At 42.2% G+C, this 57,671-nt stretch carries 53 protein-coding genes and 2 pseudogenes (2 of these 55 cut by a window edge); 21 read left to right on the forward strand and 34 right to left on the reverse strand.

All coding sequences use genetic code 11. From position 1 onward, the window contains the following. From ACZ1GZ_RS01485 to ACZ1GZ_RS01500, 4 genes are all read left to right on the forward strand, one after another. Positions 1-5 carry the 3' portion of a hypothetical protein gene (locus ACZ1GZ_RS01485; protein ID WP_472666655.1) on the forward strand. The gene continues 532 nt to the left of window position 1, outside the view, so 5 of the gene's 537 nt are visible here — the last part of the coding sequence; its start codon lies beyond the left edge, outside the window; its stop codon occupies positions 3-5. Positions 6-120: 115 nt separating this feature from the next. Next, on the forward strand, positions 121-1,155 hold the full coding sequence (locus tag ACZ1GZ_RS01490) for a hypothetical protein (protein ID WP_472666656.1): 1,035 nt from the start codon (positions 121-123) through the stop codon (positions 1,153-1,155). A gap of 284 nt (positions 1,156-1,439) precedes the next feature. Then, positions 1,440-2,717, forward strand: coding sequence for a tyrosine-type recombinase/integrase (locus ACZ1GZ_RS01495; RefSeq protein ID WP_472666657.1), 1,278 nt, complete (start codon positions 1,440-1,442; stop codon positions 2,715-2,717). A 117-nt stretch (positions 2,718-2,834) separates the two neighbouring features. Next, complete coding sequence (locus ACZ1GZ_RS01500; RefSeq protein WP_472666658.1) at positions 2,835-3,494, forward strand: DUF4241 domain-containing protein; 660 nt, start codon at positions 2,835-2,837, stop codon at positions 3,492-3,494. A gap of 27 nt (positions 3,495-3,521) precedes the next feature. Here ACZ1GZ_RS01500 and ACZ1GZ_RS01505 read toward each other — a convergent pair whose 3' ends face one another. The 4 genes from ACZ1GZ_RS01505 to ACZ1GZ_RS01520 form a co-directional block, all read right to left on the reverse strand. After that, the gene (locus ACZ1GZ_RS01505; RefSeq protein WP_472666659.1) at positions 3,522-4,346 is read right to left on the reverse strand and encodes an HNH endonuclease family protein; all 825 of its coding nucleotides are present in this window, start codon (positions 4,344-4,346) and stop codon (positions 3,522-3,524) included. Then, positions 4,346-5,863, reverse strand: a complete 1,518-nt coding sequence (locus ACZ1GZ_RS01510) for an AAA family ATPase (RefSeq protein WP_472666660.1) — start codon at positions 5,861-5,863, stop codon at positions 4,346-4,348. Before ACZ1GZ_RS01510 ends, ACZ1GZ_RS01505 begins: the two co-directional genes overlap by 1 nt. An 84-nt stretch (positions 5,864-5,947) precedes the next feature. Further along, entirely contained in the window at positions 5,948-7,462 is a 1,515-nt protein-coding gene (locus tag ACZ1GZ_RS01515; protein WP_472666661.1) for a restriction endonuclease subunit S, read from the reverse strand. Beyond that, complete coding sequence (locus ACZ1GZ_RS01520) at positions 7,463-8,866, reverse strand: class I SAM-dependent DNA methyltransferase (RefSeq protein WP_472666662.1); 1,404 nt, start codon at positions 8,864-8,866, stop codon at positions 7,463-7,465. A 337-nt stretch (positions 8,867-9,203) separates the two neighbouring features. Between ACZ1GZ_RS01520 and ACZ1GZ_RS01525 the strand changes: the two genes are divergently transcribed. From ACZ1GZ_RS01525 to ACZ1GZ_RS01545, 5 genes are all read left to right on the forward strand, one after another. Then, the gene (locus tag ACZ1GZ_RS01525; RefSeq protein WP_472666663.1) at positions 9,204-9,665 is read left to right on the forward strand and encodes a hypothetical protein; all 462 of its coding nucleotides are present in this window, start codon (positions 9,204-9,206) and stop codon (positions 9,663-9,665) included. Next, positions 9,643-10,092 carry a hypothetical protein gene (locus tag ACZ1GZ_RS01530; RefSeq protein WP_472666664.1) on the forward strand — a complete coding sequence of 150 codons (450 nt, stop codon included), beginning with the start codon at positions 9,643-9,645 and terminating at the stop codon, positions 10,090-10,092. Before ACZ1GZ_RS01525 ends, ACZ1GZ_RS01530 begins: the two co-directional genes overlap by 23 nt. Before the next feature lie 62 nt (positions 10,093-10,154). After that, a complete protein-coding gene (locus ACZ1GZ_RS01535) occupies positions 10,155-10,898 on the forward strand; it encodes an NAD-dependent deacylase (RefSeq protein ID WP_472668210.1) in 744 nt (247 codons plus the stop codon). Between the two features lie 156 nt (positions 10,899-11,054). Further along, positions 11,055-11,633 (forward strand): tyrosine-type recombinase/integrase, encoded by a 579-nt coding sequence (locus ACZ1GZ_RS01540; RefSeq protein WP_472666665.1) that lies wholly within the window; start codon positions 11,055-11,057, stop codon positions 11,631-11,633. A gap of 196 nt (positions 11,634-11,829) precedes the next feature. Beyond that, positions 11,830-12,231 (forward strand): DUF6626 family protein, encoded by a 402-nt coding sequence (locus tag ACZ1GZ_RS01545; protein WP_472666666.1) that lies wholly within the window; start codon positions 11,830-11,832, stop codon positions 12,229-12,231. A 314-nt stretch (positions 12,232-12,545) separates the two neighbouring features. On the opposite strand, the gene ACZ1GZ_RS01550 is transcribed toward ACZ1GZ_RS01545, so the two are convergent. The 5 genes from ACZ1GZ_RS01550 to ACZ1GZ_RS01570 all read right to left on the reverse strand — a co-directional run bounded on the left by ACZ1GZ_RS01550 (position 12,546) and on the right by ACZ1GZ_RS01570 (position 18,013). Then, the gene (locus ACZ1GZ_RS01550; protein ID WP_472666667.1) at positions 12,546-12,902 is read right to left on the reverse strand and encodes a MurR/RpiR family transcriptional regulator; all 357 of its coding nucleotides are present in this window, start codon (positions 12,900-12,902) and stop codon (positions 12,546-12,548) included. Positions 12,903-12,954: 52 nt separating this feature from the next. Then, complete coding sequence (locus tag ACZ1GZ_RS01555; RefSeq protein WP_472666668.1) at positions 12,955-13,380, reverse strand: universal stress protein; 426 nt, start codon at positions 13,378-13,380, stop codon at positions 12,955-12,957. Further along, complete coding sequence (locus ACZ1GZ_RS01560; protein ID WP_472666669.1) at positions 13,373-15,994, reverse strand: TRAP transporter permease; 2,622 nt, start codon at positions 15,992-15,994, stop codon at positions 13,373-13,375. Before ACZ1GZ_RS01560 ends, ACZ1GZ_RS01555 begins: the two co-directional genes overlap by 8 nt. Positions 15,995-16,077: 83 nt before the next feature. Then, positions 16,078-17,040: a TAXI family TRAP transporter solute-binding subunit gene (locus tag ACZ1GZ_RS01565; RefSeq protein ID WP_472666670.1), complete on the reverse strand. Its 963-nt coding sequence runs from the start codon at positions 17,038-17,040 to the stop codon at positions 16,078-16,080. Between the two features lie 88 nt (positions 17,041-17,128). Further along, on the reverse strand, positions 17,129-18,013 hold the full coding sequence (locus ACZ1GZ_RS01570; RefSeq protein WP_472666671.1) for a MurR/RpiR family transcriptional regulator: 885 nt from the start codon (positions 18,011-18,013) through the stop codon (positions 17,129-17,131). A gap of 178 nt (positions 18,014-18,191) precedes the next feature. On the opposite strand from ACZ1GZ_RS01570, the gene ACZ1GZ_RS01575 reads away from it, so the two are divergent. Then, positions 18,192-20,609 carry a GcvT family protein gene (locus tag ACZ1GZ_RS01575; protein ID WP_472666672.1) on the forward strand — a complete coding sequence of 806 codons (2,418 nt, stop codon included), beginning with the start codon at positions 18,192-18,194 and terminating at the stop codon, positions 20,607-20,609. Between the two features lie 596 nt (positions 20,610-21,205). Here the strand turns inward: ACZ1GZ_RS01575 and ACZ1GZ_RS01580 are convergent. The 6 genes from ACZ1GZ_RS01580 to ACZ1GZ_RS01605 all read right to left on the reverse strand — a co-directional run bounded on the left by ACZ1GZ_RS01580 (position 21,206) and on the right by ACZ1GZ_RS01605 (position 28,321). Beyond that, entirely contained in the window at positions 21,206-22,957 is a 1,752-nt protein-coding gene (locus tag ACZ1GZ_RS01580; protein WP_472666673.1) for a hypothetical protein, read from the reverse strand. After that, positions 22,954-24,501, reverse strand: coding sequence for a hypothetical protein (locus ACZ1GZ_RS01585; protein WP_472666674.1), 1,548 nt, complete (start codon positions 24,499-24,501; stop codon positions 22,954-22,956). The genes ACZ1GZ_RS01580 and ACZ1GZ_RS01585 overlap by 4 nt, the downstream gene beginning before the upstream one ends. After that, a complete protein-coding gene (locus tag ACZ1GZ_RS01590) occupies positions 24,479-25,540 on the reverse strand; it encodes a glycosyltransferase family protein (protein WP_472666675.1) in 1,062 nt (353 codons plus the stop codon). The genes ACZ1GZ_RS01585 and ACZ1GZ_RS01590 overlap by 23 nt, the downstream gene beginning before the upstream one ends. Further along, positions 25,540-26,037 carry a hypothetical protein gene (locus ACZ1GZ_RS01595; protein WP_472666676.1) on the reverse strand — a complete coding sequence of 166 codons (498 nt, stop codon included), beginning with the start codon at positions 26,035-26,037 and terminating at the stop codon, positions 25,540-25,542. Before ACZ1GZ_RS01595 ends, ACZ1GZ_RS01590 begins: the two co-directional genes overlap by 1 nt. Next, a complete protein-coding gene (locus tag ACZ1GZ_RS01600; protein ID WP_472666677.1) occupies positions 26,034-26,531 on the reverse strand; it encodes a hypothetical protein in 498 nt (165 codons plus the stop codon). Before ACZ1GZ_RS01600 ends, ACZ1GZ_RS01595 begins: the two co-directional genes overlap by 4 nt. A gap of 221 nt (positions 26,532-26,752) precedes the next feature. Then, complete coding sequence (locus tag ACZ1GZ_RS01605) at positions 26,753-28,321, reverse strand: sensor histidine kinase (RefSeq protein ID WP_472666678.1); 1,569 nt, start codon at positions 28,319-28,321, stop codon at positions 26,753-26,755. Between the two features lie 53 nt (positions 28,322-28,374). Here ACZ1GZ_RS01605 and ACZ1GZ_RS01610 point away from each other — a divergent pair, with 53 nt between their 5' ends. Both ACZ1GZ_RS01610 and ACZ1GZ_RS01615 read left to right on the forward strand, forming a co-directional pair. Then, positions 28,375-28,986 (forward strand): response regulator, encoded by a 612-nt coding sequence (locus ACZ1GZ_RS01610; protein ID WP_472666679.1) that lies wholly within the window; start codon positions 28,375-28,377, stop codon positions 28,984-28,986. A 102-nt stretch (positions 28,987-29,088) separates the two neighbouring features. Then, on the forward strand, positions 29,089-29,496 hold the full coding sequence (locus ACZ1GZ_RS01615) for a hypothetical protein (protein ID WP_472666680.1): 408 nt from the start codon (positions 29,089-29,091) through the stop codon (positions 29,494-29,496). Positions 29,497-29,789: 293 nt separating this feature from the next. On the opposite strand, the gene ACZ1GZ_RS01620 is transcribed toward ACZ1GZ_RS01615, so the two are convergent. The 3 genes from ACZ1GZ_RS01620 to ACZ1GZ_RS01630 form a co-directional block, all read right to left on the reverse strand. Then, positions 29,790-30,278, reverse strand: coding sequence for a hypothetical protein (locus ACZ1GZ_RS01620; protein WP_472666681.1), 489 nt, complete (start codon positions 30,276-30,278; stop codon positions 29,790-29,792). 121 nt (positions 30,279-30,399) lie between these two features. Further along, positions 30,400-30,774, reverse strand: a complete 375-nt coding sequence (locus tag ACZ1GZ_RS01625; RefSeq protein ID WP_472666682.1) for a helix-turn-helix domain-containing protein — start codon at positions 30,772-30,774, stop codon at positions 30,400-30,402. 227 nt (positions 30,775-31,001) lie between these two features. After that, positions 31,002-31,256 carry a hypothetical protein gene (locus ACZ1GZ_RS01630; protein WP_472666683.1) on the reverse strand — a complete coding sequence of 85 codons (255 nt, stop codon included), beginning with the start codon at positions 31,254-31,256 and terminating at the stop codon, positions 31,002-31,004. 143 nt (positions 31,257-31,399) lie between these two features. Between ACZ1GZ_RS01630 and ACZ1GZ_RS01635 the strand changes: the two genes are divergently transcribed. Then, positions 31,400-31,741, forward strand: coding sequence for a helix-turn-helix domain-containing protein (locus ACZ1GZ_RS01635; RefSeq protein WP_472666684.1), 342 nt, complete (start codon positions 31,400-31,402; stop codon positions 31,739-31,741). 168 nt (positions 31,742-31,909) lie between these two features. Here the strand turns inward: ACZ1GZ_RS01635 and ACZ1GZ_RS01640 are convergent. Next, positions 31,910-32,047: pseudogene (locus tag ACZ1GZ_RS01640) on the reverse strand (oxidoreductase C-terminal domain-containing protein); the annotation flags it as partial. An 87-nt stretch (positions 32,048-32,134) separates the two neighbouring features. Beyond that, positions 32,135-32,377 carry an FAD-dependent oxidoreductase gene (locus ACZ1GZ_RS01645; protein ID WP_472668211.1) on the reverse strand — a complete coding sequence of 81 codons (243 nt, stop codon included), beginning with the start codon at positions 32,375-32,377 and terminating at the stop codon, positions 32,135-32,137. 236 nt (positions 32,378-32,613) lie between these two features. Between ACZ1GZ_RS01645 and ACZ1GZ_RS01650 the strand changes: the two genes are divergently transcribed. Then, entirely contained in the window at positions 32,614-33,045 is a 432-nt protein-coding gene (locus tag ACZ1GZ_RS01650; protein WP_472666685.1) for a helix-turn-helix domain-containing protein, read from the forward strand. A 203-nt stretch (positions 33,046-33,248) separates the two neighbouring features. On the opposite strand, the gene ACZ1GZ_RS01655 is transcribed toward ACZ1GZ_RS01650, so the two are convergent. The 4 genes and pseudogenes from ACZ1GZ_RS01655 to ACZ1GZ_RS01670 form a co-directional block, all read right to left on the reverse strand. Continuing rightward, positions 33,249-34,148, reverse strand: coding sequence for an ABC transporter permease subunit (locus ACZ1GZ_RS01655; protein ID WP_472666686.1), 900 nt, complete (start codon positions 34,146-34,148; stop codon positions 33,249-33,251). After that, positions 34,141-35,147, reverse strand: a pseudogene (locus ACZ1GZ_RS01660) (ABC transporter permease). Before ACZ1GZ_RS01660 ends, ACZ1GZ_RS01655 begins: the two are co-directional and overlap by 8 nt. A 115-nt stretch (positions 35,148-35,262) precedes the next feature. After that, positions 35,263-35,790: an invasion associated locus B family protein gene (locus tag ACZ1GZ_RS01665; RefSeq protein ID WP_472666687.1), complete on the reverse strand. Its 528-nt coding sequence runs from the start codon at positions 35,788-35,790 to the stop codon at positions 35,263-35,265. Positions 35,791-35,973: 183 nt separating this feature from the next. After that, entirely contained in the window at positions 35,974-39,351 is a 3,378-nt protein-coding gene (locus ACZ1GZ_RS01670; RefSeq protein ID WP_472666688.1) for an autotransporter domain-containing protein, read from the reverse strand. Between the two features lie 377 nt (positions 39,352-39,728). On the opposite strand from ACZ1GZ_RS01670, the gene ACZ1GZ_RS01675 reads away from it, so the two are divergent. From ACZ1GZ_RS01675 to ACZ1GZ_RS01690, 4 genes are all read left to right on the forward strand, one after another. After that, entirely contained in the window at positions 39,729-40,553 is an 825-nt protein-coding gene (locus ACZ1GZ_RS01675) for a response regulator transcription factor (protein ID WP_472666689.1), read from the forward strand. Between the two features lie 53 nt (positions 40,554-40,606). After that, positions 40,607-42,202 carry an ABC transporter substrate-binding protein gene (locus tag ACZ1GZ_RS01680; RefSeq protein WP_472666690.1) on the forward strand — a complete coding sequence of 532 codons (1,596 nt, stop codon included), beginning with the start codon at positions 40,607-40,609 and terminating at the stop codon, positions 42,200-42,202. A gap of 1,003 nt (positions 42,203-43,205) precedes the next feature. Continuing rightward, positions 43,206-43,943, forward strand: coding sequence for a helix-turn-helix domain-containing protein (locus ACZ1GZ_RS01685; protein ID WP_472666691.1), 738 nt, complete (start codon positions 43,206-43,208; stop codon positions 43,941-43,943). 450 nt (positions 43,944-44,393) lie between these two features. Continuing rightward, on the forward strand, positions 44,394-46,370 hold the full coding sequence (locus ACZ1GZ_RS01690) for an autotransporter domain-containing protein (RefSeq protein ID WP_472666692.1): 1,977 nt from the start codon (positions 44,394-44,396) through the stop codon (positions 46,368-46,370). 206 nt (positions 46,371-46,576) lie between these two features. On the opposite strand, the gene ACZ1GZ_RS01695 is transcribed toward ACZ1GZ_RS01690, so the two are convergent. Then, entirely contained in the window at positions 46,577-46,972 is a 396-nt protein-coding gene (locus ACZ1GZ_RS01695) for a VanZ family protein (RefSeq protein ID WP_472666693.1), read from the reverse strand. Between the two features lie 451 nt (positions 46,973-47,423). On the opposite strand from ACZ1GZ_RS01695, the gene ACZ1GZ_RS01700 reads away from it, so the two are divergent. Next, positions 47,424-48,287, forward strand: coding sequence for a helix-turn-helix transcriptional regulator (locus tag ACZ1GZ_RS01700; RefSeq protein ID WP_472666694.1), 864 nt, complete (start codon positions 47,424-47,426; stop codon positions 48,285-48,287). 224 nt (positions 48,288-48,511) lie between these two features. On the opposite strand, the gene ACZ1GZ_RS01705 is transcribed toward ACZ1GZ_RS01700, so the two are convergent. Further along, positions 48,512-48,742, reverse strand: coding sequence for a hypothetical protein (locus ACZ1GZ_RS01705; RefSeq protein WP_472666695.1), 231 nt, complete (start codon positions 48,740-48,742; stop codon positions 48,512-48,514). Here ACZ1GZ_RS01705 and ACZ1GZ_RS01710 point away from each other — a divergent pair. Further along, positions 48,727-49,035 carry a helix-turn-helix domain-containing protein gene (locus tag ACZ1GZ_RS01710; protein ID WP_472666696.1) on the forward strand — a complete coding sequence of 103 codons (309 nt, stop codon included), beginning with the start codon at positions 48,727-48,729 and terminating at the stop codon, positions 49,033-49,035. The genes ACZ1GZ_RS01705 and ACZ1GZ_RS01710 overlap by 16 nt on opposite strands. 32 nt (positions 49,036-49,067) lie before the next feature. On the opposite strand, the gene ACZ1GZ_RS01715 is transcribed toward ACZ1GZ_RS01710, so the two are convergent. Genes ACZ1GZ_RS01715 through ACZ1GZ_RS01725 form a run of 3 tightly spaced genes read right to left on the reverse strand, consistent with a single transcriptional unit; the run spans position 49,068 to position 51,101 of the window. Further along, positions 49,068-49,628 carry a LemA family protein gene (locus ACZ1GZ_RS01715; protein WP_472666697.1) on the reverse strand — a complete coding sequence of 187 codons (561 nt, stop codon included), beginning with the start codon at positions 49,626-49,628 and terminating at the stop codon, positions 49,068-49,070. Positions 49,629-49,642: 14 nt separating this feature from the next. Next, entirely contained in the window at positions 49,643-50,668 is a 1,026-nt protein-coding gene (locus tag ACZ1GZ_RS01720) for a hypothetical protein (protein WP_472666698.1), read from the reverse strand. Then, complete coding sequence (locus ACZ1GZ_RS01725) at positions 50,646-51,101, reverse strand: hypothetical protein (RefSeq protein ID WP_472666699.1); 456 nt, start codon at positions 51,099-51,101, stop codon at positions 50,646-50,648. Before ACZ1GZ_RS01725 ends, ACZ1GZ_RS01720 begins: the two co-directional genes overlap by 23 nt. Before the next feature lie 103 nt (positions 51,102-51,204). On the opposite strand from ACZ1GZ_RS01725, the gene ACZ1GZ_RS01730 reads away from it, so the two are divergent. Next, on the forward strand, positions 51,205-52,377 hold the full coding sequence (locus ACZ1GZ_RS01730) for a hypothetical protein (protein ID WP_472666700.1): 1,173 nt from the start codon (positions 51,205-51,207) through the stop codon (positions 52,375-52,377). An 11-nt stretch (positions 52,378-52,388) separates the two neighbouring features. Here the strand turns inward: ACZ1GZ_RS01730 and ACZ1GZ_RS01735 are convergent, their stop codons facing one another. From ACZ1GZ_RS01735 to ACZ1GZ_RS01755, 5 genes are all read right to left on the reverse strand, one after another. Further along, positions 52,389-53,372, reverse strand: coding sequence for a hypothetical protein (locus ACZ1GZ_RS01735; RefSeq protein WP_472666701.1), 984 nt, complete (start codon positions 53,370-53,372; stop codon positions 52,389-52,391). Between the two features lie 53 nt (positions 53,373-53,425). Continuing rightward, positions 53,426-55,549 carry a hypothetical protein gene (locus tag ACZ1GZ_RS01740; RefSeq protein WP_472666702.1) on the reverse strand — a complete coding sequence of 708 codons (2,124 nt, stop codon included), beginning with the start codon at positions 55,547-55,549 and terminating at the stop codon, positions 53,426-53,428. A 28-nt stretch (positions 55,550-55,577) separates the two neighbouring features. Beyond that, complete coding sequence (locus tag ACZ1GZ_RS01745; RefSeq protein WP_472666703.1) at positions 55,578-55,994, reverse strand: hypothetical protein; 417 nt, start codon at positions 55,992-55,994, stop codon at positions 55,578-55,580. A gap of 128 nt (positions 55,995-56,122) precedes the next feature. Continuing rightward, positions 56,123-57,415: a hypothetical protein gene (locus ACZ1GZ_RS01750; protein WP_472666704.1), complete on the reverse strand. Its 1,293-nt coding sequence runs from the start codon at positions 57,413-57,415 to the stop codon at positions 56,123-56,125. A 112-nt stretch (positions 57,416-57,527) separates the two neighbouring features. After that, a protein-coding gene (locus ACZ1GZ_RS01755; RefSeq protein ID WP_472666705.1) for a response regulator transcription factor crosses the window boundary here: on the reverse strand, positions 57,528-57,671 show its end. It continues 339 nt past the right edge of the window; only the last 144 of its 483 coding nucleotides appear in the window; its start codon lies off the right edge, out of view; the stop codon is at positions 57,528-57,530.

Below are 57,671 nucleotides of genomic sequence, written 5' to 3' on the forward strand. Positions count from 1 at the left end.
TTTAGTATCTTTAGTGAGCAGCTAAGCAGTAACCATCACCGTGTCTCCGAAGATGATCAAGATGATAATGCACTACACCATTTTAGAACACTTAACACTGGATAGAATGAAATAATTAGCATGCAACATCTTTTATCTTCAGAAGAGCTTCGAACAAAAGGGATGAAGTTCGTCAAACTAAGTTTAGCATCAGTAGTATTGCTAATTGCGGTATTTTCACAAGTTTTCGCATTAGAACTGAAAAATCCGGATCCGTCTAGGTTCATGATTGAAGCGAAAGCTGTTGGACCTCAAATCTTAGCTGAACGAAAGAAAAAAGCTAAAAGTTGTTCATTCCCCGAATTTACTGAAGATGAAGAGATAGTTGTAGTATCAGCGTATGAGGGAAAATCCATATCCACAGTTACAGTTACTGACGCGGATAATGTAACATTTGCCGCAAATGTTAATATTGAAAGTGGTACAAAGCCCATTGTTGTTGTCGGATCGTTTTATCATTCCATTATTCTACGATTTTCTGGAGCCATCGAACGAATAAAGAAGTTAGTGATCTCAGATGACATCGGTGTTGAAGGTCTTGCTGACACACAGCTCTATTTCGTTGGAGGTCGCGAATGCCTACCTGGCTACCTAAAAACAAAATCAACTAAACAAATGGCGAGAGGCCTCAAAACACTTTCCAAATCAACTGGAATGAAACTCGATGAAATTGTTGGTCACTATGATATTAATACCATCAGCTTGCCATCTGGAAAATTGAGTGAACCACTAATAAAAGAACTTATTCCCAATAAAGATTCAAGACTTAGGCGGATACAGCAGGACTTTCATAACTTCAACCCAGCTGGACTAGCTAAGATCGACGTTTCAAAGGTGAAGTCAAAACATGGAGCCAATGAATACGATGTACTACCTCAGGAGGCTGGCTTGCTCCAATTATTTAGTGAAGGCGCCTTAGAGTTCACTCCTGAAGGCTACTTAATTAATAAACCAATTAAGAGATTTCCTGCGGGCTTGGCTGGCGCCCATTCCGTAAGGTTTATATTAAAAGACGGATTGGATATCCCAGCAGGTGACCCTTTGCATTCTCCAGTCATACATCAGAAAACGAAGAAGTGCTTAGTGGGAATGATGTGTAATTTAATTGCCAAATAAACACTTTCCCGAGGTTACCAATCAGAAATCAGCTCGCGTCTCCAAGCCAGTTTTCGCTCATTTCAAACTAGCTCAAATCATCGGTTGATTTTGAATTTGGCAGGCTACAGCTTGGTCAAATAGCTAGCACAGAGTTAGCACAGTCGGATTTTAAGCTGTCAGTTTGAGTTTGCTCAGCTTGTTCATTTTTGCTTGAGCTCAGCCAGTAAAAACTATTTGTATTTGTTGTGATTCTCACATGCTAGCCAATTTGAATATGGCTCAATCTGATGTGGGAGATGCAATTGAATTTCAATGTGAATAATTTGGAGGAAGAAGAACTTCCCTATGTGATTACTAAACGCAAGGGATCACGTAATTATATGATGCGGTTTTCTTTGAAGGGACACGGCCAGCAGCGAATAGCACTGGGGACCGATGATCTGGCTGAAGCCCATTATAAAGCTAAAGAGATTTATGCCGATGCAAAGTTCCAAGCCAAACATAAGATATTGGAAGGCAAAACAAGCTTTGATCGCGTTTGTAAGGGTTACATTGATAGTCTGTTTGTTGATGCAAAGATTGATCCCAAAGCCTTAGCCAAAGCTAAATATGCAAAACGTATCGGTGAACGGTTTCTCATTGGCTTCTTTGAGAAGCAGACAATCAACACAATTAGCGAACCACGTATTTATGAATATCTGGATTGGAGAAAGAGCTATTGGATCAATGGGCCAGGCAGAGATATCCACTTCATTGAATATGAGCGTGGATCAAAAACAATCATATGTCCCGTTGAACATGTCGCACCATCACTGAATACCCTAAAACGTGAAGCCAATGTCTTACGTGGTGTATTTAAATATGCTGCTCGTAAGGGCATCATCAAAACATCGGATATCCCAAGCATTGATATCGGTAAGACATCAAAGGGTCGTCGTCCTTATTTTACCAAAGAGCAGTTCAACAAGCTGCATGATATGGCAATGCAGCGCATGTTAGATGAACAACATAACCCTCAGCTCTTTTATCAACGTGCATTGCTTTATGAGTTCATCAATATCGCAGTTGAAACAGGAATGCGGACCAAAGAGATCTTCAATCTCAATTGGGATCATCTGGAAGGTTTTGAGGAAAGTCTCAACAAACCAATCAGTGAAACTAAACTTGTCATAGTGGCTTATGGCAAGAAGAAGCTGCCGCAGCGATTGGTTCCAAAGAAAACAGTCCTGTCCTGCTTTCATAATATCTGGCAGCTACACATCAGAACATTCAATAAGGAACCAGATATGCGTGAGCCCGTATTCATCTCGTATCAAGGTAAACGATTAAGAGACATGAAGAAGGCCCTCAACGCCCTGCTAGAAGCTGCCAATCTCAAACATAATCAGTTTGGTGAAGCATATTCCGCTTATTGCTTCCGTCATTCCTACGCCACTTGGCAATTACAAAGATCACCGCCAATCGACATACATATTCTAGCCACTAACATGCGCACGTCCATCTCGATGATTGAATATCACTATTCCCATGTCATCTCAGAAGATCATGCGGAACGGCTCAGCAATGATGATGAGGAATAACTGATCAACAGTAACAGGCTTTTCAATACATCCCATGCTGCTAATTCGCCAAAATTGTAGTCACGCAGCGGCTAAATACTGACAGACAAAACAAGACATCAGAGGAAGACTAAACCAGTGACTGATAACTCAGCTTATGAAGAACTAACCCCAATCAAAATCCTATCAGACATCGACTACAATCGTTTCAAAGATGAGGTCACAATTGCTGGGGAAACCGTCCAAGAACATCACATTGGCAACTTGGATTTTCCCAGTGGTTTAGTTGTTGGCTGTGACCCCGCTTGCATATCAGACGCTCGAGCCTACATTACCGTAGCTGTGACACCTGACTCTTATCCGCTCACACTCTTCACAACGGGTGAATACCAAACCAACGTTCTTGCAAAACTCACCTTCTCAAACAAACCAGCAGACAAATGGATTCATGCCTATACGTCAGTAGATATGGAAGCCATCTTGATGGGAAATACTATAGGCTTTTCAGTCGACACCGGGCAAGCCTGCCTAATCGATGAAGAAACAAGAGATGCTTTCATCGACTTCGTTACTGACTTCATTAAGAACAATCCGGATTATGATTTGTGGAAGACTCTGATCGACAATAGCTTTCATGAAAGTGGAACTGAAGTCGACTGCGTCAAAGTTGTCATTCCAAGTACCAAGCATAGCTTCTTTATATTCACCTCAGGCCGTGGCGATGGAACCTATCCAGCATACTGGGGTTTCACAGACGAGGATGAAGTCGTTTCACTCGTCGTGGATTTTGTATGTTAAGAGAACGTGACATAAAATTGGCAAATATTATTTAAGAGCACCAGCACCTTGGTTTAAAATATTCTCAACCTCGTCTATGTGTTTATGCTGACTCAAATAAACAAAAGCTGCTCTCGAAAGCATCTCTGTCTCGCTAATCATTCGCCTTAAGGATGATTTAGCTGATCGCACTACGTTTCGATCAGTTGATTCCAAATTCTTCACATACCTCTGTACTTCAAGACGAATCGCATTGCGCTTTCTGCATATTTTGGACTCATGCAGATGAAATATCTTCGTTGAATTGTTAACCTTGTGAACTTGTTCTTCATTAGCTCCGGTGATTGGCTCCGGATGACCATCATTATCGAACCAAAGCAGCCTATCATCATCTGGATCGCAAGGATCTAAAATTGCGGGAAGTTCTTGGTTATGATCGTCAACGCAGCAAGTTGCCCGGTTTTCTTCATTAAAAATGGGAAAATGACACCCTTTACCGCCCTGAGTTCCTTCAAAATTACGTTTGCTATTGCAGGCTGTACATGCACACCGGTAATTTTCCCAATCAAACGCTAACCACCAATAACCCTCATGGTCTACTCTTTCTTCTACTTTACCCTTTGGACGAAAATGATCGATAGGCATGTCTGAGCGGATTTCCTCAGCCTCGCAATACCAACATTTCCTTTTAAAACTTGCTGGTAGGTTTTCATAAAATGTCCGCCAAACATTCGATGCATTGTTACTTCTGAGGTAAGCTTTCTTATCTTCGAGAGTGTTTTTTCCATTCAACCTTTCAATCGCATTTTCAGCAGATTGCCTCCAAACTTCAGTTAAGCTTTCCTCTACAATTTCTTTGCAAATCCATCGCATCAGCCAGATTCTCTTATTCTGGGATGATATTTCTCAGTTAAATAATCCATATAGTCTGGGTCATCTGTGGATAAGTTAAAGCCAAGCGGTTCAAGACGTTCATTTAATTTTCGAAGTCTCTGTTTCTCCTCCGACGTTAGTGGGGTAGGTTTGCTCGCCAAAAGATTTCTTGCCTCAATATCCTTGGTTGTAGGTTGATCTATTGTAGTTTTTAGACCAAACATTTCACTACGTAATAAGAAGTTAATTCCCATACCTCTGGGACTTTCAGAAGGTTGCGATGCGGCGATCCCGTTCTCTGAACGCTTCATGACTTGCACTTGTTCTTTTTCTAGTTCGGCAATCGCTAAAGGGTGATGCGAAACCATCAACAAATGACTGGCATTTCTATGCGGTACAAACTGGCGCAAAAACTCTAGATACTTAACAGTCCATGCGGGATTTAAGTGTGTATCGGGCTCATCCAATAAGAATAGAGTATCTCTGCCACCAGTAAATTTCAAAAGACCTAGTACCGTTAGTAACTGCTGCTCTCCTTCGCTCAGCTCACGAAACGACAAAGGCTGATCGCTAGATGATACCTGAACTCTCACACTAACTTCTGAAATTATCTCAGATAACAAAGTGCTCTCCAGCATTTTGAAAAACACGTCAGGAGTTAGCCCTCTCGCGAACTCACGCAAAACATCAACATTAGGAAGAAACAGATGAAAAAATTCATTCTTAACGTCGCTACCAGTTAATCCAACGTCCTCTGTTCTGGTGACTTTTATAGGTGCTAAACAATGAGGGTATAAGAGCTCTAAAAATTCTCTGACTACACCTTCAGCTCCCCAAAATAGTTCATCTTTGTTTTTTGTTTGGGTCCAGCTTGGTTTTCTCATAACAAAGTGGACTGAATCCAGACTTTCTATTCCCAAATGTGTCCTGAGAAAGACTTTCTCTTGATCATCTTGTACTGAAAGAAAAAAAGCCAACAATACAAACTGGCTATGAAAAGGTTTTGCGTAAAACAGCGGGCGAATATCACTTTGCAAATCAACTTCACTGTTCAATAATTTTCGATAAAAATTTGCGCGATGTTTCTTGAAATATTTCTCAAGCCTATCGCTGGGTCCAGAATAATATGCAAATACATGATTGGGTAAAAATTCACTATTACCATTTTTACTTCTTTTTACCTTTGAAAAAGGTACCTTCTGATCTCTGTCATCACCCAATTTAGAGACTGTAATCGTGTACTGCTTGGAAGGGATTTTACCAGAGGGATCCGCAACAATTGTTATCCATCTTGTATCTTCTTCTTCTCCCAGCTTGTATTTCAATTCATAGGCAAAATCAGGTGATTCACCCAGGTCTAGATTGCGGAAAATGGATACTAAAGCCTCTAAAACATTAGATTTCCCCGAACCATTACCGCCAATTACCACCGTCATCAGATCGTTCTCATCAAAATCTACTTTGATGTTTTCTAAATTTTTAAAACGTGATTTGATATGTAGATAATCAACCTTCATGTAATCATCCACCTAAGCTAAAATAATCTTTTTTGTTTTCGCGCCAAATCTTGACCGCCCCACTATCAACAGCATGCCGTACATCTAAAAAAACTGTTCAATCTGTTCCGTATCAGCATCATTTGGATATCCAGCAATCGAAAAAAGTTGCTGCGCGGACAGCGGTTGCTCAGATTTACTTAATGCGTCCAACACGGGAATAATCATATTACCACTCTTAAGAATTGTTTTTGTACGAGCAACCTTTTTCTTTGCTTTAAAGCTTTTTTTAAGCTGATCGAGTTCCTCTTTTATGCGTTCAATCAGCATATCTGCTGGTTCATCATCTGGGTCCTGCCATACCAACTCACCGCGAAAAGCTTTTGAAATGATCGACCTCTTAAGCATTGTTAATTCTTGACCGCACTCCCTAACAACAGAAGAAACATGGATCAAAAACTCTTCCATATCTTCAAGCACTTGACTAATATGCAACATTTCTTCTTTTGGCGGAAACGGCATTGTGATTTTTTTAAGCGATGATTGACTAATATTCCTCATCGAGTGTTGTGCACCCGTTGCCATTTCTTCTATCTGTTTGCGCCCAGAAGGTGATTTCAAAAACCATTTCAAATAAATTTTGTATTCGTCAGGTACCTCGAGCCGGAGAATTTTATCACTCAGATAGAGATCCTTTTTGAAATCAGACACAATTAGACATGCTCCTACCAATTCAATTGTATTTGCTCGGCTAAACAACAAATCGCCCTGATGAATTTTAGCGGTCTCATTCAATCTTGAATTGTCAGTTACAGTCTTTGATTCATTTTCATCAAACCGCCCCCAGGTAACAGCACTAACTTTTATGATACCTTTTTCATTTTCTTTAGGGGGACGCTCGACACATCGGAAACTTTTTCCGGACTGGATGTTGTTAATAATGCTACCGATAGCATCAATTTCCCAATTATCATGACTATGGCCTCGCCAATTTTTGGAAAGTTTTCCGCTGAACGCCTGACTGAGCATAGTTTGCCGCAATTGAATCAACAATCTTGGAACGTTGTTCAATACCTCTTCTGCTTTATTTATCTTGGCAAATAAGCGATCTATTTTTTCTGTAATACGCCTCTGTTCATTTAAAGGAGCGATCGGAAACGAAAGTTCACTCGTTTTCTTTGCAGACAACTCAAGAAAGGTTGTACCACTTGCTTTACTTTCTGCATAGGATTTAGAGCTGATAAGGTAATGACGAAGAAAATAGGGATTAATCCCCTCAGGAAGAACAAAACTTTTGAAGCCCTGATTCGTCGAAATTTCATTTCCAGCAACTACACAGTAACCGATAGGTGCTCTGGACGTAAAAAGTAGACTATTTTTAGGAACCAGACGCGCTGAACTGTTATCATAACCCATCTTCGAGAGGTTACGCTTTCCACGTAGTATTGTATCCGTTTTATAGTTTGACAAATCCGCTGGTGTTAACCAAGGAATACCATTCTCGGAATAATTCTCTTTTAGCGTCGAATTTCTTGGGGTGCCGCCGGAAACAATAACAGAAAAAGCAGCAGCCTCTAACCACTTCCAGCTTACAGGAATGTTCCATCTTTTTTCAGCCACTTATGCTCCTTCAGAAGTATTGGAAAGCAATGTTTGTAACTGTTCGATCTCATCCACGGCTGTGTTTAATTCCCCTATAATTTGTGCTGCAATAAGCTCTGGTTCAGGTATATTAAATTCATCGTCAATAATTTCCTCAGACAACCCAATATCCAAATCATCTGACCTGTTTCTGACCTCTTCACGTGTAAACTTTCGAAAACGGGAATTCCCCACCAGATCATACCCGCTTGAACGGTCGCTTCTAATTGCTGTCAAGAAATCTGTAAAAGCAGCTTTTTCAAGACGATTCCCTTTATTAAAAGCAGGCATATTGCTTCTCAAGTCGTACACACCAATATACTTTGTGTTGTTCTGATCTGAGTGGCCACGTTTGAAAAACAAGACATTGGCCTTCACTCCTGCCGCATAAAATATACCTGTTGGCAAACGTAAAATCGTATGAAGATCACACAAATCCATAAGTTCTTGACGTATAACTTTGCCTACGCCTTCCTCAAACAACACATTGTCAGGCAAAACTACAGCAGCTCGTCCACCAGCTTTCAAGCCATTATAAATATGTTGAAGAAAGTCTAGTTGTTTGTTTGAGCTTGGGTGTTTAATACTGGACTTTTGTTTACGAACACTACCAGATTTTGATCCAAAAGGTGGATTGGCAATAATAACGTCCACCTTCTCCTGCAATTCCTGAGCATCATCCGTAAGCCCATCACCGAGTATAATTTTAGTATCCATTCCATGAAGAAATGCATTCATCAGACAGAGGCGGTATGTATTTTTCTCAATTTCACACCCTTCATAATGAGGAGGCAAATCTGCATATGAATTCTCTGTACTATTTTCCCGGATAAACTTATCTGCAGATATTAAGAAACCGCCCGTACCAGTTGCAGGGTCCTGTATCACCTCACCTAATTTTGGTTGGATTACTTCAATAATGACATCAACCAATGCTCTGGGCGTAAAATACTGACCTGCGCCTGCCCGAGAATCTTGAGAGTTTTTAGCGAGCAAGCCTTCATAAATATCACCAAAAGCGTCACTCTTTAATGAGTGCCAGTCTAGCTTATCGATGCGGTCAACAACTGCTTTCAAATTTTCGTCATGATTAAAAACAGTGGTTGGAAACCTATATATCTCCCTGACCCTATCATCAATCGCTTCTTCTCCTAAATGGGTCAGCATAATCTTATAATTACTGAGTATACCGGCCTCGGGCAGAACTATTAAATCATCCCATCGGCGGCCTTTTGGTAGATCAACCTCTGTCCCGGTCTCCTTCGCTATTTTTAGGAACAGTAGATATGTGAGTTCTGACATATATTCATTATAGCCGATGCCATCACCACGTAGGATATTACACATTCCCCAGATCTTTTGAACAATATTATCGACACTCATCTACTTGCTTTGTTTCCGGTTTATAAGTTTAAAGTAACCACTTTTATCTCCCAAGCGAAAAGATAGAATCTTTCAAAAGGCGAATATCGGGTAAGCGTTTGTACGAAACAATTCCCCAATAGATCAAGTCGTCATTCGAAGAAAATGAGTATACATTTCTGCAAAACGTCAAATTAATTCTATGTTTTAGACCATTATTTTAAAACTTACAAAGACACCTCAAGAAGCACCAATTTTAGTCGCGTCATAAGTTTCTTTTTAGTCTCTGAACCCTGCCTCATGTTATAAATAAGAGCAGTATATGCTGCTGATTGGCGGCATGAGTAAGGAGTATGAGTTGAATAGTATTGATGCGTTTAGATTACGATTGGCATATCTGAAAATGACCGATGATATGCAGCCAGATATATATCTGAGTTTGGTAGCCAACAAACAAATTGGGATTACAGGATTTAAACTAAGACTGAAGGACTTCTTTGGTCATTTGGATAGAGTATACCTGGGTCCAAAGTGGCATAAGAAATCGCTTGATGAGCGAACCGACGGAATTGGGTATGTTGAGAAAGTGAAGTCACATATCCATTCGCACTTTGCAATCAGAACAACAGCCAATGCATATCTTTGGAATATGAAAATGAACACTGAGGAAATTTGGAACAAGATTTGTCCATCAGGCACTTATGATGTGCAGATGATTACAGCAAGATGGAGCTTAACTGGCTATAATACGAAGGAGCAAGAATACGACAATTATGATTGGCATGATCAGGTTGTTTATGTCAGAGATTTTGCGACCTAGCTTGCTGGGCGTTAAATCTCGATCTTGTCATGGTCCTTCATGCTTTTGCCACGCTAAGAATGTTGAAGCTCATGATGTTGTCGTTGAACGCAGTGCTTTTGGAACAAGACCTGCAATAGTTCATTATCGCCAGAATAATCATAAAAAAGATAAATCATTTAGTTCCATTTACTCTCATGGTTCAAAGTCAAATGATCTTATGCATTCTCAGATTGGATTAAGTAAAAGATACTTATTCATTAAGCTGGCTAAAAGGATAAAAGATCAAAACTCTTATAATTTGGAAGTGATAAACAAAACTGATTGTTTGATGGGTTTTGCTTTTGGCAAAGCACAGACAAACAGATCATGTTTTGGTTTTGCATGTGGCGTAAGCCAGATGCATCCCTCATCAAGCACTTTCAATCAAAGAACCAACTTCAACTAAAAAAGAAATTTTTCAACTTGGTTGAGATATGATTGGATAGGCATACATAGTCATTTCACCCAATCTCATATCCAGAGCGATCCATGACCCAAACCAAAGAAATCCCATCTATTGTTATTCTTACTGGCGCTGGAATATCAGCTGAAAGTGGACTTGATACATTCCGTGGTACAAAAGCCGATGGTGGTGGTATCTGGGCAGATCATAAAATTGAAGATGTGGCTACACCTGAAGCTTTTGCCAGAGACCCTGTTTTGGTTCATCGCTTCTATAATATGCGCAGAGTTAATCTTCATAATGTGGAACCCAATGCAGCTCATAAAGCATTGGCTCGTTTAGAGAAGGAATTTGCAGGCGATGTTACAGTCGTCACTCAGAATGTTGATGACTTACATGAGCGAGCTGGCTCATCCAAACTCATTCACATGCATGGGGAGTTACGAAAAGTCTGGTGCACGAGCTGTAATAGCAGAATGGCTTGGCAAGATGATCTTTCATTGAAGACTAAATGTCCGTCTTGTGAGTCAAAAGGTTCCCTAAGGCCAGACATAGTTTGGTTTGGAGAAATGCCTTATCAAATGAATGAGATATATTCCCTATTGGAACAGTGTGATCTGTTTGCTTCCATTGGTACAAGTGGCAATGTTTATCCAGCGGCCCAATTTGTACAACATGCATCTCGTCATGGCGCAGAAACCATTGAGCTTAATCTTGAGCCCTCAGCTAATCACAATGATTTTGACAGGCGTTCCTATGGCAAAGCCAGTGAGATCATTCCTGAATGGGTTGATCGATTGCTCAAGTAGCAACAGCGGGCCAAGAACTGAAAATATAATGTTCTCCGTAAAACATTATATTACTGCGTAATTCGTTGAAATCATTGATATTCAGAAAGTGGTCGCTCTTTGGCTCAAAAGGAAACATAACTTTATGCATTAGATCAGTGCAAAAGGTTATATTTGATGAAACAAGCTCGTGTGTTAACGAGAAGTGAGCTCAAGCGTGTATTGGCTGTTTGCTCTACTCATAGACATCATCACAGAAACAGATTGATCATATTACTGAGCCATTATGCGGGTCTGCGGGTGGGAGAAATAGCAAGTCTGGTTTGGGCTGATATATTGGAGGCAGATGGATCAATTAAACACGTATTTTACTTGTCAGCCGAAAATACAAAATCCAACGAAGCGCGAGCCGTTCATTTGAATGAGCTTTTGAGGAAAGAGATCGGCAAATATTCAAAAGCAATTGGAACTGAGTTTGATCAATCAACACTATCCAGTCCAGTAATTGCTTCACAAAAGGGAAAGTCATTTTCCGCCAATAGTCTGTGTCAGTTATTTGGGCGCATATACTTGGAGGCTGGCATTGATGATGCTTCCTCACATAGCGGGCGCAGATGGTTCATCACCCAATTGGCTCACAAAGGTGTATCACCCAAAGTCATCATGGAACTGGCAGGCCATAAGCATCTGGGAACCACTCAGCGATACATTGATGTGAATGAAGGCATGAAAATCAAGGCGGTTTCGCTGCTTTAGTTGCTGCTCTGTTTGTTCAAAAACGTGATATTTCTTTCAATGATTTCAATGCGCAATTTGTCAATTATTTTGGCGATAAGTCTGGTTTATTTTCGATGTTATTCATCCACCCACTCCGAATAACTCAAAACTAATCTCCCATTCCCCATAAATAACAATGCTGCTGGCAAGCATGTTTTTATTTAGGAGAAGCCCAATGCGATATGAAGAATACAAATTGAATAAATTAACACACCACTATTCCCCAAGTCCAAATCCAACCAGTAATTTTAGTGCTAAATCTAATCAAAGCTATATAGCATTGTTGGATATTGCCTATTACGTTTATCGCAAGTTCGGGTTGGTCAAAGATCAGCAACAATTTTCGGAACGTGTTTTGGGTAGAGCACAAAGTTATCTATCCTGCATGAAGGCACGCAAGCGTACACCAAGTCAGCCAGTTCTATTTCACCTACTTCGGGATGCAAAACTTCAATGCAATAGTATTGCTGCGAACCAGCATTTTGGCATGCCCTACGCTGAATCACTAAATCGAGCTCATAAGGAGTTCGCGGGTTTGATTAGAATTATGGAAGAACAATTGGTTACGGATGATTGAGATCTTCCACTTCTACAGGCAAAGCAGACATCACATACAGATTAGCATACTTCTATAACCGGCCCTTATCCGACTTGCATTAGATTTTTGAGTTGCGCACATTTGGGTATTAGTGAGGGATGAGATTACATTAACTTAGATGATAGTGTGTTCATAGGGTTCTGATGGAATGGACGTCCTCGATTGCCATCGATGTGCCATAATTGGTTTGTTTCATCATTATCAGAACCATTCAAAAGGGATCTCTTTGTTTAGGGAACTAAATTGAAAAAGTTTTGTCTCTTTTCTTATTCATCCATTCGGCAAATAAAACCTTAAATCTTACGTTTCTCAAGGGAACATTGAACTTCTAAATCCATCCTCAACACATTTTCGGTATTATACGGTTTAACTTCGGATAAAGGTAACCGTTGCATTACCGATGAGCACATGCACTCCACCGTTTTGCGAGCATCTTCACGCATTTTCTCATAATTCGAGTAGCCAAGTTCTCTGGCAAAACGTGAAAACGTTGCAGGTGAAACACCGCACGCTGAGGCCACAAAGCGCAAAGACCGTGTAGCAACCTCGAGAATGTTATTTGCAACAAAGCGAGCAGTGAGCTTCATCTTCTTACTCAAGTCGGCATATTTTTGATGAATACGATCGACAATATTAACTGTGTGGTCCACGTTACCTCCATGGGACATTAGACATTGGTCAGGCTGTAAGAGCTGTCCCATTTCAACGACAAATATAAACCGAGCAAACCGCATGTCGGGCAATGCGCGCCGCGTTGGGCCCTATCAGAAAATCGGTTACATCTGGTTTATTCGCCCCAATAACAATTAAATTAGCACTCAGTTTATTTGCTGTTTTCAGTACTTCTTGATAGGCGGTTCCCATAAGAATTACATGCTGAACAGAACTGTCATCACCGATTGTATCGCGCACAAATTCGTGCAACGCTTTTTGGGTCTGTTCAACCATTTCATGGCTTTGGGTATCCGCAAAAAAACTACCAACAAAACTGTTTCCATAATCTGGCAGGACTGTCACAACGGCCAACTGCAAACCTTTAAGATCTGCCATAGCTTTTGCAGTTTTCAAAACACGCTCATCAAAGCTTGATTGGGCCAGATCTACTGCGGCAAGAACAACGTTATCCATTTACAGTTTCCAATTCTTCTGGTTTTCTGCGACGGTTTTGCAGAAACGCAATTAATCCAACAAGCATGAGCGCAGGGATATAAAATATCTCCTTTGGCGGTCTGTCAGCCGCAACTTCAATTTCGGCAACTTCCCAATCAAAATCGATACCGAGCTGCTCTGAACTGCCACCAAATGTCAGATTATCGACATAGTATTTGCCATCTTCATTGCGGAACTCAATCCCTGCGGAACGTGACAAGCGAGTGGTTCCATCTTGATTAGCAATGCCGAGGGGAAGCAAATATGTTGCATCGATTAAGTCTCCCTCAAGATTTTCACCGACAAGCCTTATACGCAGATTTGTGTTATCTCCGCTGTCCTTTGCCAGCGTATAAATCTCACCAGCTGGACGGGTCTCAAACTCCGCCGCCATTTGATCTAAAAAGAAGCCTGGCCTGAAGAGTGCCAGCGCTATTAGAACCAACGCGATACTTTCCCAAATTTTTGAGCGCGTGACGAAGTACCCCATCGTGCCTGCAGCAAAAAGCAGCATTGCAACAGACGCCATAATAAACACAAAGACCGCCTGTATTGGGCCAACATCAATCAATAAGAGATCCGTATTGAACACAAACAGGAACGGTAACAATGCGGTTCGGCTGGAATAGAAGAAAGCTTGAACTCCGGTCCGCATGGGATCAGCACCTGAGATCGCGGAAGCTGCAAAAAACGCTAGGCCAACCGGTGGCGTGGTATCAGACATGATGCCGTAATAAAAGACGAACATATGCACAGCAATGAGGGGTACAACAAGTCCACTTTGCGCGCCTAGTTCAACAACAACACCTGCCATAAGTGATGATACCACTATATAGTTCGCAGTGGTTGGCAGCCCCATGCCAAGAATGATTGAGATGAGTGCCACAAAGACCAGCATCAACATAATGTTGCCACCTGACAACAGCTCAACAAATTCAGCCATGACTTGCCCAACACCTGTTAACGTAACAGACCCAACGATCAACCCCGCAACACCCATAGCAGCAGCTAAGCCGATCATGTTACGGGCTCCAGACACTAGCCCTTCGCAAATGTCATCAAAACCATCATTCAGCGCGGCAAGCATTCTGTTCTGACCACGAAAATATGCCTTCAATGGTTTTTGCGTTAGCAGTATAAACAGCATTACCATGGTGGTCCAAAATGCCGATAGTCCAGGCGATTTGCGCTCGATGATTAGCATATACATCAAAATGAAAAGAGGTAGCAGATAGTGAATCCCTGTTTTGAAAATCTCGCGCGCAGGAGGCAAGTTATCCAAAGAGGAAACATTCGGTTCAAGATCATCCACCGAAGCCGCATATCGGACAGCTGCAATATAGGCGATCAGTATTATAACAATTAAGATTGGGACTGAAAAAGCGCCAACTATTGCTTCAAGCCCATCGACGGCAATTCCAGCGAAATATAATGAACCACCAGCTGCAACTATGGATGTTGCAATGATCATTGTGGCACCGAGTATAACTTTTAACGGATGAGTTGTTGAAGTTCCATTCATGCCAAGCTTTAACGCCTCAAGGTGGACGATATAAACTAGAGCGATGTAGGAAATAGCCGCAGGAATGATCGCAGCTTTTACAACTGTTATATAAGAGACGCCAACATATTCAGCCATCAAAAAGGCAACGGCGCCCATGACGGGAGGTGTTAAAACGCCATTAATTGACGACGACACTTCAATCGCGCCCGCTTTAACAGGCGAGAACCCAACCTTCTTCATCAAGGGGATTGTAAAGGTTCCTGTTGTCACCACATTTGCAATGGAAGATCCTGAAACCAAACCTGTTGCTGCGGAAGCAATCACTGCAGCTTTAGCTGGCCCGCCGCGTAAGTGACCAAGACCAGCAAACGCTAGTTGGAGGAAATAATTACCCGCCCCTGCTTGATTTAATAAAGCACCAAAAAGCACAAATAAGAAGACAAACCCTGATGATACGCCAAGCGCAACGCCAAACACCCCTTCCGAGGTGAGCCACATATGGCTCATGGCCTTTTCAAAACTGGCACCCTTCCATCTTATAACATCAGGTAGGCCATCCCAGGCGCCGAAAAACACATACGCTAAGAAGAATAAAGCTGCGCCCATAAGCGGGAAGCCTAACGAACGCCGAGCTGCTTCTAACAGCATTATAAGCCCGATGCCAGCGATGGTCACATCGGTTATATTTGGTTGGCCTGTTCGAACAGATACACCTAAATAATCCCACCATAAATATGACGCTGTGACTGCACCCAATGCCGCAGCAGCCCAAGTCAAAAGCGGTATTTTATCTCGAGGACCGGACTTAAATGCTGGAAAAGAAAGAAATGCCAAAAACACTGCAAAACCAAGATGTATGGCCCGAGTTTGTGTATCATTCCAAAGACCTACACGAAAAATAAAAGGTAACGGGGAAGCGATCCACAACTGGAAAAGTGACCAAACAAGCGGGATGTAGAACAGAGTATTCATCGAGAACTTGTCTTTGGGTGCTCTTGCACCTGTATCAGACTCGACAATGATATCCGCTAAACTGCGTTCAGTTTCGCCCTTGCTGTCTCCTTCTGGTGCTTTACTATCTGCACTCATGCCCATTATTCCCTTTTGGTTCGCCTATCCCCCCAGCGGAAAACACGCCCCAAATTGGGACGTGTCGTTGTTAAAGGTGGAAGTTACATCCACTTACGTTCTTTATAGTACTTCAGAGCGCCCGGGTGCAGATCAGCAGACAAAGCCTTAGTAATCATGTCCGCTTCGGTCAGATTGTTAAACGCAGGGTGCAACTTTTTGAAATCTTCGAAATTATCAAAAACAGCTTTCGTCACGGCATAAACAATGTCTTCAGGTGTATCGATTGATGTCACAAAGGTTCCCCGCGTTCCCCATGAAACAATATCATCTGGATTGCCTGGATAGATTCCGCCGGGGATGGTGGCCGCTGCATATGCAGGGTTACCATCAAGCACTTTAAATGTGCCTGTGTCTGTCATATCCATCAATTTGATATCACAAGTGGACGTCGCTTCCATGGTGGACCCGTTTGGAATACCCGCTGCCCAAACCGCTGCATCAATTTTTCCATCACACAAGGCCGCTGATTGCTCCGATGACTTCAATTCAGATGCGATACCTAAATCTTCCATGCTAAGACCAGCTGCAGGAATTAATACTTCCGCTAAAGTACGTTGACCTGATCCTGGGTTTCCGATGTTAACGCGCTTATCTGTGAAATCGACTACTTTTTCAATGCCAGCATCGGCTCGCACCATAATATGCAAAGGTTCTGGGTGAACTGCAAATACGGCACGAAGCCCTTCAAATGCATCATCTTTAAAATCACCTGAACCGGAGATTGCGTCACTTTGTACGTTGGACTGAACCATGCCAAAATCCAACTCACCCTGGCGTATGGTACGCGTGTTGTAAACTGAACCACCTGTTGATTCCACCGAACAACGGATGCCATGAGTTTTTCGATCTTTGTTGACCAAACGACAGATGGCGCCACCTGCTGGATAATAGACCCCAGTCACCCCGCCTGTTCCAATAGTAACAAACGATTCCTGGGCAATGGCAGCACTACCGGCGAATGTGATCGCAGCAGCAGCACCTGTGATGTAACAAGCAAGTTTCATTGAACTGGTTCCCTTTTATGAATGATTATTTCGGCAACATGCCTCATTCACAGACTGCTCCACTTTGAAACCCCTTGTCATCTAATAACTAATGTTTTTTTCCTTCCCAAAAACGATCGTGCTCTTGACGAAGTTCTTCATAAGAATCAATTCGCGCTTGTCCTTGCGCGCCAGTCTTATGCATTAACACGGCAAGCAGGGCATCAATCACAGCGGTCACACCTGAATAACTGGCGAAATAATGAGTGCTCATAGCCGACGCAATAAGTGTGTATTCTGGCTTTAAATCGGGAGCTACAATTTCAGAATCTGTAATAAGAACGATTTTGACACCCCGGTTTTGTGCGAACCGACAAGCTTCAAGAGTTTCTTGCGAATAAGGTGCAGTGGTAATACCAATTAAAACATCGCCTGGCTGTGATCTATTTAGATCATCAATTGTACTGCTCACATGTGAGGGGATTATTTGTAATGTATCCAATACCATGCGGCCGGCATAGTTTAAGTAATAAGCAATGGAATAGCTTGCCCGCACAGCCATTACATACACCCTACGAGTACCAATCATAAGATCTGCCACCTGCTCTAAAGTTTCAGGTGATAAACGTTCCATCGTCCGGCGCACGACAGCCAGCGCATTTAAAGTCGCGTCAGCTTGGATTTGCCCGATTTCTCCTTTGGTGGCCAACTCATCCAACCATTCCGGACGCTCAAGAGCGCCAACGGACGCAACAAGAGAATCGCGAAACGGCTCTCTAAAGCTTTCATAACTGTCAAAACCAAGACGCTCCGCCATACGAAACAGTGTATATGTACTCACACCAGACTTGCGCGAAGTGACGCGAATTACATCAAGCCCAAAGTCCGCTTGATTGTCCAAAATATACTTTGCAACGACCTTCATACGCGGACTTAATGAACTCAAATTTTCTTTGATTTTCGAAATAGTCTTATTTTTCAGTGTGTTATCCATGATATTCCACCGTTCAAAATGTCGCCTAAAAATAACAAATGTTATTTTTCAAAACTATTGACATCATTAGTTATTATTGGTTCTGGATATGAATATCAAGTGTGCTTCGTGATGACTTTGTTTTTGCGAAGACAATTCAGCTGACACATTGTCCAGCGTAACAGCCTAAGGAAACAAGATGACCACACATGCGCGAATTATTGTAATCGGTGGGGGGATAGTTGGTGTTTCAACGCTCTATCATTTGGCTAAAGCTGGTGAAAAGAATGCACTTTTACTTGAGCGGCGTGAATTGACCGCCGGCGCAACATGGCATGCAGCTGGCAACGTTCACACACAATCTGCTTATGCAAACTTGTCGGCGCTTCAAGCATATTCCCTACGTCTATATGATAATTTAGCAGATGAAGTTGGACAAGAAGTTAGCAGTCACATCGTTGGTGGCTTCTTTCTAGCGCAAACGAATGCCCGCATGGAGGAATTCAAACACCTGGCAGGTAAATTTCGTGCACTGGGTCTTGAATATGATTTGGTAACGCCCGCAGAAATTAAAAATAAATATCCTTTACTTAATGTATCTGACCTTGAAGGCGGCGCTTGGGACCCAGAGGAAGGATATGTAGATCCCTACTCCGTCACAATGGGATTAGCCGCAGGTGCGCGAAAATATGGCGGCAAGATTAAACGAGATTGCCAAATTGATAGTATCACACGTTTGCCATCAGGACATTGGCGCTTAACTGCTGGCGAAGAAGTTTTCGAATGCGAAATCATCGTAAACTGCGCTGGTTTTTGGGCAGATGAAGTCGCGCGCATGGCTGGAACTCGGCTACCGATCACAAATATGGAACATCAGTATCTCATCACGGAAGCTATGCCATCGGTACAAGCGCTTGACGAAGAATTGCCAATGATCCGTGATACCGACAGTCAGTATTATCTGCGTCAAGAGGGTGAAGGCCTGCTTTTAGGACCATGGGAACAAGATTGCCGCTTGGCTTGGCAACAAAGCGCAGGGCGCGCACCATGGAATTTTGGACAAGAGTTATTTCAAGATGACTGGGACCGATTAGAAGATGGATTAGGCGCGATTTTCCATCGCATCCCCGACCTTGCCACCAGTGGTATTAAACGTGGTGTGAACGGTGCGATTAGCTTCGCTCCTGATGGTAGGCCAATAATTGGTCCAATGCCTGGTGTACCAGGTTTCTTCGTTGCCTGCGGCTTCCTTGGCGGGATTGCGCAAGCGGGTGGAATTGGACTGGCGATGAGCCAATGGATACTGGAGGGAGAGAGCGAGCTAGATCTCCACTTCATTGATGTCGCACGTTTTGGAGATTGGACAACTCGAGAGTTTGCGCGAGAGCGCACGCATGAAATATTGCCGTTGCGATATGAGATTATATATCCGGGCATTGAACGCGAAACAGGACGACCGCTCAAAACCACGCCAATATATAGTGATTTGCTCGCTCATGGCGCCGTCATGGGGCAAGCGTATGGTTGGGAGCGACCGCTTTGGTATGCACCTGAGGGCGTTGAACCAAAAGACGAACCTAGCTTTGACCGACCAAATTGGTGGGAACATGTTGGCAATGAAGCCAAAGCCATGGCCAAAGGCTGTGGGCTGAGTGAGATGTCATCATATGGTAAGTTTCGCGTTTCAGGTCCAGATGCTGAAGAATTTCTCAACTATATTGGTTCTGCCAAAGTGCCAATAAAAGCTGGGCGCATGGCTTTATCATTGCTGCTTAATGAACGTGGCGGCATTGTCGGAGACGTAACAATTGCCAATTCAGGAGATGGCAGTTTTTACCTTGTGGGTGCGACGCTCGGTGTTGCGTTGTATCAACGTTGGATGAATGATCACGCAGAAGATTATAATGTCTTCATTGAGAACATAACCGATCAAATGGCTGCAATTGGTATTGCTGGTCCAAAATCACGTGCGCTGTTAAATGTGTTATCTGATGATGCCTTTGATAATTTTCCATTTATGGCATCAAGGGAAGTTGAAATTGGTCGCGTGCGCTGCACAGCCATGCGCGTTTCATTCTCAGGCGAATTGGGCTGGGAGTTACATTGCCCCATGCTAAACCAAAAAGCACTCTTTGATACCGTTATGAAAGCAGGTTCTGATCATGACCTTATTCTCCTTGGTGGCCGTGCGATGGGAATGCTCCGCTTAGAGAAAGGTTATCGCAGCTGGGGACATGAAATGACCACTGAAATTACCCCACATGCAGCTGGGTTGGATCGGTTTTGCTCAAAGAGCAAATCCTATATTGGCCGTGCGGTAGTAGATTCGGAACGAGAGATACCACCTTTAAAAACTTTGGTGACGCTACAGATCGATGCTAACGCACCGCCATGCTGGGGTACAGAACCAGTTTCAAAAGACGGCGATCTTTTGGGGTATGTCACTTCAGGGGGCATGGGATGGCGCACCGGAAAAATGCTGGCTGTTGCGTGGATAAAAAGACGAGCCATAAAAGTGGGCGATCAATTGGATATACAAATCCTAACCAACAATTACGTGGCTACCGTTGTAGCCGATTCCGTTTACGATGCAGAAAACGCCAAGCTTTTAGGCTAAGACTTTGTATTTTCAGATTATCTTTTTACCCCGTGAATACAGCGAAAAGTTATTTTAACCTTGAACGCAGATGCTCCGCTTTGCGAACATCAAGCGGCTATATAATGTTAATAACTGCATTGTCTGTTTGGTAGAAGTTCCCAAGATTTCTAACAATTTAATTGAGAAGGGATGCGAAAATTATGAAAATCACGATTTATGGAAAGGCGGAAACGCCTATCAGAATAAGTTGGAAAAATTGTAGCCCGAAAACAAGTTAAGTTGTGATGTTTAAAACTGCGTTTTCGATGGCAGAAATTGATTGGCGAATATCATCTGATGTGGTGCGGTGATTAACAAGGGCAGCACGAAGGCAAGGTCTGTCTTTAATGATCCTCGTGGAGAATACAGCATCGCCGTTGAGTTGAAGTTTAGCCGCTATCGCATTCACATCTCCATTTTTGATGTAGAAACAGCATATATTAGCACATTATTGAAAATCGTCTCGCATAAATTCAATGTCCGCTTCTGGCACATTTTCCTCATCAGTCCACTTTTTCTATACATCCGCTTTAGATTGCCAAGCAGAAACACACTCACCTTTTCCCTATCCTAATTTACTTCGTAATCTCGGTTGGATTTCCTTTGACTGAGATCATAAGTGGCATTGTGATTGAAGCTTTAAATGGTAAGCCATTGATGTGGAATTTTATGGCGGCAATGGATTGATGGTTTTCAAGAAGCTCGAACTCAAACTGAATACGATAATCTAGTGCCAGTTGGATGAGCTGATTGATTTGCTTCATTTCAAAGAAACGTTGTTTATCGAAGTTGGGCTGTACGGCGGATTGTTTTGTTGTCATGAATGTACCCAAGGTTCGTCTTTCAGCTGGTTCATTTGGAAAGACGAGTTCAAGTTTATCGTCGCGGGTTTCAAGGGCAAATATAGATTGGAAGCTCTTGCGCATGAACTGCGGTCTGTCTGCAAAGTCTGATTTCCATTTGCTCAAGCTGTCGAGAATACTAGCTTCTAATTTGTAATGCCCTATGGATTGGAATGAACTATCAATTGTGCGCCAGTTTGCAAGGTCAGAATAGTCTGTAAATATTAGCGGATGTTCTTTGGGGTTGGTTGATATTGCTGCAATATTATTGGCTTTCCGTCTCAAGGACCAATCACTTTCGAGGAATGTTTTGCTGAAATTACTCGCATCCATATCTTTGATCATGAATTTGCGATTGGAAAACCGTACTTGTTTCTCAAATGGAAACTCAAACTCCAAATAGGGTGTACTTGGATGGGTCGTGAGCGAGCTAGCAGTGAGTTTGTTCTTTACCTGTCTGAAGTTCAGAAGGTTGAGCATCAGAAACTTGTTTGTTTTTGGAGTATTGCCCTGTTTGATCTGATCGATGAGCTTGGCTTTACGCATATCTTCAAAATCTCTTTGTCTGTTTAATGCTCGAACATAATCATCAACCTGTTGCTGATCTGGATTATCAGGCAATGTTGGTCGTTGTGCTGCGCTTGCAGCTTTCTCCCATGAATTGATTGTTGCTATGTTGGGAATGAAACGCCGGAACAGATCACAGCAGACATAGAGCGGATATAGATTTTTATCTTTCAGTTTTTGTCTGGCATATTTGGCTTCGTCAGGCACAAGACTAATCACCTTTGACTTGATCTGGTCTTCTGTTTCATTTTCAACAAAGCCAACCACATCGAAGCCAGAGCTGTTGAGCTTTATAATGGCTGTTGCAAATTCTGTTTTGATATCAGGTTTTGGAAGATCAGTTGTAAACTTCGCAGATGGAAGCGTTGCCTGATTCAGAAGTTCTTTGCTGGCTCGGTCAAACCTAGCATTCGTGTCCTCCACATAACGGTCTAGAGGATCAAACCTAGCTTGAGACACCGCTTCCTGATAAACATCATCAAGCGTTTTTTCTTCGAGTAATTCACATAGCTTTTGTGAGGAAAGTCTGCCGTCAAACGCATATCTTAGAACTGCTCGATATTTTGAAAGAGTTGGTGCGGAATGAACATCAAACCCTTTGTCATCGATCTGATTGAACGCAACACTGACAAGTCCATGGAAAATGTTACCTTCGCATTTTAACGACCAGCGTTCTTCGTGATAGACGAGAAAATCCTTGAGCAACTGCCAATCATCTTCATGTTCGATGTTATTGCTCTCAAATTCATATCCCATTTCAAGGGTCAGGCTTAAAGCATCATGAATTTTTTTGTTCGAAGATTTGAGCAGTTTTTGAGATGAATGAACTGCTTGTTCGATCCTGTCCAGCTTCGCATCGAACTGTTTAAAACGGTGATCTTGATTGTGGTCGTGATCAATGTCGGTCTGCATATTCATCTTCCAAATACTCCTTCAAGAGCGAGGGCATCGAGTTTGGCTTCGTGATCATCAATGATGGACATCGGGCTTTCATGTTTGAAGATCATTTCCAAATAATGATCAAGAAACTGAATGGACACCGGTCTTTGAGAGGCGTGTTTGTCATCTAGATACCGATAGGCATGACGAAAGCCTTCGATCATGGCTTGGGTATTATGGTGGGTAAGCAGTGCCTGTTGAACAGCAGATGGGACACGCTTGCCAGTTTCTGGGTCTTTATTTGTAGCAACAAGATGTTGAAGCTGAAGCAAATGGGCGAGTGTTGAATGAGAGAGGACACGATGTTCGCCCTGCTCTACCCAATCAGTCGCAAGATGTTTAATTGGCCGTTCTGAGTTTTCATACTTTTTGAGATTTGTGGGTGCAGTATGAAAGCTCCATCTATCCGGCGCAAAGTCATAGCCCGCAACTGCACGATAGCCGTTAGACACACCATCAGTGGGACTTTTGGAATCAAAAGTCAGTTGAACATTTGAGGCATCGGTGTGTTGGCGTAATTTCCTTTGGATGTTTGTCAGCGCCACAGATACTTTCAGCGTGGATACGCCCAGGAAGTGAATCCATTGATTGGGCCTTAATAATCCATCATCACGCATCTGTATTAGACGACGGAGTGTCATGGATAGCTGTACTGAATGTTTGCCAGCAAAGGCCCATCCCTCAAACGGAAAGCATTTGACATTCTGATACCAATAATGGCTTTCTTCTTCATTCCGACCTTGAAGCACATTCAGAAGATTGGTTTTACCTGGTACACGATGTTCTGCAAAATATTCATTGTTCTGCTTTGTCCGAATAAGACTTCCCATATAGCCAGTTGAAAAACCTGCTTTGATAGCTTCAGCTTCTACATCAATCCCTTCCTGGATAAGCCTTTCAACATGCGGCACCATGGCTCCAGTGCTGATACCACCCGTTGGAAAGTCCAGGATCATGGATTGATCAGCAATGCGTTCGAGCCATCTCAGCATTCGTTCGGGCGTGCTATCAGCTTCAAACGGAATAGTCTGCTGCTGGATTTGGAACCCCCCGCTGTCACCCAGGACAACAACGCGTTCATCTCTTGGTGTCTGCGTAACCCAATTATCTTTATCCGCTTTACTCTGTGTATCAGCCCCCTGTCCACCACTAAACAGAACCCAAGGATAAAAACATAATCTTGAATTGGGATTGATGAACTTCAGATCATCAGCCTTCAACGAATAAGGTGTATCCTTCAGCAGTACATGAAACGGGTCTAATGTCGGATCGCATTTTTTAATGGCTTCTTGCTGCTGCTTTGCAAGCCTTGCAACATTATTGATATAGCCGTCACTTAAAGCAGGTGTATAAAGCGCAATATTTTGGAAGGCCGCCATTTTGGAATAATCCCAAACTTTCCAATCTTCCTGATAAAGCTGCTCATAATAGTCAAATGCTGCTCGCATCTCCTCTTCCGTTTCCATCTCGCTAAAGGGTCGCGGTGCATCGCTTTGAAACTTACTTTCTGAAGAGTTCGGCATATAGCTTTCCTCCATCGAAGTATTTCTTGCCAATCTTCAACGCCATCTGATGAATATTTTGGGGCTGATAAACAGATTGGACATTGAGAATGTGAGCAGCAAGAGCGGGTGCGAACTTACTGACGTTCTTTAAACTGCTGGTCCAGATAGATGGGTAACAAAAGGAAGGGTAAATCTCTTCATAAGACAAACGCATTGGGACAATTGGAACCGCACCACACAACATGGCTTCATAAGTTCCAATTCCCAATGTTTCCTGTTTGCTGGCGGAGAAGCACACAAGGCTTTGACCTAAAAGATTATGATATTCTGTTTTTGTCCTTGGTTTAGACTGTGCAAAGACAATCTTGTAAGTTCCAAGAAGCGGTCTCAGAATGTCAACTGCTTGCCATTGCTTCTCATCTGACATCCTGTGCGGAAAGATGAGAAGGTCCTTATTGTGTGTTTGATGTCGATCTTTCAAAAGACGTGGCAAATATTCCATTGGCCAGCCAACCACTTTGGCTTCACCATTATCCTTGAGCCTCAGAGTTCTTAGAAACAGCTTCTTGTGGAACTCAGTTGCAAAGTAACTTTGATCAGCTGCTTCAAAGATCGAACGTTCGAACGCGTAGCTCCATCTCGTGTTTGAGGCCTTCTGCGCCAGCAAATCATGCTTGTCGTAGCTACCTGCATGCCACATCACATCTATGCTGAGATCAAGATCAAGTAGATCTGACATGTAGCGGCAGTTAATCACCCCAGGATGCCAGGCATCCGTAAATAGAACCCTGTCGCCTTTCTTCACCCTGCCCTTATCCACGTTGATGGCAAAGGCAGACACTTGATAGGATTTATAGACATTAGTTTCTGCAAAATTTAAAAACGCACCTTTGGGCAGGTTCCCACTTGTAGAAACAGTATCGACAACTTCAATGTGCCAATGCTTCAAATTCTTATGGAAGCGATAGCTCTCCAACTGCTTTGGCAGATATTTCTGCCATTCCCCCGTATAGCGTTGCTCATGCGGTTCAATATCAAATATCCAAAGTGTAGGCATTAGGCGGCCTCCACTTCATTGCGATAATATCTCTGAAGCAAAGAACCAGTGAGCAAAGCACTTACGATATTTACAATAATCAAAAAAATGAAAGCAGTGGTGCTAAATGGTGCAAAATTATAAAAGTACACGGAGGTCCATATGAGCGGGCAAACAAGACAAGCTATTATGATATGGTTCCAGTAGCCTGATTTAGTGAACCGAAACAAATTTATCAGGATCACTTCATCTATTATAAGAACCACTCCCAACATAGGGCCGTGCACAGTTTCAAATAATAACTGACTGAAAAGTGCGCCACCAAGTATTACAGACTCAAAACTGGGATGACTTTTAGGATTTCCAAATTCCCGCAGAACCAAGAACACACCGTATAACATCATTGCTGGGAATATATTTACTTCATCGATTTTCAGCATGGGTAGGCTGACATTTATACCAATGACAAAAACGAAAGAAATTATATAAATGAGGCTCCATTGAAGAATATAACTCATGCTGCCACCTCACCTTCTTTGGCAGCTCTCTTGCGCAGAATAACCCAGAAGGTAACTGCCCCAATCATTTTAGCTAAGGTCACAAGCACAAAGTTGACCATATCTAAATGTCCAACCATCTGCAGGAAAACAATTGTATCAACAGGGACTGCTAGGGCGGATGAATATAGTATCCGTGTAGCAAGTGGTTTCTTTGTGTAAGTGAAGACTGCCCAATCAACAGCTTCAGAAATAAAGAACGCTGTGACGCTGGCAATCGCCACAACGGGCGCTGCCATAATGTAACTGATGCCACCAGCAACCAGCATGGCGACAAACACCCAATGGCCAATCTCGGTTTGTGAATAATCTCGAAACACAAACACAAACCCTACCACCAGCATCACAGGTGGAAACATCGTGCCAAAGATTGGCACCATTGGGATGGAAACAAATAGAATATTAATGAGAACGACCATGCCTATGTAAGCAGTCGTCCAAAATCCTTTAGGCATAAGAACCCCTCCGTTCATTTAAAGACGAAGCAGAACCTGTCAGATTAATTTTGATTTGTGCGCACGATTATGAGTGAGTGGGCTATACATTTTGAGGTAGAGCCACTACCGCAAATGAGTGAAAGGGCTCACTCAAATGAGGTAGGAAAAAAACTTTCGGCACCGAAAAAATAAAAAAACTTTCGGCGCCGAAAGTTTTTCTCAATCGGTGTTTTATGGGCTCAGAAACGCAGTTTTGCGGTATTGAGATCAAAGCAAAATTCAATATTGAGCAGCTTGGTTATTTGACGGACAATCTCCAAGCCAAATCCTGCTTCCCCTGATGGATCATCATCGCTTGTTACTTGGTCATTGACGATAATGGTGATCTTTCCATCTATATGTTCTGCGCTCAACCGAACAACATCCTCATGCTTACTAAGACGAATAGAATTTTGAATTAGGTTGGCTATGGCTTCTAAAACAAGATGCTCATCAGAAACCAATTTCAAATCCGTGGTTTGGATATTAAGTTTGATATCTTTGTTGGTTCTTTCAAACGCGAACATCTGATCGATTTTATCAAACACAGATTGGATGGCGAATGTCTCATTGACGGGCTTTACTTTACCAGCTTCACGTTTTGCATAATCCAAAATACGCTGTGTTATATTCAAAGCTGTTTGGCCCATTAGCACAGCTTGTTCGAGTGGGGCTTTCAGTTTCTCTTGGCTATTACCGGCTTCCAGACCGTGAAGCATATGATTGAGCGCATAAAGCGGTTGGCGAACATCATGACCAATAGAACGAACGAGATGCTTTTGAAACTGAAAGGCCTTTTGCAGTTGATCCGTGCGTTGCGCTACAAGTGCCTCTAATTCTTCTTCATGGAGCCGAATGGCAGCAATGGCTCTGTTGCGGTCTGATATGGCCCCACCAATCATGAGACAAACAAAACCACTGATCAAAAGAAGAAACTGTAATGATATGCGTTCGCCTTCAAACCCGAATAATGTTGCCACAGGGGGTGTCAGCAATGCTGTTATTCCAATTGCGGTTGCGGCTTCTGGAATGCCGCCGCGAACTGCAAAGACAATAGGTGGCAAGACAACGACAAACCAGAGTGATTGAAGAGTAGGATAATCTTCAGACAGGCCGAACGCCACATACATGGCAATCAGAATAGTTACCACTTGCATCAGCAGCTTGTTGGCGGTTGGAAAATAATAGGTCTTTTGCTCTTGAGATTTGAATAGTGACAGAAGAATGGGAACGAGCAGCGGCGGGACAATGATGGCCGCGATACCATCCCCAATCATCCAAGGCAGAACTATATCTTTGGCTAAATCCCAATCAAAACTACCCATAGCCACATGAAGTGACACGCCACTTGTTGCGCCTAAAACCGCCGCAATCAGAGTGACGATGATCACTTTCAACTGGTCTGGAAGATTGTAAACAGGGAACTGGATCCTGAAAGTAAATCTCAGGATTAGTCCTGCACCTGCATAAACGACAAATAACCTTGTGCCATGAAACAGATGATCAGGCACACTCGTATATTCAACATCCAATAGGGAAGAAACAAATGGAACAGCTAGCAGCCAGTTTGCTATTAATGGTGCTAGGACAAATCGTAAAGGAACGGCTATTGCAATTGATAATGTAATCCCCGCAGGCAAATACCAAAGACTGGAATAGGTCCCGAGGAAACTGAACAGGCTGGCACTTTTAAAAGCAGCGAGCCAAAGAACAACGAGACCCAAAAAGACAGGAGCATCAAATTTTTTATATTGAAATATATGCATCATTGCGCGAAGTTACTTTCAAACACACGCTTTAATCAACCAAAGAATTTTACACCATGAAACGCGTTCTATTTGTCGATGATCACATTATGATCGGTCAATCACTGGCTTACCTTATGCAGGAAATAGATGATGAGATAGATGTTCATGCAGTTGATTCAGTGGAACATGCACTAAATGAGATGAAGGATGGACATCCATATGATCTCATCCTGCTTGATTATGATATGCCAGTGATCAATGGCTTGCAGGGTCTTAAGTTGATCAAGCAATCCAATCCAGATCAAATGGTGGCCATGATATCAGGATTGTCCGACACCTATCTTGTACGCAATGCTCTGCGAAACGGCGCTATGGGTTGGATCCATAAATCCATCTCAGGCAAATCATTGGCTCAAGCTATTCATCTGATTTGCGATGGTGTGGAATTTATCCCAAGTGATATTAGACATGCCTTGAAAGAACATTCAGAAAAATGGGCAGATATATCGGAAAAAGAATATGATATTGCAGAGCTGATGTGTGAAGGACATTCCGATAAAGTCATTGCAGATATGCTTGATCTGTCCCCACATACGATCCGAACGCATGTCAAATCGATCTATAAGAAAACGAACGTCGATAACAGAACCAAGTTTGCATTGAAGTTCAGAGAACTTGAAGCTTGATATCAACCCAATCATGATCAGCCTCACTCCATAAAAAATACTTCTTTTCTGAACGATATTTGTTGCTCATTTATCTGTCTCCATCAAACCAAGGAGATAAAGATGAGTGAAATAATTGCACTTAAACAGGCGAATATAGACCGACATATTGAGATCAGCTTTCAACGGGAAATCATCCACCAATTGGATGGCGCTGATGAAGATCCAAAGCTGGCAACAGGCGGCGGTGATGATGTGTCGTTTCTGGCTAATTTGCATCGACACAATGTGCACTTCTTTGTTCGAGTGAATGTCCTTCACGCAGATCGGGAGATTGAATTCTTCCAGTTAAAACGTTTTTGCCAATCTGTGTTTCCAGGTGACACACATAATGTGGGTTCATCAAGCATGGAACAGCTTGCAGAAAAGCTATTGTTGAAATTGATCCAGCGTCATCCCAATCGAGATTGGGAAGTGCGTGTTCTTGAGGATAATGAAAATGGCGCTGTGGTGCGCTATGAGGATAGCTGAATCCAATTTCAGCTTATTCATATACATAGAAGCTGCCAAACGCATGTAGCAGCTTCTATAGGGGTCTTAGGGTAAATAGCGGCGGTTTGATTTTAGTAAGTTGAATGTTGCTGTGACTTAACTCACCTAACCCCATATGATCCAAACGCTGGCAGCAAAGATAACCAGTGCGCTTGTGCTAATCATGCTGCCGGTTCTGAAATGAAAGATCATAAAACGCGTGATGAAACCAATGGATTTAAATGCAAGCACGAAAACACACGTGCTTGCGATAAAGATAAGCGCCATTCCCATTAGCTGGACTTTGCAGATTTGGAAGCTGATGGCTGCACGGCGGGTTTCATGTTTTTGCCAAATGGCTTGCGCTCTGAGATGATCTTCTCAAGCTGCGCATCAAGTTCACCTGCAATCACTGCTGCTCGGATAGTTTCTAATGTTCCTGCAAGCTGCTCAATACCGCCGACTTCAATGGATGTATGTTTGTCATCCAATGGAATAATCTTGTTGCCATCCTTTAGTGTAATCATTAATGCACCATGAGCATTGGCCCACCACCATTTTTTTACAGCTCGGCTTTGCGTAATCTGTTCCCGCTCACCCGTTTCTTTATTGGTCACCCAGCGTTTAACGTCCGTTGTATGTTCCAGCCCTTCGCTTGCTGCTTCAGCCGCAACTATTTGCTGATCCAGCTTCTGCATCAGCTTGATACGTTTACGGGCTAATGGTGTCAGTGGCTGATTAGGTGTTGTGGTTGTCAGTGTAAGTTTGGAAAGATTGGACATATTGTGACCTCATATTATCGTTGAATATCTGTAGAGGTCACGACCATCTAAAGCCGTTCCATTCAAAGAGCGACCTTTCTTTTGAAAGAAACTAAGAAAGGTCATGGTAGGAGGAGAAAGATCAGCTCAATGGCTGTGATTTAGATATGACAAGAACAAGCTGTTTGATCTGTTTCTTGATCTTGGGATGATCAATTTTGTCCAATGCTGCTGCCACGTCCAGAGCAGCTTGGCTATAAGATAGGATTGATGAAGCTTCTTTCTGATGGCAACAGCCTTCAAAGAAACTGGCCACGCCAATCTCGAAAAATTGTGAAATCTCAAATAACTTACTGGCAGATATACGATTAGCACCCTTTTCGTATTTTTGAACTTGCTGAAACGTCAGCCCTAACACCTCCGCCAGTTGCGTTTGTGAATATCCGCGTTGCTGTCTGAGGGTTCTAAGGTTTGCACCAACACGGATGTCCACTGGATGCGGTTCTTTAGATGTCATTCTATTTTCCTTTGATTGAATTAGCCCGGCAAACATTTGGGCAAGCACACCATGAAAAGCGATAAAAACTTCTTATGGGGAGACAAACCCCTGCCTCAGCAAACAAAACACGCGCAGCTCAATGAGGAAGGCGCGTGTCTCTGTCACTTCAAGGCATCACATAATGGAACGTCGTAAGAACCAGATGTGCCTTGGCGATATCTGAGATAAAACCTCAGAAGAAAATCTTATTGATTGGCTTTCCTTGCCAGCTGATACTCATCGTAGTTGGAATAATGAGAAACGAGCATATGTTGGACATCAGAACATCTTCGATAATTTGGAAATCCGAACTGCTTTGCATCTGCATCACATGCATTGAGTTCAGCATGAAGCCGATTAAGTGCTTCATCCGTTAGAACGTAATCAATCTCGTCATTATTTGCTTGGGACAATGTCACAGCAAACAAAATACCCAATACAACCAGTGCCAATAGTTTCATAATAATCTCCTTTGACCAAAGCTTCGCCGTTGGCAGAAATTCGGTTTTCCACCTCATATACGGCTTATAATATCTAATTGATAAATCGATAGCGTCTTAAAACATAATGGTCAAGCACTTTACACGGCTTTATAAATCAAGTTATGTCAGATCAATTGAAACAAAATATCGGTCTACGTGTGAAAACACTGAGAAACAAACGCGGGCTTACCCAAGCTCAGCTTGCAGAAGCTATTGATAAGACATTTGAAGCCATCTCTAATCTTGAGCGCGGTAAAACTGCACCCAACTTCTCAACACTCAATGATATAGCTAAAGCACTTGAAGTCCCCATGCGTGAGTTCTTCGAAGGCATTGACCCTCAGCTCGATCAAGATCGCCAAACCCTTTTCACCCAACTTAATCTAATTGCATCACAGATGGATGATGAGACACTTGAGCTGTTTCTTAAATTGGGTGAAGTCTTATTGAATGAGAAAAAGTAAGTATAGTTTTCTTCAGCTGACTGCTTCATATCTCAAGAGTAGTTTTTTAACATACAGCTCTTCCACGGCAGGGGACTTGGCTTAAGAGCCGGCCAGAACTTCATATCTTTCAATTATAGCGTTTAAATATTTTGAGAGAAGAATGGAAAATTGCACACCTAGCTACAATCAGCTTAAATACGATTTGAGCTCTACATTAATATCCACCACTTTCTCGGGGCAAATAGATTTTCCTTGCTCTATTAAACGTTTCCCATGCCCATAAGCGCTTGGATTATTAAGCGCATCGACAGGCAATAATTTATTGCCGCGATAATACTAAATGCTTTTTGAAGTGCCGTCATTTGCAACACGTGTAAACGCGCGATCATAGTTATTATTCAAACCCTCAATTTACAATTTCAAATCATATTGATCAGACCAAAACAAAATCTTTGATTCATAGGGTATGTTGTGTCGCATTATATTTTCTGCTTCATTCTTTGCCTGCGCAATCGCATTGCCAGCACTCTCCAATCTTATTTTCTCGCCATTAAAGAGAAAATTAGCACAATCTCCAGCAGTCCATATACTCGAGCCCGTCGTGCGCCCAAATTCATCAACAATAACGCCATTCCTAACTTCTAGGGATAGCATGATACTCAACAGAGAAAACTGAAATCTATGATAAGAGGATCAATCAAAACCGAAACTATAAAAAAGTTGGATCCTTGTTCATCAATTAATATTTCTCATAAATATAGCTTTCAGGACCTAACCAGCCACATTCAATGATAACAGCAGCTGATAAATATTGTAAATTTATACAACTTGCGGCGATGGAATTCGCCTATCTATACTCCGTATGTGAAATGAATATTCGGATTATTTAAATGGTCAGTAAAAACCCAGCCTTCTTAAAAACACCAAACCCAATTGATGTTCATGTAGGCAGGCGTATCAAACTGAGAAGAAATATGCTTAAAGTCAGTCAAGAAAAACTGGGTGATGCCTTAAATGTTACCTTCCAGCAAATACAAAAATACGAGAATGGTAAAAACCGAGTAAGCGCCAGTAAACTTCAGGTGATTGCAGATGTACTCCAAGTCAAAATAGATTTCTTTTTTAAAGATGCCCCCAAAACAAGCGATAAATTATTGGTGGAAGACACAGCTATTGGAGGGGCTGAAAAAGACTACCTTATGTTCATGGCAAGCAAGCAAGGTGTTCAACTTGTGCAAGCATTTGTAAAAATAGATAATCCAAAAATTAGAGACAAGACTCTACAATTCGTAAAAGTGATTTCTGAATCATACAAAAAGTAGTTTCAGTTTTGGTCGACCACTATAAAATAATTAATTTAACAGAAATCAGAACAGCATAATTTTATACGAGTTAAATTGAAGAAGTATCGCATAAATAAATGTCTGTGCGATATAAACAAATCAAGTTGTAATCTAAAAGCCCAAAAAGATAGAAAATATTATTTTGGAGCTAGAAGATATTTTCCTTTTCATATCTTTTGTAATTATTTTGGATCAAAAACTTCTTTCAATCCATCCGTCAAAAGATTTATGGCAATTACAGTTAAAATAAGTACACTGCATGGTGCCCAAATGACCCATGGTGCTATGAAAATGAACTCTCTAGATTCTGAAAGAATAGTCCCCCACTCCGGCGTAGGGGGTGCAACTCCCATTCCTAAAAATCCGATAGCTGCAATATCAATAATTGCAGCTGAAAAAGATAGCGAAGATTGCACCACTAGGGGAGCAAAACAGTTTGGCAATACAACCAAAAACATCAACCTTATGTGGCTAGCCCCAATAGATCGAGAAGCTATAAAATAGCCTTTTACTTTTTCTCTTATGGCCAATGCACGCGCAATCTTGATAAAGTGTGGCACAAGGGCGGCGGCTATAGCAATAGTGATGCTTGCTAAGCTCGGAGTAAAAATGGTCAGTAATACCAGTACAAGTAACAAACCAGGGAGTGCGAGGTATAAATCAGTAACACGCATTATCATAGCATCAATAAAGCCACCAATATATCCTGACACAATACCTACAGTAGTACCAACGAACATAGAAAGTAAGACAGCAAAAAAACCGATAGCGAATGAATATCTCGCACCATATATGAGGCGAGATAGTATGTCTCGCCCCAATCCATCAGTTCCTAATATAAAACGCCAGTCACCATTTTTTTGCCATGCAGGAGCAGTAAGGAAATCTGAACGAAATTGTTCAACGGGCGAGTGAGGTGCAACGAAATCAGCCAAAACTGCGATAAGCACGTTAAAAACAACGACAATCAATCCTAAAACCGCAAGCCTATTTTGAAAAAACTTGTTCTTTTTTGACTCGTCAAAGTCTAACGATTGCGATTTTTTGATACTAGGCTGAGGCTTCAACATATTATCAGCCATACCGTATGCGTGGATCAATTGCATGATACATTAGATCAACAATCAAATTTACAAACACCACAATCAAAATTATTAAGATCAAACCACCCTGAATAGCTGGGTAATCACGACGTGAAATTGATTCAACAATCCATGTACCAATTCCTGGCCAAGAAAATAATGTTTCAGTTAAAATTGCTCCGCTCAGCAAGGTTGCAATTTGCAAACCACCAGTTGCTAGAATTGGAGCCATAGCATTCTTTAAAGCATGTCTTAATATGATTTTAAATTCTGACAGCCCGTAAGCTCTCGCGGTTCTTATATAATCCTCTTTCATTACCTCGAGTATCGCTGACCTCGTGTGACGCACCAGCAACGTAAAAGGTATCGTGCTTAAAACTAGTGATGGCAAAAATAAGTGGTGTAAAGCTGATATAAACGCCCCTTTTTCATTAGAAATAAAAGTATCAACAACCATAAAACCAGTTTTACAAGGTATGAAATACAGTGAGGATATTCGGCCTGAAACTGGAAACCAATTCAGTGTGCTAGCAAACAATATAACAAGCAATAACCCTGATACGAAAACTGGCACAGAGTAGCCAACAAACGTGATGGCCATAAATAAATTATCAAACCAGCGTTGATATCTCATTGCTGATAAGATCCCGATTGGTAATCCAAACATAACCGCTAGGATCAACGCAAAAAAAGTCAACTCTATCGTTGCAGGTAAATAACTCATGAATTCACCAAGGACAGACCCCTTGGTCACAAGCGAATAACCAAAATCTCCTTGTATTATTGAAGTTAGATAATCAAAATATTGGGAGAATAATGAGCGATTAAATCCAAATTGTTCAACTAGTTCTGCATAACGTGTCGGCGTCGTACTTCTTTCGCCTGACATTAATAACACTGGATCTCCAGGTAGAACTCGTATGAAAAAAATGCTGCAATACTCGCCCCAAATACTGTGAGGAGGATCAAACCCAAACGCTGCAGTAGGAAACCTATCATGATTGCACATTTCACTGAGATGGAGACTTAAACGTCACCATTTTAACATATAACGACATTTCGCCAAACTCAGCAGCAATGTAGGTCTATTTTCTTAATCAAAAAAGAGATTCAATTATCCCTTCAGAGCAATAATCCGATTATGTGCACTTGAAAAACCATCGAGTGATAGCTCAATTTGTAGCTGCGTACTTTCCATCGTCTTTAATGCAATAGAAACAATTGAACCTGCTCTAAAAGCATCAATCATTTTTGTGTTAAAACTCAATGGCGCAAGGCACCCTATTGGTAAACACGTCGAAAATGGAACTTTTGTTTGTACATCTCCTTCATCAATTGAGAGTAGTATCCCTTCCGATAACTTGATACCAAATGGCAAGACCATGGTGCCACTCAAAATAGACTGTTTCGTCATTGTCAGTTCAATTGCCATTACACGTTGCTTGTTTTCAGGATTGAATAACTGCTGACTCATCGCACAAAGTGTGATCTGCGTTTGACCTTTGCCACAGCTAACTGTCCAATTACCGTGAGTTTCATTCAAGGATGTCGCACCACCAGGAAGCGTTATCTGATTTATTCGATCTTGAGTCGATTGTGCCAGACTATTAGAAATAACTTTAGGAAAAACGAACATGGTCATGGTCACCGCCACAACTATAAACGCGAAAAACAGTTTCTTTATGACTGCCAATTTGGGGAGTGTTTTCAATGAACCATAAATCAAATTGCTTCTGACCTTCTTATATATATTTTTCTGGAAGGCCCTACACCATCGATAGTATAGGGCCATCTCATAAAAATATTAGTGATAAAGCTATAAGCTCTAAAACTTGACCGACAATCCGGCACGACCTGAATGAGATTGGCTGCCGCCTGATCCAATTTGACCTGAATAATCAAAGTTAAAGTTTGTAGTTTCATTCATCTGAACTTCGGATCCAAACTTGAGTACCAATGCATCCTGAGAAATGCTGGCCCCCTCAACATTGAACTGCTGACCACCAGAGAAGTTTGTAGCAGAGTTTGCACTTCTATCTCCAAATGCATGTTGCCAGCCAATCGTACCGCTAAATTTCGCAGCTTTACCATTATCCAAAACAGTTAAACGTTGAGCGCTAACACCGAGAACAGTAAACGTTGTCGATGTGTCCGTTGCAGCGTTACTTAACGCTGAACTTCCTCCGCTCTCGGTAAACCCATCAGTTTGATGCCGAATAGTTGCAATTTGTGCAAATGGTGTGAAGTTGCCATACACAGTTTCCAATTCTGTGCTCAACTTCGCAAATAGCTGAGCGGTTGATGCATCATAGTCACCAGCAATTGTTTCAGTTAAGCTTCCAAATGCAATGTTTCGGCTCGTCTTTATCGAATGAGAAGTATAGGAAGCACCAAGCGCAAGCCGCATATTTTCGACATTAAAAGCACCATAACCCCCAATGCCATAATCAGAACTCTTCGCAACACTATCGCGTGAGCTATCAATTGAAATCTCCGAGGCACCAAGCTGGACAGCTATACCACCTAGCCAGTTATCTTCAGATGTTTCCAAACCTGCAATAATGCCACCAGAACTTACATCAGCATCTGCCGCGTTGCTATTACTTCCAAGTGTTGATAGACCGCCATAAACATCAATCCAAGCTTGGTTGCCATCAAACTGCTTATCATCAAGACGTGATAGTGAAGCATCTCTTAGGTAACGACTATCATTGATAAATGCGCTTTTGGCAGATGCATGAATTTCACCTGACAAGGCATTAAATGCGGCTTGTGCTTGCGCAGTTGTAAGAGTTGCAAGCGATGTGAATACAGAATTATTTGATCCCAGAGCTTGTACTGCATTAGCAACATTCGTTTGATTCCCTGTCGTCGCAACAGAGTTGAAGTTTGCTGCCTGGACTAGCGTCAAGATAACGTTATTCGCCGAATAGCTTAACTCTCCATCGATAAAAGCAAAACTATCGGTAATAGACGCAAACGTACCAGTTACACCACCGTTAGCCGTGGCAATTGTATATGTCTGGCCAATTGTATAAGTTGAACCATCATCAGTGCCATTTTCAGGCGCAAGATTAACAACAGCTGTTGGATCAATGCTCAATGTTCCACCAACATTTAACAGATCAGTATTACCGGCACTGTCAATCTCAACAGCGTAGGTTGACCCTGCCCCCAAAGACGCATTACCTGAGATATTAATAGTCCCAATGGAATTGCCGGGTGCCAGTGTTCCGCCATTTCCGATAGAGATAGCGTTTAAAGTGCCCGCACCACCTAAAGTGCCACCATTCACATTGATCGCGGCTGCATTCGCAACAGTTGTATTTATATAAAGCGATCCACCATTGGCGTTAATGGTGCCCGTGAAACTGGACAAATCGCCTGTAACATTCGTCGTTCCTGCCGTATTATTTACAGTTAGATCACCATCCAGTTTTGTTGCGAAACTATAATTAGTATCGGTATGATTAAAGTTTAAAGTTGCCGTTCCCGCTCCCGCAGCAATCTGCGTAGCTGTTACTGTGCCAGCGCTTGTTGCTGCACTGCCGTCTGCTCCCCCAATATTTAAAGTGCCAATTGAACCTGCAGCAAATGCTATATTGATGTCGTCTGCAACCAATGCACCAGAATCACTCACAGATACTACGCCAGTACCTGAACGTGCAATACCAAGAATGCCAGAATGATTCCAAGCTGAATTTGTTCCAGATATAGTGACTGTGCCTGATGCATTGGCTTCAACCCCAACCTTAGCAAACGCTGTTGTTACCCCATCACCACTTGTGAATACAGCGCCATCTAAAATATTCAAGATGCCAGTGCCACGTCTACCTATACTCACAGGATCGAATCCAGGACTACCGACGGTACTAGTTGATAATTTTGTTGTTAAGGTGGCACCAGCTCCAGTTAGCGTAACTGTACCCTGAGATGATGTTGAAAACCGAGCAATATCCAGCCCTCCATCGGAAGTAACAACAGCTCCGTTACTAACCGTCAAGCTACCAGTTCCCACATCTCCCACAAGAATAGAAGCTGAAGATGTTACAAAATTAAATTGACTTCCAGCTCCATCAACAACGACAGTGCCATTTGAACCAGAACTCAGCCCAACAACAATCCCTCCGTTAGATGAAGCGACAGCCCCATTTTTTACATTTATAGTTCCAGTTCCGCTTCCACCCACAAAGATAGCGCCAGTTGAATTTAACTGAGAACCAGCTCCGTCAACTTCAATCAAACCAGTTGATCCTGCTGCATTACCGACATAAACAGTGCTTCCAAGTGTCGCCTTACCACCTGTTGAAATATTTAATGTGCCATCACCGGCACTGTTACCACCAACCTCAAAGTTGTTTGAAACCAACAATTCACCACTATTTTCAAGTTCAATAGCGCCAACTCCAAACTCACCAATCGTTAAAGAACCGTTGTGATCCCAAGTAGAATTTGTAGCACCGCTCGAGCCAGTAATAGTCATAAGGGCATTCGATCCAGCTTGTCTTCCCACAAACGCACGCGGGGTACTGGCTCCATTACCCCCACTATCAACGAGCGCACCATTGGAAATAGTCATTTGCGCTTGATTACTTGACGAACCAGCAATAGTGAACATGGTTGAAGAGTTATCATCGAGAACGAGAGAAGTACCCAGGCCATCCACCACAAGTGTGCCTTTGCTCGTCGCAGAATTCGCACCAACGTTTAAACCACCCATCACAACCGATGCCCCTGCATCAATTTGCGCTACACCTTCCCCGTTAAAGCCAATAAACAAATCCTGCCCGGAGCCTGCAATTGATGTATTCGCCCCAGAAACAGTTAATGTACCAATCGCGCCAGCGTTCTCACCAAGTAAGATGCTCCCAGTCGCATTAAACACAACCATGCCTGCTGCTTCATTTTGCAAAGTCAAAATACCGACATCACTTTTGCCAATTGTGGTGGTCGAGGAAGAGATGGTCCCGTCGGTTGAAACCAACGTACCAGAACCGGTCACACCTATTTCCAAACCACCTGCCGGCGTATACGGCGTACCGACATTTGTTGCACCAGGATTATTCGTATTGGCATCCGCACCCTGTGCAGATACATTACCACCATCGATCACTACTTGCGCATTTGCCTGCGGTGAAACTGGTAAAATTGCAATCGTTAGCGCCAGTAAGCTTACACCCCGCAAAAGGCTCGAATTGAACAAACATTTGCTTTCATCACGTCCAAGAAATTGACGTTTCTGATTATTTAGACCACATTGTTTCTGGTGATTTTCCAGGCTGGTACACATTAGCTTAATTCACTCGCTTTGCAATTGACATCAATAAACGAGCCACGTCGAAAAGACCGTTCCTATTAAAAAACAAGACTAACAAGGTGCCCTCGTATGCCGCACATCATTAATTTTGAGTTGGGGCCCCCGCAATTGTAACTAGTTACAGATTATGCAAATTTCTCATACAGAGGACGACTTTGCAGGAGCTTCAATTTTTCTCAACAAGTTTCAATTGAAGAAAAAGTGTAGCTATATTGTAATTTATTACAGTGTAAAAATACGCTAAAAGAATCTATGTGAAAGACATGAGCAAAAAAAATCAATGTTGCAAATTAACTTCGATTATTGGTGAGATATCAAAGATTGAGTGCGCCAACAGTTGGACAGATGTCATGCGTTCACTGAAAACTTGTTTTTCTTTATATAATAGCCAGCATTACATAATCACCGGCCTACCAATGCCGGGTAAAAAATTGAATGATTTAATTTTGGAAATTGACTGGAAGGACTTTGAAACTGGGAGAAATTACACCCCAGACAGTAATGAAATTGTTATCAATAAATGTGTTGATTGGAAAAATTTTCTGATCTTGAAGGAACATCTTCATAATAAATCTGGGTTGGCCCAAGCTGCTGGTTTGCCGCGTGATAATTTAGACATACTGATGATACCAATTGATCCAATATACCAGTTCCAAGGCGCGTGTATTCTGACGATTGAGAAAATACCGGATCTCCATGAAGAAATTGCAATGAACAATATAAGTTACGCGGATAGAACTGCTTTAAAGTGTGCGATTTCTGCGTCATTTATTAGAGCCCGGGAATTCAACATGCTAAAAATGAGGGAGGGAGAGCTGACATCAAGAGAGCGCCAAGTCGTAAGTCTGTGTGCACTTGGCTACACGTCTGGCCAAATTTCCCAGGCAATAAACATATCCAAGCGAACGGTGGTGGCACACGTTCAAAACGCAAGCATGAAACTTGACGCGAGAAACAAGACGGAATGTGTTATACAGGCTATACGCTACAATCAAATTGGTGTTGGAACGAAAACTCATAGAGGCTTCTTTGAAATAGAAAATGAAATTCTAGTACAGAAATCATATGACGCAAAGATGTATTTTTAACGCCGCAATTTGAGAACAACTGCTCTTGAGATTCAATAAGTAGATAAAGATTAATGCCCTATTTAAAGCTCATAATTAACGCATTTTCCGCTTTAATTATACTCTCTAACTTCGCTACTGCAAAAACTCTGATATTTTGTTCCGAAGCCGCACCCGAAGGATTCGATCCTGCGCTTTATTCATCAGCGACAACCTTTGATGCATCTTCAAGAACAATCTACAACAGGTTAGTGGAATTTGAAAAAGGCACAACAAATATTCGTCCAAGCCTAGCACAGAGCTGGAACATATCGGATGACGGACTTACTTATATATTTAACTTACGTAAGGGAGTTAAATTTCATAAAACGAGTTACTTTACACCCACACGAGACTTTAATGCCGACGATGTTATTTTCAGCATCAACAGGCAATTCAATCAAAATCATTCATTTTACAATTACACTGGGGCATCCACTTGGGAACTTTTCCAAGGCATGTCCATGCCAACACTCATAAAGACAATTGAGAAACTTGATGACTATAAAGTCAAAATCACATTAAATAGACCTGAAGCCTCTATGCTCGCAAACCTTGCGATGGACTTCGCATCAGTTTTATCTGCAGAATACGCATCTCAAATAGAAGCCTCAAATAAGAAACATGATTTGAATTTTAATCCAATTGGCACCGGCCCCTTCCAATTCGTCAATTACAGTCTTAATAGCGCAATTAGATATCAAGCCCATCCGCTTTACTGGAAGGCGAAACAAAACATTGAAAACCTCGTTTTTTCAATCACACGTGATGCAGCGGTGAGAGCTCAAAAACTAGTTGCAGGAGAATGCCATATTTCAGCATACCCCAGTCCTTCAGACATCAGTTATCTCAAAAATAAACCTAATCTAAAGGTATTGGAACAGGAGGGACTAAATATTGGTTTTATGGCCTATAATACGAAGGTTGCGCCTTTCGATAACCCAAAAGTTAGAAAAGCTCTTAATATGGCAATTGACAAAAAATCCATCATTGATAGCGTTTTCCAAGGATCAGCCCGTATCGCAATCAACCCGATACCCCCTTCGGTTTGGGGTTATAATGCTTCGATAAAAGACGATGAATACAATCCAACTCTAGCGAAGCAGCAACTAGACAACGAAGGAGTTAAAAACTTATCAATGAAATTATGGGCTATGCCTGTGCAGCGTCCATACAACCCCAATGCAAGGCGAATGGCCCAACTCATCCAAGAAGATTTCAGAAGAATCGGTGTTGATGTTGAAATTGTCACATATGAGTGGGGTACTTATTTGAGTAAATCACGCTCTATAGATAGAGATGGTGCGTTGTTACTCGGCTGGTCAGGTGACAATGGTGATCCAGATAATTTCCTATCTCTTTTGCTCGGATGTGATGGCGTTGGTGGATCGAACAGAGCGCATTGGTGCCATCACGAATATGATAAGTTAATCAAAAAAGCAAAATCTGAAACCGACAGAAATATACGAATGGAGCTTTACCACGAAGCTCAAAAAATCTTTAAAGAACAAGCTCCTTGGGCAACGATTGCACATTCATTAGTTACAGTCCCCATCTCAAAAAATGTTTCTGGATACAAAATCGATCCCTTGGGCGGTCATTGGTTTGAGGGATTAGATCTCGTTAATTAAAACCTAGCACACTGCTAGCACAGCAAAAATAAGCAACTGAAATCACTGAGAAAAATAGCTCATTACCATATTTGCCAAGGTTAGGGTCGGGCGTTCGAATCGCCTCGCCCGCTCCAATTTTCACAACAATATCAATAATTTATTTCAAATGCTGCACTGCCATATACCCGGCTACTTGCTAGCACATAGCTAGCACAGTGCGATTTTAGCGAAATTGAGATCAATGATTTCAATGCTTTAACAACACACGTTTCTCAAATCTAGCACACTTCTAGCACAGTCACTGACCCTTGCACTTTTTTGGTGCGCGGTATTTAGGCTGGAATTGGATTACCTGAAAAACATATTTGTCGTTGGAACGAGCTAAGACTGACTTGGGTTAATGTTATCGATGTTTGCGCTATATCTTCAGTTAAGACTATTCAGTAGGTCGTACGTTTATAACTTAGTTGCCGAATATTTAATGGCCCTTTCCCTAGAATTTTTAGATGTCGATTCTGATGAATTGCCATCATGGTTTCCATTAGTTGCATCCCTCAAAATAGTACGTATCACTTGCATACTATAATTCATATGGTTATGAGATGCTCCAGACTTACATGTTTGGATAGATCGTAAATGGCTTAAATCATTTAAATTAATTTCTAATCTAGCACTAGGGAACTTTGTATTGGGGGGCAAAGGTGGATTTCTTTTTAATTGATATCGCTGTACGGGGGGCGACTACGGGTGGGTTCTTTATTTTGGCTTCATTATTGGCCTTTGGACCAGTCCCAAAAGAAGTTAAAATTGCTTTTGCCTTGATGTCTGTGAGTGTGTTGTGTCGACTTTGGGGCAATTCCCCCTCAGAAATTAATATACACGAAGACGTCGTACAAACCTTACGTTATATAGGTGCTATATCTCCCTTTTTTTCACATGGTTTATACTTGTAATATTTGTCGATGATCGTCACCAATTTGCGTTTTGGTTGGGGTCTGCAGCGATAATATGTATCGGTCTCATGTTGGCTCCAATTTACCGAGAGCTCGCACTTCCCCTTCGCCTCTTTGCAGTGATTCACTTTGGTAGTTTAATGGTCATAATCATTTGGGCGGCACGTGAAGACTTGTTGTCCCGGCGTCGACGTGCACGACCGTCTGTTGCCGTAATTATTCTTCTTAGTGTTGTTTTTAATGCAATGACGTTAAATCCTATGATCGGAAATTCATCTTTATTGTTTCCTTTTTTATCATCTCTTTTTACGTTCATCATTCTGATCGTTTTTACGATTTGGTCGTTCAAAGTAAACACACATCACTGGATTGGCGAAACTACGCAGCACGTCAAATCGGGACCAAGCACTGATCATATAAGGGCAACACAAGCGGCGTTAGCGCGCCGAATTGAATCGGCTATGCATATTGGTGTATGGCGCAAAGAGGGACTAACAGTTGGCGGTTTGGCTCTGGAAGTAAACGCCCCAGAGCATCAAGTGCGAAAAGCTATCAATCAGACTTTAGGATATCGCAATTTTTCAAGCTTTATTAACCATGCAAGGATAGAGGCTGCCAAGATAAAACTGACGTCTCATGAAATGGCTGCTACATCAGTACAAGAAGTTGCTTATGAAGTGGGGTTTAGCTCGCTTGGTCCGTTCAACCGCGCATTCCGTGAAAGCACTGGTTTCTCCCCATCAGAATATCGTGCAGTCCATTTGGCAAAGTCCCTCGCCGAATCTAAAAATCTTAATCGATTCTAAAAAAACACTTCCAATTTTCAAATTCAGAGCGCATTTACGTCGGTTCCTTGAGAAAGAGTTGGTCAAAATCCAATCCATTTTCAATGAATGAGGGCACAAATGGGAAATACCCATTATCAAATAAAATCTCTTAATAATAACGTTCCTCAAGTGCAAACGATGCACAATGATGGGAACCTTAGCGCTCTGGCCACGTCGTTTCTGCAGAATTTAGTAAGATATCCAGACACAACTAATCAGGATGACAAACGCCAACTCGCCGCCTTTGTCTAACTGATCAACCGTAACAGTGATGAGCCGATGTGCCCTCCAGTTGGAACTCAACTTTCAATTATTTGATGATTGTCGAATTAGAGGCGTCAAAAGACGCACTAAGAGACAATTAGCATCGCACATCACACCAGCCAAATACCTAAACCCGACAGGGATTTAAACCAAAGGAAAGTTATAATGTTTACGAAGAAGCTCCTGTCGGCATTGGTTTGCGCTGTATCGATGGCGCCACTCACAGGTCTATCGTTAATGATCAGCTCGCTTAGCGCGCAGGCCCAAGTCGCTTGCCCTAATGATAGTGTTCAGACCAATCAGGTTGGAAATTATGCATACAGTTTCGCCGAGCGGAATTTATCTGGAGGAAGCGCAACCTGCACGTCTTCAGTCGCGATTCCAACTGATGGCATTCGTGTTTTCTCAAGTTGGGCTGACTGTAGCTCTGGCGTTTTTAAATTTGTGAGGGAGTCTGGTGGTGGGGCAGTTCCAACGTCACTTGATTGCCCTAATTGTAACAATACAACTTCACGTGAGGCAATTTTGGCTCCGGGAACATCATCATCTGTGACGGCTTTTTTCAGCTTCCCCGATAGCCAAGTAGCGCGTTATACCGCAACAATTTCTAGAACGGCAGCAGATGCAAATGGCAGATATATTTGCAGCATTGCCAGCGCTCAATTAGCAGGCGGCGCCTTTGGAGGAGATCTTACTGCGCCTACAGTTTCGATATTAAACACACCTTCCAGCCATGATGGTGTGAATACATTTTATGCTGATTTTGAATTTTCCGAAGATGTTACAGGATTTGAGATTGGAGACGTAACCATTGGGAACGGATCGGTATCAGATTTTGTAACCATCGACGCTAGTAACTATCGAGCAAAAATCACACCCTCTGGTGCGCACGCTATCACAATTGATGTCAACGCTGATGTTGCACAGGATAGTGGACTGAACGGCAATACCGCTGCTACCCGTGTCACCATAACAGATAGTGCAATTGAAAAGCCAATTGAACTCATTGGCTCATTCATTCAAGCCCGGGGTGATCTCATCACACAAAACCGGCCAATCCAATCAAGGCGTATTGATCGATTAAATGGCAATGATACAAACGACGGTAGCGTATCAGGTTTTGGCCTGACCGTCATAAGTGGATATTTGCCATTCTCTGCAAGTTTGGGCGAAAATCAAAGCAGCTTTGCTTATAGCATGCGCAAATCTCGAGCTAAAAAGCCTGAGGCGCGTGTGGCTGCAAACCCGGTTGCCGCGAGCCAAACTGATGCATTGGCCTATGCTAATACGACCAATGTAAATAGCGCTTATGATGCATTCGATGCTCTGGCCCCTGCACACGGTGCTAATGAAGAAAAAAGTGATGATATCAAACGTTATGATTTCTGGGTGGAAGGCAATTACAACCAGTTTTCTGATACAAACGGGGAAGGTAGTTTTACAATCCTGCATTCCGGTGTTGATTATCTCGCCACAAAAAATCTTCTGATTGGTTTAGGCAGTCAGTTAGACTGGACAAACTTAGAGCAAACAAACGGGTCAGGAAATGCGGAAGGTTTTGGCTACATGTTTGGCCCATATTTAACGGCCAAACTGACTGATCGTTTCTATTTTGATGTCAGCGCATCTTGGGGCAAGGCAGACAATACAGCATCACCTTTTAATACATTTTCTGACGAATTTGATTCAGAAAGATGGTTAGTAAATGCTGCTCTGACAGGTGATTTCGATCATGGATATTTCAATATTCGTCCTGAAGTCCGTCTGAGTTATTATCGCGAGGAAACGGACGCATTTATCACAAGTTTTGGCGCAAATATCCCGAGTTTAAGCTATGAAGCAGGGATAATAAATTTCGGCCCAACTATATCAACAAAACATAATTTGAATAATGAATTTGTTTTGTCACCGCATGTTGGTTTGAAGGGTATTTGGACCTTTGTATCGGAAAATACAGCATATCAATATTTATCAAGCAACCAAAATGCAGCGGATAAAGGGCTGCGAGCGTCTACCGAAGCAGGATTTTCGCTCGTTCATTCAAATGGCGCAAGCTTTGATATCTCTACGTCATATGATGGAATTGGCGATGATGATTACCAAGCTTGGTCAATCAAAGGCGGCATTGCTATTAAGTGGTAGCGATGAAAAAGTGTATCAGCAAACCAGACTGAATTGTCGGTTTAAAACGCTCATTGAGTTGAAGCCAAAAATGGTAAAACATTAGCGACACAGTCACTGACCCTTGCACTTTTTTGGAGCGCGGTGTTTGGGTTGGTTTTCTTTGTTTTCAAAGTGGGCTACTTGATTGAATGTGAATTGTCGGGTTGGCGCCAAATGCAGAAACGTTATGTATGTTGATCCCGCCGAAATTTATTTTGCTTTAAAAAATGACGGGTAAGTAAGAAGATGACTAGTGCCCAACCAACACCTAGTATATTTGGCACTAAATCCCAAGCGCGACAATGACCGGTAATGAAAAAACTTTGAAGGACTTCCATTGTTACGGAGAATACCAAAACTCCTAGGATAGTTTGCCAAATAGCTACATTTTGCAAAGTAAATAATGCAATCAGGCTTATAATTCCATATCCAATAATGTGTTTCGCGTTAACGAAAGAATTTATGAATTGGTCAAAAGTTGGAAAATATTCACATGATTGACTAGCGAAATTAAACCCAGAACGCAAAGGCTCATAAGCAGTTGCCAAAGTAAGAAGAAGAATAAGTGGAAGCTTTTTCACTTAAATAGAAACCATATCATAATGCTGCGCTCGTTTGAATTTTAGATGCTTTATATAAAGCCTGCTTTGTGGCAGCCATGTGGTCAAATCGCATATTCGCAAGTTGAATTTTGCTATTTATCTGAAAACTCAAAACCCCTGTCATCCTTCAAACTGAATTTCTCTTAGGGGCCATCTGCTGCCGTCACTCTAAAAATACTGACCTCTACTTTGAATTCACAAGCAGTTCTTTAAGCCAGTTTTGGATCATGATTTTCTTTGGTTGATTTTGAATTTGGCTGGCTGCAGCTTGAGTGAATAGCTAGCACAGTGTTAGCGTGGGTCGGATCTTGAGCTGTCAGCTTGATTGATGTTCAACTACTGGCTTAGCCCGTAAAAACTATTTGTATTTGTGTGAGATCTCACATGCTAGCCAATCTGAATATGGCTCAATCTGATGTGGGAGATGCAATTGAATTTCAATGCAAAGAATGTGGAAGCAGAAGAGCTTCCTTACGTGATTACCAAGCGCAAGGGATCACGCAATTATATGATGCGGTTTTCACTGGCCGGACACGGCCAACAACGTGTGTCACTTGGAACTGATGATCTGGCTGAAGCACATTATAAAGCCAAAGACATATATGCTGATGCCAAGTTCCAAGCCAAACATAAGATACTGGAAGGAAAAACAAGCTTTGATCGGGTCTGTAAGGGCTACATCGATAGTCTGTATGTGGATGCGAGGATTGATCCCAAAGCTTTAGCCAAAGCCAAATATGCAAAACGTATTGGTGAACGGTTTCTCATTGGCTTTTTTGAGAAGCAGACAATCAACACAATTGGTGAACCACGAATTTATGAATATCTGGATTGGAGAAAGAGCTATTGGATCAATGGACCAGGTAGAGATATCCATTTCATTGAATATGAACGTGGGTCAAAGACAATCATATGTCCTGTTGAACATGTAGCACCTTCACTGAATACGCTTAAACGTGAAGCCAATGTCTTACGTGGTGTGTTTAAATATGCTGCTCGAAAAGGCATCACGCTTGAACTTAATGAACTAGCAAGACTTGTTGGTGTTGCACCGAGAAGACTGAACATCATTTTCAATGAATTATTTGGCCATAGTGTTTTTCAAATACTTACGAAGGAAAAACTTGAAAGAGCACGTATGGATTTAGAGAACGGCTCTGCGACGATCAAAGAAGCTGCTTATCAAGCCGGGTACAATCATACGACCAGTTTTTCTGCAGCGTTCAAAAAAATGTATGGTCGGTCGCCTAGCGAAGTCAGTTCTTACGAATTTAACACGATCGACGATGATTAGAATTAGAGATCACATCTAAAGCCGTCTGATCAAAAGAGCGACCTATCTTTTGAGGAAAAACGGATAACTTTAGATGGAAAAAAACACGCGCAGATTTATAAAATCTGCACGTGTCTCTGTCACTTAAATCTCATATCAATGGAACGACGTAAGAACCTTAAATGGGTAAGTGACTACTAAGATAAGTCTGTCAGAAGAAAAACTTATTGATTAGTCTTTCTTGCTTACTGATACTCATCATAGCTGGAATAATGGGAGACAAGCATATGCTGGAAATCTGAACATCTTCCGTAATTTGGAAAACCATAATGCTTTGCATCTGCATCACATGCATTCAGCTCTACATGAAGTTTTAAAAGTGCTTCATCGGTTAGAACATAATCTCCATCATCATTTGCCTGAGATAATGTAACTTCAAACAAAATACCCAAAAAGACCAGTGCCAATAGTTTCATATCCATCTCCTTTAACCAAAGCTTCGCCGCTGGCAGAAGCTTTTGATAAGACATTTGAGGCCATCTCAAATCTGGAGCGTGGCAAAACAGCACCCAACTTCTCAACGCTTAACGATATTGCAAAAGCCCTTGAAGTTCCTATGCGGGAATTCTTTGAGGGTGTCGATCCTCTGCTAGATCAGGATCGCCAAACACTCTTTGCCCAGCTTAATCTTCTCGCATCTCAGATGGATGATGACACGCTTGAGCTGTTTCTCAAGCTGGGTGGTGTGTTGGTAAATGAGCGGAAATAACTTCTAAGTCTCTTCCAATAAAGTCTTCATAATTATAAATTGACGACCGGATCTTCAGCAATGATTTTTTTCTCTTCCGCACTGACATCAAACATGTCTACTGATTTGAACCCGTGAAAATTTGCAATATAGTTTGAGGGAATGCTCAGAATTTTCGTATTATAAATCTGTACATTGCCGTTGTATAATCGACGCGAAGCAGCGATCTGATCTTCCGTTTCCTCAAGTTGAGTTTGAAGCAACTTGATATTTTCATTTGCGGTAATTTCCGGGTTATCTTCTGTGTAACCAACAAACGAAGTTAAAGCACTGGTCAAGGCAGCTTCCGCTTCTGTGACAGCTTTTGGTTCATTATGAGCGAGAGCTTTTAGCGCCTCGGTTCTAGCATTTTGTATTTTGTCGACAATTGCATTTTCATGATCCATTGCAGATTTGACCGTGCTTACCAAATTCCCCACAAGCGCGTGTCGGCGTTTCAGCTGAACGGTGATACCGGACCAACCTTCCTGGACTTTGGTTTTTGCAACCACCAATTTATTGTAAAAACGAATGTAAATTCCAACGGTAATGGCAATTACCATAATGATGCTCATAAACATGACATTTCCTATTCAGCATATCTTTTAAATGAGGTTGCAGCTTCCGATAAGGAAGCAATTGTTTGTTCGATAAGCCCATCAAGTTCATCCTGATCTGAGCTGACAATATTGTGGCTGCCTGCAAAAAACACCGCATGACCATCAATGATAATCCGTGTTGAATATCTATCTGCCAAATCGATGAGTGTTGACTGAAAAGCAGGCGTAAGCACCTGCAGCAGTGGTGCTGACATGCCTTGCGCCACCGATTGTCCATCCTCAGAACTCAAACGGATATTATAGGTACTGTTGAACTGAGTGTTTTCAGTTTTGATATCAATATCAAGTGGTCCCAAGGGTGTTTTAAATTCGGGAAAAATTTCAACTCTGACCCTTGTATCGCGCGCTAATTCATAACCGACAACAAAGGTTAGTACCTGGCCAACCATATTGCCTTTTACACCTTTGGTCTGGTTCTTGGGGCCACCAAAAAAACTGGCGGAGGTAATTAAATCAAGCCCCATCCAAAGCGGAATATGTCCATCTCTGCTATGACCCCACACTTCATATCGCAACGAAATTGGCAACGCCGAGCCAAGCTTCATTTTAAAAAATGGCAAAAGGCGTTTTGAAACAGCAACTCGACGATCTGGCGCAATTTCGCTACGCATCGCGAATTTAAGTTTATTTGCGCTTTTCTTAACCGATCTTTGCTTTCGTTCCTTTGCACCGGAATATTTGGGAACCAATATTGCATAGAAAATGACTGCTGGGATTAAAGAGCCAATTATCAAAATCCAGATCGATTGAGATCGGGCAATGAAGAAGAGACACACAAACAGGACAACTGCCACGATTGGCATAATTACCGCGAGTTTGACGAAAACCTGCGGGATATAAAATTTTGGTGATGCTTCAAGTTCTGGTCCGTCGATCACATAAACAGATGTTTCAAACGGATCCCAAAATTCACCACTTTGTCCGTTTGCATCCTCTGAGCTAGAGCTGTCATTCATCGCATATGTATGCATTTTAACAATCAACCTTAAACTCATATCTGCGCTGGAAAGACGTTTGATTTCGCGCCGGTAGATAGCTGGTTTTAAAAGGAGTATTCATGCCCAGTTTTATGCCATTCCGCGTTATTTTTATGAAACATAAACTATTTAATTCCACTCGGATTTCCTCCTCGCAAAACCGCTCATCTTCTATCGCGTAAATCTTCGCAAATTGGATGATCTTCATATCTTGGCGAGAAATAGCCTGCTTAATGAGAGGCAAGTTTTTGAGGTGATAACCAGAACTTGTCTCTAAGTTAATCTTGAACTCGAGGTCATAATGATCGCTTGAAGGATCATCGGATTTGACTTTTTGCATCACAGGAAAAAGTTCTAAAGAACAATTAGCAAACGCAGATGCGGATGATATCATGAGAACTGCCCCCAGCAGAATGCCAAACCGCATCATCTTTTTACTTACCCGTCTCAAATTTATCTCCTGAAATATTAGCAACGTACTAATCTCAAAAAGTATACCAACGCGTCATTCAAATGGGTGATGTGGTTTCTTGTTTGAGGTTTAAAACGCCTTTATGGAAAACAACGACCAAACCACATGGGACCTATTTGGAGATTCAACTTCGATAGAACGGAACGAATATGTTCCCATCGCCGTCAAAATGAAGCCAAGTTATAAGTTTGCTTTGGCTATCGTTTTTGCAGGATTTTGTTTCCTCATACCTCTAGTCATTCTTGATATGCTGAACCTCACGCACAACTGGCCTGACTGGGTGTCCCACGTTGGAACTTTCTGCATGGTCCTGATATTTGCCGGAGGTGGATATTGTGCTCTAACGGAAAATGGCAGCCCAGAAGATAAAACTAGAGACAGATTTGGGCTATTATTTCATGCCGTCGCATTAACTCTGGGAACAACGCATCGACATTTTTTCAAACCCATCCCAATCAACCTTAAGCGCGGCGCTAAAACTTATGGCGAAAGAGTTGCTGAGATCAGAGCAAAGCTTGATGATGCGACTGCAAAAAAAGCCCACTATCCGAAAATCCCTGATTGGCAAGTCGCTAACCTTGCAAAAGATATTTCTCAAAAAACACAAAAACACCCCATCGTGATGGCTGCTGATCCTTTTGCCGTGGCCATAGTCCACAACATTGAAGAATTTATGTGGCCCAGCATTGCAATAGCTGCGCCCCTTAACCCGACCATAGGCATTTGGGGCATACATGAAACAAAGCCATTTTGGCTGGCACTTGAGGGATTTGATCAAGATTTTAGGCGTCCTGATCTATCCCAGGCAGATATCTCGTTGCAAAACCTTAATGACCTAGCAATGCCCGCCAGTGAAACCGCAACCGTGATGTTTGTTCTAGGATTGCATTTGAAACGCGACACAAAAATTGAGGCAATGCTGACAGGCGACATCAAAATCATCAAGTTGAAAAATGATAAGGATTTAGAATCTATTGAATTCAACGACATGTTCAAAGTCAACCTAATCAAAGGTACTGAGCAACAACTCTATCAATCTCTGACGCCAGCTACACAGGTGAGCCTGATGTCGCTGCATACAGATTATTCGGTAGAAGCGTACATCAAAAAAGATCAACTTTTTCTACGCGGATTGATTGGCATAGACTACGACAATAAAGACAAAGCATCTTTGCAACGCCAACATCGTGTGCTCGAAGCTAATTTGCGATCTATCTTGTCCAAAAGCCAACAGCTAGTCAGATATATTGAATAATTTTTAATTTCTCACTGCGGCAAGTTATTTGCTACACGATCATACATTTCAGCCGTGGCAGCCAGATAAACACTGCCGCCTCGCCCGCCATTGGGTGATATAAGCAAACGAGCTTGATTGCCATTAAACCATATTTGCGCATCAAATTTAAAACTATCATGTGCCGCAACAAACGAACTTTCCCAGAGTTTATGTTCGGTCTGCTTGTCAGCTTCCGCAGTGAGATTGAATAGATTTTTGCCGCCTTCTTCCATGGTGTCACATATTGTCTCAATTGGGGTGATCTTGCGCGCCAGATTTAAACAACTCGTCTTGGATTTGGAAACGATTGTAAGTTCTGCATATAATTGTTCAGCACTGGGCTGACGCAATATAAGCTTCATGCCAGCATCACCCAACACTTTATGAGATACGCTCACGATCTCGCCTCCGCTCACGCCGCTGGAGCCGCCGCCATTTGAATTAAGCGGTGTAGGCTCTCTTCCCGGGTCATCAGAATGAAGTCCCTGCTCATCCGCTTTACCTGAAAGGGGGTCAGGTTCTTTCTTGCTTTCTTCTTCTGACTGTTCTTGGCCCTTTTTTCGTAGTTCCTCCGCAATTGGATGAATGACAGGTGGTATTTCTTCGTTACGCCGACAATTGCTATCGCAATAGGGGAATCGTCCGGCAAAAGCCAGCCCATTATCTTTGTCCAAAACATCCATGAAATAATAGATATTCCGATGCTTTAAAACATACTGCCATGGATGACCCCCAACTGCAGTCCGCTCGGTGATAAGTTCATACAATTCAGGGTTTTTCTCATAAATTTCTTCTGCATGTCCCAATTGGCGCAGTAAGCTCATCGGCGGCATAGGTATAGGAGGTACAGTTGCATTATATGTAAGCAGGTTTTCTCTCACATCCTCATAGCGCCGTCCAAGATAGGCATATTCAACATCTGTCGAATTTTCACCATGGCGACTAAAAACAAAACCATAATCAGTCGGAGACATTGAATAATCTACGCCCGGCTCTTTTTCAAAGCACCATTCAGCAACTGCCTCTGTTATATTACCATCAATTGTATAGTTGGCTTGGGTGTTAAAGAAACAAAAAAACCCTTATCTTGCGGGACATTCAAAAGACCAGCTCGTGGAATGGGATCCAAAATAATCCCCGCAACATATTCTTTTTCGGTATCTTCTTCGCAGCTTTCATTAGATTCATCATTTTTAAGATGAACATCTCGGGTGAAGGTTCGAGCGTCCAAATTTGACTCTCTTAAAAATTCTCCTGATAAACGTACTTTGAGACTAACTGTACGATCACGACATGAACCACCCACAAGATCACTTGTGAGATCGCTTGTATCCAATCTATATGTATTGGCATCCAATTGTTCTCCCATAATTGGAAGTAATGATTGATGATATGCATTAATCTGTGTCCCCGCCTTGGGATCTGAATTGATCAATGTGATTTTATACGTCGCGCTTTCACCGTATTTGATTTCGGAAGGTCCCTCAAATTCGACTTCAAGTTCTGGAATTTCAAGTTCTTTGGTCGGCCAAGGATTTGGAATATTATTAAGAACTAAGTCGATACTTGGGTGAAGCAAATAAGGATGGGAGCCAGCCTTTAATCCAATTAAATGCAAATCGGATTTTTCAAGTAAAGATGCAAAGCTGTTACCTCCCAAGAGCATGAATTCTGAATAGGGGGATTTGGTGATGTCTGTTTTACACTCGACAGGAGGAAATTTTGCGCTTGGGTCCATCCCGTTATAAAGCTTTGATAAGCCCACGCCCTCCCAACCGCCGACACCGGTACTGAATAAGACTTCAGCTAATCCCTTTTCAATTTCCGATGAAAACTTACCGGCTTTCATCACCTTATCAGTGATCACTGAACTCGGGGATTTACTAATGACACTTGCTGCATTCCATGCCCAATCCCAACCTGCTTTTGAAACATCCCAACCGCGGGTTCTAGTTGTAATGGTTACCTTTTTAATCTGAACAACAGGATTGGCGCCTGAATCCTCATAAATGGGATAATTCTCTTTTTCGGTTTCCATCCGAACAAACAATGTTGGCAGCATCCCACCCAAAAAATCCTGTTTCATGGAATACATTGTGAACGCTGTGCCAACAGCGCCAGAACTTGCTTCTGCGCCTTTGCTTCCAGCAAAATGGAGACCAGCAAGCCCTGCCGATAACTGCGCAGTGATTTGAGCTGCGGTATAATATTTGTTGACGTCTTGGTGGGAGTGAATATTCCCTGATGACCCTTTTTTGGACAATATGATGAGGTCACGCCCGTTATCGGGGCACATAATGTCTGCCCATGATTTGGCAACAGCTCCATTATTTTGCGCAATTATTTTGTGTTCCGGGTTTGGCAATTGAGAATCAAATAGTCGACTATTATAAATGCCTGATGACACATCATTCCTATGCTGAGTTACAGCAGCATATTGCAAAGGGGCTGGCTTTAGCGGATTAGGATCAAACCTTAGATCTCCACGCATGAATTTATTGAGTTGGATATCTTGATGAAGGTCTTTGGTCTGCTTTGTTAGATCCACCAAATCTATACCGTGATGCAAAAATGCTGCAGCAATACCATCCAATCTAAATTGCATATTTTCATCTGCGAAATAATAATCCGCGGCAGCATCCTCGTTTAGTTGGTTGACATATTCCACCATTTCTTCAGGAAAGAGCTCAAAGCCAGCCTCATTGCTCAACGAGTTGCCAGAGAAAGCCAGACCCTCAACACTATCAATCAGTTCTAAATAACCACCCTTTTTAATCGTATGGCGCTGTATGTTAACAGGCATATCCTTACATAAATATTCCAGTTCGCTTGTCTCAGATAGTTGGACAGCCGAGAAAACATACTCCTCCCCACGAGCAGGCAGAGGCGGAACAACAAAGCTCATATTGGTTTGTTGTTCCGAAATTATAATACCTGGGGCGCTAAAACTTTTTGACTTAAAAATTGGGATTATGGCAAACTTGTCCGGATTTTCCCCTTCATCAATGATTTTAGTGACTTCTATTTGGCTAAAAGTAGTCAAAGGGGCATTGGCAACCGCCTCGCAAACGGGATGCAGTTCTTCATCTTGTGCATAAATTGGCGACAAGTGAGACAGAAATATAAGAAGAAATGCGATCAGCTTTTTCATGAATGATACCTGCGCCTGGGGAACCAAGCTAACAAGGCGCGGTGACGCGAATATCTTTAGGTCTAGCAAAGCCACCGCCCCAAAGATTGCTCACTCGCTGATAGGGTCTGTTACCTTGATCCAAACACGTATAAACAATCCGTGCCTTACGCTTCACTTTACAGCCAACCAACGTGAAAGTAACCGTGCTTCGCAACGTGCCACGTGGATCAATTCCATGGGATCGAATACGATCGAAACTCCAGACATTGTTCCACAAGGCGCCATCCATATTACGCCAAGTTGCGTTTGCCCGTGTTCTTGATTGAACAAGAAGGCCCATATGTTTGTTTGATTTATTAGCGACTGTTAGATTGACTTTGCAATTTGCAGCTTCTGCTTCATCAATTGTTGAAAAAGTCGCAAACGAAATAGCCAGAAAACCAGCAAAAATAATATGTTTCATGCCTCTACTCCTTTGTTGGAGTTCAAGCTAACTGATGTTTAAAACATCCAAATCACTCATTTGGGTGACAAGGTAAGAATGAGACTCTGCGCCCGATAGAACAATGCCATAACGCTTGATTGTTGAACTTAAGCAGTTTTGGTAACGCGAGGGGCATAAATCATCACCAACCCATAAACGCCGCTTGCAACCAAAAAGCCAACGAGGGCTGCAATATTTTCATCTATCAGAGTAAATCCGCACGCAGCTAATAAACCTAACCACATGGAAGACGTGGCAGCCGCTGGATTAAGATTTTTTAAGAAAAGCGCCCCAAATGTTGCAGGCAAGAAAACGACCAACGAGTTAAATGCTGCAATAATATTTGTTAAAACATCACCAATCAAGATTGCTGCAAGCGCCGTGACAAACACCAAAAACACGATCAATGTCCTCAGTTGCTTCATCGACCATTTTTGCCCAACAGCCGACGCAAGAGGCATAATAAACGTATCGATAGATGACATAATACAGGCGATGAACATCGCGTTTGCCAACCAGGTATATCCGCTTGGTAGCAGGCTTTCAAAGCTCTCATAAACCGATGTGTTTTGCGACCAATATCCCACATATGCGATTGTTAAAAAAATCACGCCACAGACCAGTGCAGCAAAAAGATATGAACGTTGTGCAACCTTGGTAGAGCTCGCAATTGTGATGCGTTGCCAATTATCTACCGCCAACACCGCACTAAAGGGTATGAAAAGCCAGATACCAACTAAAATTGCCGGTTTATAGGGCTCAAAATTGAAAAATGGTTTACCAGTCCCCTCCAGTGAGGGCAGTCCGATAATTGCTAGCGCAACAACCGCCACAATGACAAGTGATTGGATAATGTCAGTTTCAACAGCCGCGCGATAACCGCCAATCACAAGATATAATGCAATCAACCCAGCAACCAAAAGAGTGATCATTGTTTGCGACCCTCCAAAAACTTGAGTGGCAAGAAACCCAAGTGCTGCAAGTTGCACTGCAGATCTTATTATGAAAACAATAGCAACAGGGAACCAGATTGCTGTTTTTGATTGGCTATTGTGGCTCAATGAAATTAGATCGATAAGCCCCACAGAACCAAGCTTTTCTGCTTTTTGCTTGATCCGCGGCACCATAATGGCACAAATAATTAACCCAAAAGTATAGGCCCCAACAATTGAAAACCCTATAACAGGGCTTTGGCTCGTGAACAAAAAAATAGCAATGAAACTACCTATGCCAACATTACCGCAAATTGCACCCGCAATCGTCGCAATATATCCATTGCACCCATCATTTGTCAGGTAAGTATTTAAAGAATTGTGTCCTTTGCTTCGTGCACCCTGCCAAAGTACCAATGCAAGTGGCAATACAAACAAAATAAAGACAATCGCAATAATCGATTCCATCACAAACCCCAAAAACGTGGAAAGCAATCATGCAGGTTTCATGATTGCGAATGGAGCATATTTAACGGATAAATTGACGACAGAGCCTCACCGGATCCGGTGATATAGAATACTATTTTACGGCTTCAGAAATATAAAGGCGCACAGCTTCAACGTTTGAGCTAACATTAAGCTTCGCATAAATATTTTTGATGTGAGTACCAACAGTGTTTTCAGAAATATCGAGGTTTTTTGCAATTTCCGGGCGCGATGCACC

The sequence above is a fragment of the Lentilitoribacter sp. JB5-8 genome (genome assembly GCF_055693385.1).

What these genes read in the sequence shown, in the direction of transcription:
- ACZ1GZ_RS01490 (WP_472666656.1), top strand. Translation starts at nt 121, where the DNA reads ATGCAACATCTTTTATCTTCAGAAGAGCTTCGAACAAAAGGGATGAAG.
- ACZ1GZ_RS01505 (WP_472666659.1), bottom strand. Translation starts at nt 4,346, where the DNA reads ATGCGATGGATTTGCAAAGAAATTGTAGAGGAAAGCTTAACTGAAGTT.
- ACZ1GZ_RS01510 (WP_472666660.1), bottom strand. Translation starts at nt 5,863, where the DNA reads ATGAAGGTTGATTATCTACATATCAAATCACGTTTTAAAAATTTAGAA.
- ACZ1GZ_RS01520 (WP_472666662.1), bottom strand. Translation starts at nt 8,866, where the DNA reads ATGAGTGTCGATAATATTGTTCAAAAGATCTGGGGAATGTGTAATATC.
- ACZ1GZ_RS01530 (WP_472666664.1), top strand. Translation starts at nt 9,643, where the DNA reads ATGTCAGAGATTTTGCGACCTAGCTTGCTGGGCGTTAAATCTCGATCT.
- ACZ1GZ_RS01540 (WP_472666665.1), top strand. Translation starts at nt 11,055, where the DNA reads ATGAAACAAGCTCGTGTGTTAACGAGAAGTGAGCTCAAGCGTGTATTG.
- ACZ1GZ_RS01545 (WP_472666666.1), top strand. Translation starts at nt 11,830, where the DNA reads ATGCGATATGAAGAATACAAATTGAATAAATTAACACACCACTATTCC.
- ACZ1GZ_RS01555 (WP_472666668.1), bottom strand. Translation starts at nt 13,380, where the DNA reads ATGGATAACGTTGTTCTTGCCGCAGTAGATCTGGCCCAATCAAGCTTT.
- ACZ1GZ_RS01560 (WP_472666669.1), bottom strand. Translation starts at nt 15,994, where the DNA reads ATGAGTGCAGATAGTAAAGCACCAGAAGGAGACAGCAAGGGCGAAACT.
- ACZ1GZ_RS01565 (WP_472666670.1), bottom strand. Translation starts at nt 17,040, where the DNA reads ATGAAACTTGCTTGTTACATCACAGGTGCTGCTGCTGCGATCACATTC.
- ACZ1GZ_RS01570 (WP_472666671.1), bottom strand. Translation starts at nt 18,013, where the DNA reads ATGGATAACACACTGAAAAATAAGACTATTTCGAAAATCAAAGAAAAT.
- ACZ1GZ_RS01575 (WP_472666672.1), top strand. Translation starts at nt 18,192, where the DNA reads ATGACCACACATGCGCGAATTATTGTAATCGGTGGGGGGATAGTTGGT.
- ACZ1GZ_RS01580 (WP_472666673.1), bottom strand. Translation starts at nt 22,957, where the DNA reads ATGAATATGCAGACCGACATTGATCACGACCACAATCAAGATCACCGT.
- ACZ1GZ_RS01585 (WP_472666674.1), bottom strand. Translation starts at nt 24,501, where the DNA reads ATGCCGAACTCTTCAGAAAGTAAGTTTCAAAGCGATGCACCGCGACCC.
- ACZ1GZ_RS01590 (WP_472666675.1), bottom strand. Translation starts at nt 25,540, where the DNA reads ATGCCTACACTTTGGATATTTGATATTGAACCGCATGAGCAACGCTAT.
- ACZ1GZ_RS01595 (WP_472666676.1), bottom strand. Translation starts at nt 26,037, where the DNA reads ATGAGTTATATTCTTCAATGGAGCCTCATTTATATAATTTCTTTCGTT.
- ACZ1GZ_RS01600 (WP_472666677.1), bottom strand. Translation starts at nt 26,531, where the DNA reads ATGCCTAAAGGATTTTGGACGACTGCTTACATAGGCATGGTCGTTCTC.
- ACZ1GZ_RS01605 (WP_472666678.1), bottom strand. Translation starts at nt 28,321, where the DNA reads ATGATGCATATATTTCAATATAAAAAATTTGATGCTCCTGTCTTTTTG.
- ACZ1GZ_RS01610 (WP_472666679.1), top strand. Translation starts at nt 28,375, where the DNA reads ATGAAACGCGTTCTATTTGTCGATGATCACATTATGATCGGTCAATCA.
- ACZ1GZ_RS01615 (WP_472666680.1), top strand. Translation starts at nt 29,089, where the DNA reads ATGAGTGAAATAATTGCACTTAAACAGGCGAATATAGACCGACATATT.
- ACZ1GZ_RS01620 (WP_472666681.1), bottom strand. Translation starts at nt 30,278, where the DNA reads ATGTCCAATCTTTCCAAACTTACACTGACAACCACAACACCTAATCAG.
- ACZ1GZ_RS01625 (WP_472666682.1), bottom strand. Translation starts at nt 30,774, where the DNA reads ATGACATCTAAAGAACCGCATCCAGTGGACATCCGTGTTGGTGCAAAC.
- ACZ1GZ_RS01630 (WP_472666683.1), bottom strand. Translation starts at nt 31,256, where the DNA reads ATGAAACTATTGGCACTGGTTGTATTGGGTATTTTGTTTGCTGTGACA.
- ACZ1GZ_RS01635 (WP_472666684.1), top strand. Translation starts at nt 31,400, where the DNA reads ATGTCAGATCAATTGAAACAAAATATCGGTCTACGTGTGAAAACACTG.
- ACZ1GZ_RS01645 (WP_472668211.1), bottom strand. Translation starts at nt 32,377, where the DNA reads ATGCTATCCCTAGAAGTTAGGAATGGCGTTATTGTTGATGAATTTGGG.
- ACZ1GZ_RS01650 (WP_472666685.1), top strand. Translation starts at nt 32,614, where the DNA reads ATGGTCAGTAAAAACCCAGCCTTCTTAAAAACACCAAACCCAATTGAT.
- ACZ1GZ_RS01655 (WP_472666686.1), bottom strand. Translation starts at nt 34,148, where the DNA reads ATGGCTGATAATATGTTGAAGCCTCAGCCTAGTATCAAAAAATCGCAA.
- ACZ1GZ_RS01665 (WP_472666687.1), bottom strand. Translation starts at nt 35,790, where the DNA reads ATGACCATGTTCGTTTTTCCTAAAGTTATTTCTAATAGTCTGGCACAA.
- ACZ1GZ_RS01675 (WP_472666689.1), top strand. Translation starts at nt 39,729, where the DNA reads ATGAGCAAAAAAAATCAATGTTGCAAATTAACTTCGATTATTGGTGAG.
- ACZ1GZ_RS01680 (WP_472666690.1), top strand. Translation starts at nt 40,607, where the DNA reads ATGCCCTATTTAAAGCTCATAATTAACGCATTTTCCGCTTTAATTATA.
- ACZ1GZ_RS01685 (WP_472666691.1), top strand. Translation starts at nt 43,206, where the DNA reads ATGTTGGCTCCAATTTACCGAGAGCTCGCACTTCCCCTTCGCCTCTTT.
- ACZ1GZ_RS01690 (WP_472666692.1), top strand. Translation starts at nt 44,394, where the DNA reads ATGTTTACGAAGAAGCTCCTGTCGGCATTGGTTTGCGCTGTATCGATG.
- ACZ1GZ_RS01705 (WP_472666695.1), bottom strand. Translation starts at nt 48,742, where the DNA reads ATGAAACTATTGGCACTGGTCTTTTTGGGTATTTTGTTTGAAGTTACA.
- ACZ1GZ_RS01715 (WP_472666697.1), bottom strand. Translation starts at nt 49,628, where the DNA reads ATGAGCATCATTATGGTAATTGCCATTACCGTTGGAATTTACATTCGT.
- ACZ1GZ_RS01720 (WP_472666698.1), bottom strand. Translation starts at nt 50,668, where the DNA reads ATGAGTTTAAGGTTGATTGTTAAAATGCATACATATGCGATGAATGAC.
- ACZ1GZ_RS01730 (WP_472666700.1), top strand. Translation starts at nt 51,205, where the DNA reads ATGGAAAACAACGACCAAACCACATGGGACCTATTTGGAGATTCAACT.
- ACZ1GZ_RS01735 (WP_472666701.1), bottom strand. Translation starts at nt 53,372, where the DNA reads ATGTCTCCGACTGATTATGGTTTTGTTTTTAGTCGCCATGGTGAAAAT.
- ACZ1GZ_RS01740 (WP_472666702.1), bottom strand. Translation starts at nt 55,549, where the DNA reads ATGAAAAAGCTGATCGCATTTCTTCTTATATTTCTGTCTCACTTGTCG.
- ACZ1GZ_RS01745 (WP_472666703.1), bottom strand. Translation starts at nt 55,994, where the DNA reads ATGAAACATATTATTTTTGCTGGTTTTCTGGCTATTTCGTTTGCGACT.
- ACZ1GZ_RS01750 (WP_472666704.1), bottom strand. Translation starts at nt 57,415, where the DNA reads ATGGAATCGATTATTGCGATTGTCTTTATTTTGTTTGTATTGCCACTT.